We start from the raw sequence: 57,671 nt of genomic DNA on the forward strand, positions 1-57,671 counted from the left end.
AATCAAATGGATTTGTTTGGTGATTTTGCAGCCGAAGAAGTAAATGAAGTTTCCGATGCAGATGACTTGTATCCGCAGGTCGATGATTGGAGTGAAATTGAAAATTTAAAGTTCGAAAAACAAACACTTGGATTTTACTTTTCAGGCCACCCTCTACAACAATGGTCCGATTATATTGCAATGATGTGCGGAAGAACTATCGATTCCTTGTACCAAGAGAATAGTGCTGGAGCCTCAATGCTTGGTGGTATGATATCAGGAAAAAGAGAAATCACTATCAAAAGTGGTCGTAACCAAGGACGCAAGATGGCCCAAGTATACTTAGAGGATCTCACTGCCAGTTGTAGCATGATTTGTTTTCCTGATACATATCACAAATATTCGGAGTATTTACAAGAAGACCAAGCTGTTTTTGTTCGTGGAAAAATGAATGAACAAAAAGACGAACCCGAAATCATAATTGACCAAGTAATACCAATGGAGCAAGGTTTAGAAAACTTAATTACGCGTATCACTTTAAAAATCAAAAACAAAACGGAAGATGAAGTCAGAAAATTATTTGACGTTTGTTCTAAGTACCGCGGCGATTGTAAAACATTTTTACACATTGAAGGTAAGGATATAGTCACAGACCTAGAAGTTGCTGAAAAGTATTTTTTGCGCCCTGGTGTCGAATTATTTGAAGAAATAGAAAAAATAATAGGCAAAGGTGCAATAATGGTAATGTAAGTTCGCGAAGGTAAAATTCATCGAATTATCAAAAATCTTCATTGATAAAACAAATATTAAAATTCAATTTACCACTAAATACAAAGCTATTATCAATTAAGACATTATGCTGAAAAATTCGTAACTGCGACTACGACCTAGTCGTAATCTAAGCTCGTAGCCGTAATCATAACTGAGCAACTACAGCTTCTTTTTTAAGAAATGCTTAGAATACTCAGTCACAGTCACGGTGAAGTTCACGACAACGGCTACGAGCTTAGATAATTATTAACATCTAATTGATAACACACTCCAAATAGTGAAAATTAATTTAGAGTGAGATTTATCAAAACATCGAAAATTCTCAATTTATATTTGAAATGCAATAATATATTCATCTGATTTTACCTAATAATGTTACAACTCTTTAGAGATACTTTTGATTTGTCTCTTAGGTTTTACTTGAATTTGATATATTTGTAGCCTATAATTTTTATAGAGCCACTATTTTTGACAGCTCACTTATTAAAGACAAGAAACACGTTATTTGCGACCTACTCTTGTGACAGGGCAAAACAATGGATATACCATCTCGAATAGGCAAGTATAAAGTACTAAAGCATCTTGGCCAGGGAGCTAGCGGTTGCGTACTTAAAGTACAACAAGATGTTATTGGCCGTAACATAGCACTAAAGATTTTATTTACAAATCTTATGCAAGCGCGGCCAAATACAATAAAAAGATTTAAACGTGAAGCGCGGCTTGCATCTTCTCTTATACATCCAAATATAGTACTTATATTTGATATTGGAGAAGAAAATGGTATGCACTACTATACTATGCAATACGTAGAAGGATTATCAATGGTCGAACAGATCAAAAAAAACAACTTATCTTTCTCTCAACGTTTAGACATGATGCTACAGTTTTGCGACGCCTTAGCTCTTGCACATTCAAAAGGAATTATTCATCGCGATTTAAAACCCCATAACGTCGTCATTACAAAAGATTTGGCACCTATGATTTTAGACTTCGGTATTGCTAAATCACTTGTTGATGATGAAAATATGACTCAAGTCGGACACATTTTAGGAAGCGCTCACTACATGGCACCAGAGCAGGCGCGTTCCACTGCAGTAGGAACATACACTGACGTTTTTGGTATTGGTGTTATGATGTACGAAATGTTTACCGGAGCACGCCCATTTCAAGGAAATGATGTAAGAAATTTAATTATCGAACGTATTAAATACGGCGAAGATTCAACAAAAAACTGCCCTATTCCAATGTACGAAATAAATAATCGCATTCCTATAATGCTTAACGATATTGTATTTCGTTGTATGGCAGGAAAACCCAAAGATCGTTATCAAACGGCAAACGAAGTTCTTGAAGAGCTAAAAAACTTTAAGAATCAACTAGATTTACACAATGCGATTGATCGCGTCTTAGACAACAAAGAGAAAGACAAAATTCTCGTCAATCACAAAGCTTCTTATGTACAACCAATACTGTTTAGTTTGTTTATCTTTGTTTGTGGAATATTGTTTGTGTCCTTAATATTTTGGGGAGAAAAATACATTCCCAATTTACATGAACATCTTCCCTTCCTAAAAACATTGCAAAATTACTAGAGGCACAAAAATGGCAAAATTAACTGTTATTGTTGGTGAGAATGTTGGCACGGTTTATAAACTAGGCAAGAAAGAAAATGTCGTTGGGCGTGCCTCTGATGTAAGTTGTGTATTACGAGACTTGCGCGCATCACGTAAGCACTCCTGTGTCGCTTTTGACAAAGGAGAATACTACCTCTTTGATATGGGTAGTCATAATGGAACATACCTAAACGGACATAAGATTCCTGGAAAATCAAAACTAAAAAGTAATGATAAGATAGGTATTGGCGCTACTGTTCTTACCTTCACAGGAGAAAGTATAGGTCAAAAACAAGACACACTCTCGTCTTATACAATTATCAATGAAGTTAAAAAAAATGACACAGGTGATTTTTCAATTGCACGGCAAAAGATCGTAGAACGGGATGTACTACTATGGAGAATTTCACGCGAAATCCTAAACGAAGATCCACAACAAAGTAATAGTATTCAACGAGATTTTTTACAGCAAATTCAAACCGTTGCCTCTATTCTGCATCGCAATCTCTTAATACTTCTTGATTTTGGAGTCAGTACACGTTATCTATACTGCGCTTTTGAATCTGTAAATCTCAAATATAATTTACGCAAATACATAGAAGAAAATACTCCATCTGTTCCAGAAATAATCGATATTAGTATGCAAATGGCCACTGGTTTAGAACATGCACACAAACAAAACGTTCCTCACCTACATTTAACAGATAAAAATATACTAATTGAGCCGCAAAATAAAAGAGTAACAGTAACTGAACTAGGAATTTCGCAATTTTTATCTTCCGCAACTTTAACCAACAGTCACGGATCAACAACAACAGGTATTCTTGGTGTCTCAGCATACATTTCACCAGAACAAGCTTCTGGGAGCAAGGCAACGGATAAAGCCGATATTTATGCATTAGGATGTGCAATGTACCATTTGTTAGCAGGCTCTCCACCTTTCGAAACAAAAAACATGTATGAATTATGCAACAAACACTGCAACGAAGAACCATCACCGATTGAAAATCATCGTAGTGAAGTTCCAAAAGCATTTGCAGCAGTAATAAAAAGATGTATGGCAAAAACTCCTCAACAAAGACCAACGGCAGAACAACTCATTACGGAGTTATCTTTAATTAAACAACAAGTTGTCTACGAAGAGTCTGCCTACAGTGAAGAAGGCAAAGAGTATTTACGCGAGAAGTTTGGAGAAATAAAGTTACTGCGTTGGTGGTTTATTGGGCCAACGGTTTCGATTGCGTTAACAGGTATATTCTTTTTTATTGTACGCAGTTTACAATAAAACAAAACACTAAAAATTAAGGTTTCTCAATGGCAAAGCAAAGCACCCAAGATTATCTAGCAAAAGTTACGCGCTTAATTCCAGCGCAAATAATTGGAGCATATATCCTAATCGCTGGACTTATTCCAACTAACGCCCAAAATCAAAAATGGATTTACACATTTATCTTTGTGTTTTTATTGGTGCTAGCTCCAATTATTGGCAATAAAAATCGTACACAAAGAAAACAAAAGAAACTCACTTGGAAACAAATAGTAATTGTTGGTATATCATTTAGTTTATGGGTGTACTGTTTAGGTGGTCCTTTTCGTTTATGGTTTCCTGGATACTATCAACCATGGATAGGTTCTGTAGCGGTTGTAATGTGGTCAATGCTAACTTCGTTTATCGACAAAGAAACAGAAAATCCTGGACCATTTGTATGGATTCCCAAAAAAGATGGAGAGCATGTTTAGTTTACTTAGATTTTTACCACGGTAGCAAGTTAGAAAACTACAAAATTTAGAAAGAACAAAATGGCTCTTCATAGTTATGTGCTAGATGAAAAATTGGTCAGCTTACCGCATCATCTCCATCTCTTAAGTTCGGGATCGTGTTTTATTTCAACTCGCACAAGGCGTAAAGTATTGGTTTCTTTCATTAACATAATATGAATGGAGAATTAACCGGTGTAGAGTGTGGCTCTTGTGGTGACTCGCATCCCCAAATGATAACATATACTATATTAAACTTTATAGTTGCAGATTATTTCGGTGAGAAAGTTACTTTTTCCACAAGGACGTCCATTACACAAGACAATGTACTACAAGTATTTACGAGCAAAGCCACGCTTTAATTCAAAAAAAAGTTATTTTTTTTGAAAAAAACTATTGACGATCAACAAACCTTGTGATAATATCTGTTCATCAATCGGCCCTGTCGTCTAGCCAGGCCTAGGACACAAGGTTTTCAACCTTGCAACACGAGTTCAAATCTCGTCAGGGTCATTGTGTTTTTCCCTCCAAAACTCATCAAAAAATAACACCTTACTTTACTTAAAACATTACTAATATTTTTTTTATTTAACAATAAAATATATATATGAACTGAGAGGATTTTTTTAGTGTCTAAAGAAGAAGCAATTTTAATGGAAGGTCAAGTCTTAGACGCATTACCTAATACTAAATTCCGTGTAAAACTAAGCAATGGACATGTTGTACTCGCACACATTTCAGGAAAAATGAGACAAAGATATATTCGAATTGTACCTGGAGACACTGTACAAGTAGAACTTTCTCCTTACGATTTAGAAAAAGGTCGTATTACCTATAGACTTCCATCAAAGTAAAACTACTTGTAATTTATGTCAGCACCTAAATAAGATAGTTTTACTTGCAAATTTTCATAGCCTCTCTGAATGTGGTGAATTTGTTTGATTTGAGTTTCGCCTACAGCAACTAAGCCCGCTAAAACAAGTGCGGCACTCGCACGGAGATCAGACGCAAAAACCGTCGTGCCTTTTAGCGTTTTTATTCCTTCAATATAAACACTTGCTTTTTTCTGTTCAATACACGCTCCCATCTTTAAAAGCTCTTTTACATAAGCAAAACGATGAGGGTAAATTTTTTCTGTTACACAACTCACACCAGGAATAATAGTAAGCATAGAAGTTAGTTGTGCTTGTAAATCAGTAGGAAATCCAGGATATGGTGTTGTTTCTATACTCACTGGTAAATAATTATCTTTCCCTTCTACGACTATTCGATTAGACTCCTCTACAATAACCGTACCCATTTTTTTTAGTGTAGTAATAATACTTTGTAAATACAAAGGGTTGGCATTCAGCAACTCAACACTACCGCGCGTCATTGCTGCTGCAATCATAAAAGTTCCTGCTTCGATGCGGTCTGAAATAATACGATGCTCCGTTCCTCTTAATTCATCAACACCTTCAATAATAAGTGTTCTCGAACCAATACCACTTATTTGTGCACCCATTTTATTTAAAAACTTAGCTAATTCTTCTACTTCAGGTTCACATGCAGCATTTTTAATTGTTGTCTTTCCACGCGCAAGAACAGCCGCCATCATTACATTTGCTGTTCCAAGAACGGTCGAACCAAAAGAGCTACCGAGATATATGCTGTTTCCATTAAGTTTTTGCGCTGTTAGCTCAATGTGATTATTTTCTACTTGTACATGTGCACCAAGAGCTTCCATTCCTTTTAAATGCAAATCAATAGGACGATCACCAATTACACAACCTCCAGGAAATGCAATCCTCGCTTTTTTGCGTTTTGCTAGAAGAGGTCCTAAGACACATATCGAAGCGCGCATTTTTTTTACAAGCTCGCTAGGAGCTGCATATGAAGTTTCTTCATTTACACAGCAAACAAGCGCCTGATCTGAGCGGCGATGAACTGCAACCCCAAGAGAACTTAAAATTTGCACAATAACATCTACATCACTTAGCTGCGGAACATTATGAATAATACTTGTTCCACGACTAAGTATAGTAGATGCGAGTATTGGCAAAGCTGCGTTTTTAGCTCCGCTAATTTTAACTGTCCCGCGAAGTGATTTTCCGCCTTTTATTAATAAAGTGTCCATTTTTTTTCGTAGCGTGCTACTTAAGCTTTTCCACAGCATTTTTTGTGTTTTTTACCACTACCACATGGACACGGATCATTGCGTCCAACTTTAGGAGCACTACGCTTAATTGTTTTAACTTCGGTAGCGCTTGCTGCAACTTGAGCTTGCTCATATGCTTCACGATCTACACCACCACCTCCAAAATCAACGCCAAGATCATTGTGGTTAAACTGAGAAGGATTCCAAATGTCACCCAAATCTTCCATATCAGGCTCTTCAATTTCCAATTTAAATATAAAATCACTGACATCTTCTTGAACAGCAATAATCATTTTATCAAAATATTCATAACCTTTTTTCTTGTAAGCCACTTTTGGATCTATTTGTGCATATGCTTCGTAATTAATACTAGAGCGAAGTACATCCATTGCATACAGGTGATCTTTCCACCTTGAATCAATGGTATCAAGAAGTATATACTTCTCTAAGTTGCTCATCATTTCTCTACCAAGTTGTTTTTCGCGACTATCATAATTCTTATTTAAAGTATCAAGAATTTTTTCAATCACAGCATCTATTTTTTTAGAATCAATATCTGCAACACTTACTTGCATATTGAATTTTCGTTTTATCCAGTCACGTATTTCGGTAAATTCATCTACATTGCCAGTCAACCTCTCTGGTAGCATCGAATAAGCTGCATCTTCAACGCGCTCTTCGATCATTGTCCATACCATTTCGCGAAGGTCCTCTCCTTTGAGTACCTTACTACGTTTTTCATATACAATTTTGCGTTGCTCATCCATTACTTTATCATAATCAAGAAGAGATTTACGCATTTCAAAGTGAAATCCTTCTACTTTTTTCTGAGCTTTTTCAATCCCACGATTGATCATACCATGTTGAATATCCTGCCCATCTTGCATACCAAGTTTTTGCATCATTTTTATCATTGTAGGAGGAGCAAACTTGCGCATTAAGTCATCTTCAAATGATAGAAAAAATCGCGAACTACCAGGATCTCCTTGACGTCCAGAACGCCCACGAAGCTGGTTATCAATGCGCCGTGAATCATGACGCTCAGTTCCAATAATATGCAAACCATCTAATTCTGATATCTTAGTGCACAGTCTCAAATAAGGTAGGCTAAGTTCATCCCAAACTTCTTGCAATCGTTTTTGAATTTCATCAAGAGGAGCATCGACATTTTCTTTTAGATACACTTTTGCCCAATGGCGCGTTATTTTTTCTTCAAAATTATTATCACCCACAGAAAGACGTTTCGGAGCTAGTCCTGTTTTTTTCCAGTGCTCCAATAATTCTTCATGAGTAAAAGTACCAAGAACGATATCCGTTCCACGTCCAGCCATGTTTGTCGCAATTGTTACACTACCAAGATGCCCTGCGTTTGTAATAATTTGTGCTTCTTGCTCGTGATGTTTAGCGTTCAAAACTTTGTGTACTATATTACGCGCTTGTAATACAGATGAGAGTTCTTCTGATTTCTCAATAGAAATTGTACCAATAAGCATCGGACGACCAACACTGTGATTCTTCATCACTTCTTTTATAATCGCATTAAATTTTTCGCGTTCAGTTCCATAAATAACATCATCGTGAGAAATACGTGCTAGCGGCCTGTTTGTCGGAATAGCAAAAACTTCTAAGCTATAAATTTTATGAAATTCCATTGCTTCTGTTAGCGCTGTACCAGTCATACCAGAAAGTTTATTAAATAAACGAAAATAGTTTTGTAATGTTACTGTCGCAAGTGTTTGGTTTTCTTCGCGTAACTTCAACCCTTCTTTAGCCTCAATTGCTTGGTGTAAACCATCACTCCAACGTCGTCCTGGTTGCGGACGCCCTGTATTTTCATCGATAATAACAATTTCGCCTTTTAACTTAATATATTCAACATCGTGCTTAAAAAAGTGTTTCGCTCTTAGGGCTTGAGTAATATGGTGCGGCCAATCCATATTTTTTCCCTTGTAAAACGAGTCAACGCCTACTAGTTTTTCAGCTTTTTCTACACCTTCATCTGTTAAAAGTGCTAATTGTTCTTTTTCTTTTAATTCAAAGTCTTCATCTTTTTTTAACTGTTTAACAACCTTTGCTGCCTTGTAATACTTCTCACTAGATGCTTCCGCAGGTCCAGAAATAATAAGAGGTGTACGTGCATCATCAATTAATACCGAGTCAACTTCGTCAATAATGGCAAAATTTAGAACGCCTTGGGCTTGATCCTCTACTGACATTTTCATATTGTCACGTAGATAATCAAAACCAAATTCATTGTTCGTACCATAAGTAATATCGCACCCGTATTCATGTTGACGCTGTTTCGGCCCCATATAAGATTGTATACAGCCAACTTTAAGACCTAAAAACTCGTAGACAGTGCTCATCCAATCTCGGTCACGCTGTGCCAAGTAATCGTTTACAGTAACAACGAAAACCCCTTTACCTTCAAGAGCATTTAAATACGCAGGAGATGTTGCAACAAGTGTCTTTCCCTCTCCTGTTACCATTTCTGCTATTTTTCCGCGGTGGAGAATTATTCCCCCAACGAGTTGCACATCATAATGGCGCATGTTTAATACGCGGCGAGCTGCTTCTCTTACTGTAGCAAAAGCTTCAGGAAGGATTTGATCCAAAGTCTGGCCTTCTGCCAAACGCTTCTTAAATTGAGTTGTTTTTTCTTTTAAATCGTGGTCACTTAAAGCCACCCACTCAGATTCTAGAGCATTGACTTTATTTACTAAAGGAATAACTTCTTTTACAATATAACGATCGTTGTAAGATCCAAAAACTCCTTGTATTCCTTTTCCTAATTTTTCGACAAAAGACATAGCTTCTTCCTTATTCTATTGCTGCTAAAGAAATCATTTTAATATATCCTAACACGTCAAATACAGATTATGATAGAATTGCAATTTAGGGACGTGGTTAAAAATATATTAAATTTCTACCACAACCTTGTTGCCAAATTGAACAACCTTCGCTAGGATTTTTTATTGTATGAAAATCTACTGCATACTTCAACTACTAGGTTTTAGCATAATGTATAAGTACATTTTTTTTCTATGCTGTATTTGTAATATTTATACTCAAATTCAAATAGACCCTCTGTATTCAAATAACTATCGGCCAGGAACTTGGTGGCCTGTACGTTTTACCGCACAAGAAAGTACTAATCTAAAAGTATCTATTGATAACTTTAATATTGATTTTACAGTTCCAAACACACAACATGTTGGCTACAGCATCTTATCTAAACAACTTGTTCACATTCAAATTGTCGCTCAAAAAAAACAAGCTCAACATTTCTCACTCAATACTTTAAAACAAACAGATCAACTCATTGGTATCTATGGGAATTCTCATACTTCTATACCTGTGTCCCACCGAGATATTTATTACACTCATATCAAGTGGCTACCCGATCACTGGGAAGGATTAGCTCCACTAAATTGCCTATTTATAAATCGCGAGTTAAATTCGCGCGAAAAAAACATAGTCAAAACTTGGGTTGCTGCTGGAGGGAATGCATTTTTAAAAGCAAATTTTATGCCTGAAATAAATCATAATTCTAAAAAAACAATCTTATATGGGCGTGGAAAGATATTTTTTATTAATATATTTTCTTCATCTGCTATTGACGAAATGGTGATTAATCATAAAAATCCTTACGCTAAAATTCAAGCAATATATGACATTCCTCCTGTAAAACCTCGGTTCTGGTCTACAAATATTTACATTTGTATTAGCCTGTTTTGCTTACTACATTTATGTATTATTTTTTTTATCAATTTTAGTAAAAAAAATATTAATCATCGTGCAGTAATTATGTTCATTTTGACAATTGTAAATACATCATTGCTAGCTTTTTGGCTAAGTCAATATCAGCTAGTTCATTACACCTCTATTGATTTATGCCCACAAAACAATGAAACGACTCTCGTTACCACGATCCATGATTTCACCACAAAAAACCTCAAGCAATTCAAACATTCTTTCACACAACTCCCAATGCCTATTCTCCAACGAGAACAACAACCATTTTCACTAACGCGTACTGAAAAGAGCTGGCTAGTAAGCACTACAAGTAATCGCTATATTTGCCAGACCTTTACAATAAAAGAATACATTGGAACTATGCAATTCGAAAAACAGAATTCAAAATTAATTAACGATAGCGAAGTAGACTGGGAAAATACCTATTTTAGCAACAATAAAAAAGGCTTTTTTGTTGGAAACTGCTTAAGTGGAGAATCATTGGTACTGCCTAAGAAAGAACAAAAGAAACTTCAAGAATTTCCGCAAAGTTGGTTACAAGAATTATTTCCTCAAAAAGTTGTTTTTAGCATAAAAAAACATGAGCAAGGAAGTAAACCTCCTTTTGCATTTTTGGAGAAATACCAAATTCATTTCATCGACACCAAATGATTATTGACCAACAAATCCTATTTTATCTATTACTTGTTCATAAAAATCGTCATATGCATCTTTTGCAGAAATAAGTTCTTCTCTTGTTAGTTCTGGAAGCTCCATTTGCATTTTTTCCCACATATCGACAAAATCACTAAAAAATGCATTTTTATAATAATCATGTACTTCTTCAGAAAATGGTATTTTATAAAAAAGAGAACTATCGATATTTACAATAAGTCCTTCATCCTCTCCCAAATTCTGTTCCTTTTTCCAAACATTATGTAATAGAAGCATTTTCTTGAGTAGTATGTATTCTGACGCTAATTTTAGTAGTACAGATTTATCGAGTCGCTTAACACCTTCAGATTCTTCTTCACTAGAGTCAATTAAATCTTCCTCTTCGTACACCAACTGATCTCCCTGTTCATCTTCATATGCTGAATCGATTTTTCTATTCGTAATATAAAGTCCGAAACGTCCATCTTGTTCTACCGCTGGTTCACGATTAGGAATGGCAAAAAGATACACAAATTGATGTGCTGTAATACCCGCTAGTGGGATAAGAGTACCACCAATTACTGACTTTCCTGCTGCAAGAGCTATAGGACTCATTACAATGCCTACAGGAAAAATAACCGCTCCAGCTGCGCCACCAACAATACCTATAGGGGCTGTTGCTAAACGAAAAGTAGGTTTTATTAAATATCCCCAAAAAGCATTTACAACAATGCGCGGTATCCATCCAAAAGGGGCTTCACTAACATTGGCACTAATATTACTACTTGCATCTGAAAAATCGTCCGTTATGCCTCCTACTAAATATTCGCTAAAGGATTCTCCAGAAAACTGCAAAGACTCACTACTCCAATCAGCGCAATTTTTCCAGAGGTCTTTTTTTCCATATTCAGATAAATCTCTACCTGCATCAACCCAGCTGTCTTTAGAAAATTCTAATACAGGACACATACCTGGAACAATCCAAATATCCCAACGATTGCCATTTTGATCTGTTAATTCACCTTGCATATACAAATCTGCCATTTGCGTTGCATTTGTAAATACAAATGGACGCTTACTACCACAACAACATAAAAATGTTAATAATATGGATAAAAAAACAGTGCGACATAGCATAACTTCCCTTTCTTGCTATAATTATTTTTTTTGTCTATTACTAGTATAACCAAAATAAGAGCAGATTGGGAAAAAAATGAAAGCTTATGCAATTAAAAAGTATGGTAAGATTCCTTTGGAATTAATGACATTCCCCGTTCCTGAAGTCGGAGAATCAGATATTCTTGCTGAGATTCACGCTGCTAGCGTAAATCCTGTAGACTTTAAAATGCGTAATGGCAAAGTAAAAATACTACTTAAGTATAAAATGCCACTCATCTTAGGTAATGACTTTGCTGGAGTTGTTACAAAAATAGGGAAAAAAGTAACAAAATTTAAAGTAGGTGATGAAATCTATGCTAGAGTTCCAAAAAACAGAATAGGGACCTTTGCCGAATATATAGCAGTCCATGAAAAAGCTGTAGCAATAAAACCTAAAAATCTGTCTTTTGAAGAAGCGGCCTCAATTCCTTTGGTTGGGCTCACATCATACCAAGCACTCTGCGACATAATGCACCTAGAAAAAGACCAAAAAATATTAATTCAGGCTGGCGCAGGTGGAGTAGGAACATTTGCCATACAACTTGCAAAAATTATAGGTGCACACGTTACAACAACCGTCAGTGATGCAGGAATGGAACTTGTAAAGTCTTTAGGTGCCGACAGTGTTATTAACTATAGACAACAAAACTTCGAAGATGTTCTAACTAATTGTGATGCTGTTTACGATACTTTAGGTGGAGAGTATCTAGAAAAAGCTTTTTCTATAGTAAAACCAAACGGTAATATCGTCTCTATATCAGGTTTACCTAATGCAAAATTTGGCAAACAATACAAAGTTGGCACTTTAAAAACACTTTTATTTTCACTTGTCACTCGCAAAATAACAAAACTTGAAAAACGATCTGGTGTAAAGTACACTTTTCTATTCATGTCTGATAGCGGAGAACAATTAGATATCATAAGAAATTTTATTGAAGACGGAAAAATTCGCCCTATTGTAGACCGCATATTTCCATTTAGCGAAACGCAAAAAGCTTTAGACTATGTTGAATCTGGCAGGGCTAAAGGTAAAGTTATCGTCAAAATAAAATAGACTACTTTTTACACTGCTGGAAATGTTTCTCAAAAGAAAGGGCTATTTTTTTACTATGAATCACTGCTCCTACCTGATGTGTAAAAGAGTTTTTTTTCGACCAGTTATTCGATCCTATAATAGTCTTATATCCATCGACAATAAGTATTTTACTATGTGTGACTTTCGATGTAGAGTCAAACGAAACTTTGTAAATGCCATATTTCTTTAGAATTTTTGCCACTCTTGCGTTATACATATATATATGTGAGTTAAAAGCTTTTCTTGTCGTTTTTTCGAGTAATATTTTTATTTTAACACCGCGCTTTTTTGCTTTTGCAAGTAATTCAAGTAAAAATAAATTCTTATCATACACGTAGTACATTATAACAGTGATTTCTGATTCGGCATTTTTTAAAGCATCTTCTACCACAGAATAATATTTATCGCCATAAAAATAACAACTATCATTGATAGTTATTGTTGAGGAGCATTTATTGTTGGGATTTTTCCATAACGATGCATAATATTCAACATAAAACTTTGCAATACTTTCACTATTAATAAGAATATTGCTTTCGTTATTGAAAATAAGAGATTGAAATGTCAGATTACTCGAACCAAAGAGAATATACTTATTATCAAAAATTGCCAGTTTTGCGTGAATCAAGTATCTAGAAGTATTAACTTTCGCTTGTGCACCTATTTTAAGTAATTTTTGTACTGTATTGTAGTTATGTGATTTTACAAAACTATTTCCTTCTAATAATACACGCACTTTTACACCGCGCTGTTTAGCGTGCCGTAATAAAGAGACAATTTTTTTATTCACATTTGTATTTGTTTTCATTGAAAAACCAAGAATATCAATACTTTTTTGCGCATTGTTAATCTGATTTTTTAACGTTTTAAAATATTTGCGATTGCAAATAGCTTGGTGCTCTTGGCAAAAAAGAAATGTTGAAAGCAAGATCAGCAACATTAGTCTCATTTTTAGCCTTTCTTTTTAAGTTAAATTATTAGCCTAGGATATATCGCTAATTAAATTTTTCAGTCTGAAAGCATGTGAATTTGACCGATCTTTTTGACCCAGCCATTCTCAGTTATTCCCTTTATATTTATTGATATACAGAAAACCTTTAGCGATTTTATTCAAATCGATTAGTCATGGCCACCAACCGCGATGATGGCTACGATAGTTACCAATAGCTCATTGATAACGCGTCCTAGTTAAGATATTATAATACTTAGTACGGCAAAATAGAATAACAACAAAAAATACAAAATTATGAGATTGCCTCTTCATTCGGCAGTCAAACATCACACAAAACAAAATTACTTAACCAAATATCTAGTTCAGTTTATAAATGAAGAGAGACAAAAATGATAAAAAAAACCTGTTTATTGCTTACTGCGATTGTTTTATTAACGAGTTGTATTGAAATTGAGCAAGAGATTTGGATTCACGGTGATGGTTCTGGACACGTCAGAATTGCCTTTGGTGTATCAAAATCGATGTACAAAATGATGAACTTAAAAAGCGAAGAAGATCGATTAAAAGAACGAAAAGAAAACCAAGCTTTGCTAGAAAAAAACCCAAATGTCGGAAAAGCAGAGGTAAAAGAGTACGAAAAAAACGACTTGATATTCTTCAGTGTATACGTCTCGATAAAAGACCTAAGAAACACTTCGCAATTGCAAAAAGATTTACAACAAATTTTTAGTACCAAAGGTAAAAAGCCTGGACGTAGAACTGATATATCTGTCAAAAAACTCGATAATGGTAATTATTTATTCTTGTATTCTTTTGAAGAAAAAAAAGAAGAAAATACACAATTTGCAAAAGGTGTGAATCGTTTTTTTGAAGGAAAAAATTTCTTATTTCGCTTACATGCTCCCCACATTGTTGCAACAAATGGTCGCCGCAACAAAGATCAAAACATGGCTGAGTGGAAGTTTGATATGGTAGACATTATTGAACAAAAAGGTGAATTTTTACCCGAACTGCGTGCCGAAATCGCCGGGCCGAAAATTTGGCTATGGATTACAGTTATCGCTGTATTCATATGTGCATGTGCTGGAATATATTTCTACAAATTTAAATAGAGAATCCCCATGAAAAAAATACTAATTCGCGCATCAATTGTGATTTACTTATTATTCACACTAATGGCAGTGTGCGCAGCAGGTTATTTTGCTCTTAAATCTACGGTTTGGTTTAGATCTGGTTATTCAAGACAAGACTCTTGTTTCAAAACGTTGAGGTATTTAAATAGTATAATTGCCGTGTACCAAGCAGATTTTCACATACCTCCTACGAGTTTTAATTCGTTACTTGCGATCGGTCTATTAGGAAACACCGATGGAGAAATTTATCACTGTCTATCGTGTTCTGTTGTGAAGGGTTCGCAATATGGCCAATCCAATATATTTGGTGAAAAACTTCCTGGTCATAGCTTCGACAGACCACCGCAAATAGATTACTGTTACTTATATCATAAGTCTTTACCTATAACAAATTCAACTATTTTAGCTTATTGTCCAAATCAACATAACAATAAAATTCCCACCATATTCGGCGATGGTAACGTTGATTATGTTCCTATTAACGATTTTCAAAAGCAGTTCAATTTGCAAGCTAAACTTTTAGAAAAAGCGCAAGTTAAGTTTTCTTTCAAGAGAGGTATTATTTTCCCCAAAAAATAATGGAGAAGTTTCTTATTCCATCTTTTTCTCTATATTGGGTAAAAGGACTAGTCAGGTTAGTTTTATTAGAATTGTTGTTCAAATATATTTAAATAAAGGTATGCTATGAAGAAAGTTTTGATACGTACAATCATGGTCATTTTCACGTTAGTATCTATATGCGCTGTGGGATTTTTTGGACTAAAATACTTTCCATGGAGCGCTGCTAGTTATCGTAAGCAACATTGTTTGAAATCATTGGAACGATTGAACTATGACCTTACAATCTACTCTGTAAGCAATTCTACAGGTAATTCTATAAGTGCTAAAGACTTCGGAAAATCTCTTTTTTTTCATAACCTACAAGAAAAAATATCTAATCATACATATCCCGCTAACTTTAATTCGTTATTCGCCACCAATATACTCAAAAATGACGATTGTACTATTCATAATTGCTTTTCATGTCCTTCAACAAACGGTTTATTATTTCAAAAATACAACATATTCGGCGAAAAAATTGGAAATCCTTACCTTAACATACAACCCAAGATAGATTATTGTTATTTATATCATAAATCTTTGCCTGCGAAAAAATCAACTATTTTAGTTTATTGTCCCAACCAACATGGGAATAGCATCGCTACTATATTCTATGGTGGTAATGTTGATTATGTTTCTGTCAATGATTTTCGCAGGCAATTCAACTTACAAACTAAGCTTTTAACAAAAGCACAAGTTAAATTTTCTTTCAATAAAGGTATTATTTCAGGCAACGAAGCTCGAGAGCAGTAAATTCAAAAAACAATTGAGGTTATGAACTCTCCATTAGCCTCCTTGATCACATAAATAGCAAAATAGATATCTCGACCGCCTTATCCACGACAAATATGCTAAAGATACACGCGAAATAAATAGGAGCATTCGATGAAAAATTTTATAATCTATCTGATTTTAATACTAACAGTGTTATGCACTGTAGGATTTTTTTGCCTTACAAATATGGTCTGGCGCAAAACAGAATTTCCAAGGCAAGATAATTGTTTTAAGACACTACGCTCTTTAAGTACAATAATTGACAGTCATTTATATTCTAACAGTTCCCCTCCTTTTTATCCTACTGACTTTGATTCCTTGTTTGCTCCAGATGGTGGGTTGACGCAAAGTAATATTTATAGCTATTTATCATGTTCTTGGAAAAAAGGTAATATATACAAACTTTCTAACATATTTGGTGATGAACTTAGAAGGGGACACAAGCCATCAAATATCGACTTTTGTTATTTGTATCATAAATCTTTACCGATAGAAAGCTCGACAATTATAGCCTATTGCCCAAATCCACATCCTTACTACGATAATCCTAGTCTATACATTGTTGCCATATTTTGCGGTAGCAAAGTTGTTCGAGTTCCTCTTAATGATTTTCGCAGGCAATTCAACTTACAAACTAAGCTTTTAACAAAAGCACAAGTTAAGTTTTCTTTCAATAAAGGTATTATTTCGAACAATGAGGCAGGAGAGAGCAATGAATTCAAAAAAAACAATTGAGGTTCTAGACAATAACGAAGGCTACATTAGTCTCCTAGACCACATGGGCAGCGAAATAGATATTGTTAATGCTGCTCGCGTTAGTTATGACAAATATGTTGAGAATATGCACGAAAAAGATTATAAATTACTACGCTATTTAATTCGAAATCAACATACCTCTCCCCTGGAGATGATTATATTTAAATTCGAAGTTTACTGTCCGCTATTTGTTACGCGTCAATGGTTTCGCCATCGTACTTGGAGCTATAACGAAGTAAGTCGACGTTATACTAGCGAAAATATTGCATTTTATGTACCACAAAATTTTCGCAAGCAAGACAAGAAAAACAAACAAGTTGGAAGCGGTGAACTTGAGGGTGAAACCCAAAAACACGTTCACGATGAATTACAAAAATTTACAAATGAAGCTGTGGAGTTCTATTATCAACTTTTAGATCGTGGTGTATGTAGGGAACAAGCGCGTATGGTTCTACCGCAAAATTTGATGACAAAATTTATTGGGCGCACCGATCTTAGTAACCTAATTAAATTTTTAAAATTGCGCGACGATGAACATTCGCAATGGGAAATACGCGTGTATGCTCAAGCGATTAAACAGCTTATATCTGATATTGTTCCTACAGTAATGAAGGAGTGTTTTGGTGAATAAGGTTCAGTTATTTGTAGAGCGTATAGATGATTCATTGCCGCTCCCACAGTATCAAACAGTAGGCGCTGCCGGAATTGATTTATACATAAGAGATAGTCTTGTTTTGCAACCTAAACAGCGCGGTTTTTTTCCATCAAATATCAAAATGGCTATTCCAGACGGTTACTACGTAACCATTATGCCTCGTTCTTCTTCATTTAAACTAGGAATCAATATTTTCAAAGGCACAATCGATAGTGATTTTCGCAAAGAAGTACATATTGGCATTGAAAATGCTACAGAGTTAGAAATTATCTTAGAAAAGGGACAACGCATTGCTCAGGCAATTATACACAAAGTAGAACAGGTAAAACTCACAGAAGCAAAAGTAGAAGACAATGATCGTGGTGGTTTCGGCAGTACAGGAAAATAAAATTTTAATCACTTATCTTTAAATAAGGTTTTAAATTTGCACAACATATTTCAAAAATTTTAATTTATCTGAAAATTTTATTTGCATTTTACTTTTTTTTTCGCTATATAAACACCTCCAAGAAATTGGGTATTTATGACTAAATCTATACAGGAGATATATTAATGGCGTCTAAAAAAGTGAAAACTATGCCTGTTATTGAAAATGTACGTGAGTTTATAGAAAACTGTATGGCTACAGAAAAAGTAATGAAGGGGCACAATTTTTCTGATGCAATTTTAAATAAAATCAAATTCAAAAATAGCAAAATTAGTAATGTCAAAATGAAAAGTTCACAAATATGCGATGCTAATTTCGAAAATTCTAAAATTGAAAATGTTGATTTTTCAAATGCCAATCTAAAAGGCGTAAATTTCGAAAGTGCACATCTAAAAAATGTGAACTTTCAAGGAGCAAAATGCTTAGAGGCTTCTTTTAAAAATGCTCACATTGTAAAATGCAATTTTAAAGAAGCTATATTAGAGGAAGCTTTACTTGAGGGAGTTGAAGTAATAGATACTAACTTTGAAAAAGCAAATCTACAAAATGTCGATTTAGGAAATGCTTCTCTAGACAGAGTAAACTTAAAATATTCTAACATGAGAAATGCTTATCTTGAAGGAGTTTATCTTATAGATTCTGATCTTCGAAAATCAGATATGCGTAATACCAACATTGAGGGCGCTGATCTTAAAAATTCAAATTTTGAGAAAGCAAATTTGCAAGGTTGTCAATTAGAAGGGGCAAACCTAGAGAATGTAAATTTTAAAGGCGTAAATCTTGAAGGAGCGAACATCGAAGATACGATCCTTGAAGAAGAAGGATTAGAATTATAACTAACAAAGAGAGTGAATGGGGGTTATAGTCAAAATAAATAGCAAAGTAATCATAACAAAACTAACTATTCTATATTTTGATAACGAAGTTTAAACCGAGACTCCATAATCCGTTCTCCGTTTTTTATCGTGCTTATACATTCTCCAAACCCAAAATAATCATTCATATCCCAATGAGTGATTTCGTTCTTCACTACAGAAATATCGTTGAGTTTGGTTCCATTTGTACTACCTTTTTTGAAGGTACCAATGTCATGATAACACACTTTTCTGCGCTTATTCAGAAATATTAATCCATGCTCCCTAGAAACAAATGGGTCCATATCAACGGCATTTTCATCTAAAAATGTTCGAAAATGATTATGAGCATAGCGTCCAATAGCCAAGCACATTGCTCTTCCTAGATCTTCTAAGTCAAATAGTTCTTTTTCCGTAACAATAACTTCTTCATATTGTGGTGATTTTAACAATGGAGTAAGTTTTTTGGCATCACTATAAAAAATATGTTTAGGTTCTAAACGAGTCAAGAATACTTTCACAATAGGGGCGGAATTTGCTATTTTTTCTTGGACTTCTTTTTCGTCAAAACGCAGTAAGTCTAAATAGGTTTCTCGTGGTTCTTTTAGTTTTGCTATATCTTTCAATGTGATAGATGTTAAATGGTCACCCATAGTTTTACCTTACATATTTAAACTAAACATTACTTTGATTCAGACATTATCTGTTAAGCGTATTTTTAACGAACAAAGAAAAATTGGGCCCTTAGGGCGTATCGATATAAAATAATCAAATTATAAAGAAGATTAATACGGATACGTCTTAATATGATATAATATAGAGTGTATCATAATTAGGTGTGTCGGTATCAACACACCCTATATTATATTGTTTTTGGTAAAATATTCAAGTAACAAACCTTGTGGAATCGAATTATGTTAGAATACATAAATGGAAAAGTAATTAGTTGTTACGATGGAGATCTCATTTTAGATATTGGTAGTATGGCTTTTTCTATCAAAGTTTCAACTCATGCTGAAATGCAGTTTCAAACAGGGCAAAATGTAAAGGTATTTACAGCCTTGTCTATTCGCGACGATGCAATGAAATTGTTTGGTTTTGCTAATAGCGAAGAAAGAATCTATTTTCATAAGTTACAAACAATAAGTGGCGTAGGTCCAGCAATGGCGCTTAACATTCTTTCTGGCGGAGCTCCTGAAGATTTGTGTAAAGCAATTCTTACCGAAAATTTGACATACTTTAAGAAGATTAAAGGTGTTGGTCCGAAAACCGCTAAACGAATTATTCTAGAACTTAAAGGAACAATAAGTAGTATTCCTATACCTTCGGGACAAATACAGGTCACCTCAACGCGCACAGATGGTATAAATGCTCTTGTTAGCCTAGGATACAATCAGATGACAGCAGCCACAATTATTGATCAGATTCTAAGTAAAGAACCAGAGATTCTTTTAGATGAATTAATTAAACTAGCATTACAAGAGATGTAACATTGCTTTATTTAACGTTTTATCAGTAACTCTAACACTGTTAGCTATACATACTCCAACCAACCAAACTACTCTGTTATTATCATCAACTACAATAGGAATGTGATGACGAAAAGGTTCATGAAGTTTAATATCCTTTAAGATCTTTTGAATTTTTTTCTTACCTGGAGCACCCAAAGGCTTCATTAAGTCTGATGAATTCCATGTTCGTATTTGTAGTGGTAAACAGAGCTTGTCCATATCTATAATTTGCGTAAAAACATCGCGATTATAGTTATCATCGTAGTATTTCCTAAACTCAAAAGTGGTATTGTTTACGCAAAGTTTATTGGTAAATTGATCGCTTGTGTATTCTATATTTTTTCGTTGGTATATATATATTTTTTGAGACTTCTTGCAAATAATAACTTGTTTAGATAAATAAACTTCACCACTAAGTTGGCCTTTTAGCTTCTCAATCATCGCATAATGATGCTCATACACAGAAACGTCTACTTGCATCAGCATTAGAACTTTTTTTAAGAAAAAAGGTATTATCTCTGGAGGAATATTTGAAAATGCTTCACTATCAAACACCTCAAACAACAAAGTTTTTTTTATAAACTCATCAAGATGTGTTTTTGAACAAAGTGAAGTTTTCGTTTTTTCATAGCAATCATCGGCTTGACAGTGCATGAAATTTACAATTCCTTGGCAACGCACCGTTATTTTGTTTAGAGATTGTAAAATATTAGATGAAAAATTTTTTTGCAAAAATGGCACTAGCTTAATGCGAATTTTGTTCCGCGTAAAGGAAGTATCTTTATTTGATTCATCTTCTATCCATTTTTTATCAGATAAATAATCAATCAATTCTTGTTTAGGTAGTGAAAGTAAAGGTCGTATAATCTGAATAGACGAAGAAAGAGAAACAGAGCGTTTATAAAGTATTCCGGCAAGACCAGTAATACCACTTCCGCGAATCATATTAAATAGCAATGTCTCGGCTTGGTCATTCGCATGATGTGCTACAGCAATGCTATTCGCTTTAAATTTTATAGCACACTTGTTTAGAAAAGTGTATCGAGCATTTCGCGCACGTTCTTCTATTCCTTTATCACCAGAAATAAGCAAATTTTCGCAACGTGTATAAAAAGGAAGTTTTAAAGATTTTGCAAGTAAAGCAACACTATGAGCTTCATCAAATGATGAATTCCGTAAACCGTGATCTAAGTGAGCAATAGATAGATGTAGCGTATACTGCGAACGAAGTTCGAGAAGAATATATAACAAAGCAATCGAATCCGCACCACCAGAAACAGCAATAACAATGCGATCATCTTTTTTTATTAAACTATGACTTTCGATATTTCCTATTACTTGTTTAATAAGCATGTGAAATTGTGGCCTTTGGATTAATAAATATTCAGATCTTTATCCAAACGATAAACGCAGCGAAACCCAATAAAATTATAGCGTACAGTATTCATCCAGCAGCCTCGCATTGTATTGCGAATACTAGTGATCGCGTCATTCCAAGATCCTCCGCGAACTACACGCGAAAGCTTATCAGAGTCATTTACTGGATTTGTGACATTACCAGAACTATAAAAGTTAGGATCATAAGTATCATAGCACCACTCAGAAACATTACCAACCATATCTAAGCAACCATATGGAGAGCTGGCTTCAGGATATGAACCAACAGGAGTTGTTTTACCTAAATTCCCTCCAAAATTTGCCATAGATGATGTGGGCAAATCTTTTCCCCACGGGTACATTCTCTCATCGTTACCTCTTGAAGCTTTCTCCCATTCAGCCTCCGTAGGTAAACTTTTACCTGCCCACTTAGCATATGCCCAAGCATCCCACCAATCTACAAAAACAACAGGACTGTTAGGAAGATCACTATAAAGTGAATACTCTGGAGTTCTCCAACTTTTAGGTTTGAAATTGTTTACTTTGGTTTGTTTAGGGTGAGCTATTTGCGCAATATCCATTTTCGATGTTTCTTGTAGAAAGCGCATGTATTGTTTATTGGTAACAGGATACAAATCAATTAAGTAAGTACTCAAATGAACCTCGTGAACGGGAGACTCACTATTTCTTTCAGTTGATCCCATTGTAAAAGGGCCTTCTGAAATCAAAACCATGGCACTACCATCTTTACTGTTGTAAATTTTATCTCCCTTTATTGTCATATTTTTAGGGAGCAAAATCTTGTTTCCATTTGGATCTATAATATGATTTTGATTTTCGACTGTTTTTGGTTTTGCTGGTACTGATTTTGCACTTTCAGGATTTGCTAAAGCCTCAACCAAATTTTTGAATATTTCTTCAGCATTAGAATATCTTTCTTCCAAACCATATCGAACACTTTTTGCAATAATATTCCTAATATAACGAGGAACATCATCACTAAAAACATCATTAATGCTACCACTTAGAAGATAACTTAGTATTTTTCCTAAAGAATAAACGTCACTACTAAGTTCTAAGGCTTCACCTTTAACAACTTCTGGTGCGTAAAATGTCGTATCTTCCATATTATAACCATCAATAGGCTCTCCCCACATTTCTCCAACACAAAAACCAAAATTGCATATTTTGATATTTTCTCCATCAAAAAGAATATTGTGCAAAGAAAGATAGCCGTGAGCAATTTGAAAATCATGAGCGTGAGCAACTGCTCCAAGAATTTGCATCGCAACCTCTTGCCATTTATCTATATCCAAAGAGCCATTGCTTTCAACATACTGTTTTAAAGAGATACCATCAAAATAGTCAGCGATAACAATTTTATCCTTAGATGTTTCTTTAACATCTAGTATCTCTAATATTTTAGAGTGCTTTAATTTGTGGCTTTCTTTTATATTTTCAAGAGCTTGAGCAGGTGGATTTCGAAGAACTTTAATAAGTATTTTTTTCTCAGCATAAAGATCATTTCCCTGATATACTTCTTCGAAAAGATTTACAGACAAAACCTGTTCTATCGTATAGCGATCTGTAGGGAGCATAGCAAAAGAAGGACTAGAGTCAACGGCAGCGTTATATGCTTCAATCGCAGCAGAGTATTCGTTACACTTAATAGCCGCTTTGAAATAAAGCATATAGATAAGAGGATTTGTAACTCCCGTCTCCATAACTTCCATAATAAGATTTGATACATCCACATAGTATTTCTTTGTATAGTAGTAATAACCTAAACATAAAAGAAGCTCTTCTCGTTCCCCAAAAGGAATATTTTCCCAGCCAAGCCCTTGAACATATTGCATTAAATGCCCAATATACTCTTCTTCTTTTGCTGAAACAAACGTTCCTATATCATGTGGAATAACTCGAAGTATGTTTGCATCGCGCGCTGCTAATATTTGAATAGTTTCATAGAGAAATGAATTAAAATAACAAGTAGATGAAATTTGCCTATCGTGAGAACAATTACAAATAATATTTGCTATTTGACAACGAATAGAACTCATATTATAAGCAAATCGACTATCTTCTAGTTCGTGGTTATAGATTTCATTGCATAAATCCTCTATAGCTTCTTCACGAAGATATTCGAAGAGAATTTCGGCCTTTTGAGAAAGAATAATTTGTAAGATACCGACATCAGTAACATCATTCCAGCTTAGATTTTCTGGTAAAGGCAATTGTATACTTATCTGCGTTTCTAGCATCAATTCTAGTATTTGAATTGCTTTCGTAATTTGAGAATGATTCCATACTTTTATTTGTTTATCCAACGTTTTATCCCTTATATACTCTGCAATCCACATAAACTACAAACACTTTGCCCACTTACCATTTTAGCTCCACAATGTTGACATCTCATACCTTTTTCAAAAATAACAGACTCTCTTTGTTCCGGTGGTGGATCCTCAGGAAAAAGCAAATCTAAGATGTCTTGCTTGTTTGAATTTTGATTTTCATTAACAGGGTTGGGTACTGTCAGTTCCACGTGGCATCTCACGCAATCAAATTTATAACCTACCAGAGAATTCGCCGATGTGAAATATTGACCGCACTGGCATTTGAATATAATAGGCATTGATCAGAAACCTAACTAATAGTTGATAGGAACAAGGTTATTCTCGAAATACATGCCAATGATTTCGCCGTAAATATTAAATATAGGAGCTCCGTAAGAATTGCAAGAAATAGTTAATCTTGTATTTTTCACAAAACCTTCAGTAACCACTTTGTTCAAAGTTCCATTATCCCTTATACCATCTTTAGGACTAGTATAAATAGAAAACACTTTCATTTGTTCTTCGGTGAGTTTTGAATTTAGAATGATTTTTTGTTGAGGCAATGCAAAAGGAATTACTCCATCAATGGTGATCTTACATAGTTTTTCATTCTGCATCTTTATATTACCTATTTTTTTTCCGCCTATACGAGCATAATCATTATTGTAGCTATGGGTAAAATCCAAAGTATTATACCCTAAACTTTTATCAAATATTGGCATACGACTTGGCCAAACAGCTACAACATGAACTAATTTCTCCACTGGATTTTCAGATTGATTTTCCCATGGATAAAGACTAGCTCGTAATGCGATTATTTTTGTTTTCCCATCACTATGATATAAAACTCCAGTGCTATAAGTCTGCCCACGTATTATCTTGCCATTAATCTTCACAAGATAACGACTATACACAGGAACAACCACTTCACTATAATTTGTGTATATACCTTTTTCATCATAAGTTTTTTGGGAAAACGCGCCAAAAAAAATAATGACCAATATAAACACAACTACAGCAATTACAATACTCTCTTTTTTGCGATCATTGGTATAATTTTTCACTTTTTTGTATATATCAAAATCTTGGATATTATTCGTATATCTTTGCGACTTTTCTTTTATTTTAGCGAGTACTTGGTTGCGCTTTTTAACGCGTTTGATTTTCTTTTTTGGAGACTTTATGGTAGGCGTTTTGTCCTGCGCAACAATAAGCTCTTTTGTTTCTGTGGCATCTATTTGTTGCTTAGAAACAACATTTTCTTTTGTGTCGGGAGCTAAAGTTTCTTCTTCTGCAATAATTATCTTTTCTGGCAAAGAATCATCCGGGACAACCACAGATTGATCATTCCCGTGATATAGGAATTGAAATTTGGGCCCTTCTTTGCCTAGTTGTACAATATCAAGGTTTTGTAATTTGCTATTTTTACAAACAACCCCATTGAGAAAGGTTCCATTTGCAGACTGTAAATCTTCAAGATAGTATCCATCATCTCCGCAGCAAATTAAAGCATGATAACCCGAAACTTCTCTATTTTTTAGCGGATCGAGAGCTAATTCACAATCTGGTTGTCTTCCTAATCGCACAGATTTTTTGTCGAAATTAAAAACAGTATCAGTATCAAGGCGTTTTAAAAAGAAAGTATTTTCTATTTTAGAAGAAGATTTTTCTTGGTCATCAACTTTACAATCATAAACTTCAACTTCGGGTCCATCAACACCTAAACGAAACACAAGTCCTTGTTTTAGTTGAATAGGGGTTTTGACAGGCTGATCGTTGACAAAAGTACCATTTTTGCTGTTGAGATCCTCTAAGTAATAATATCCACTGGATTTATAAATTTTAGCGTGCTGTCCGTGAACAGAAAGATCTTGATAGGGGTCTAATTGTAAAATACACTCAGGTTTGCGCCCAGCATATATCACATCTAGATCACTTTTGACGATCTTTCCTTCTTTCCCACCAGATAATATTCTAAATACGATCATGTGTATGTACCTTAGCTTCCGAATATAGAAACACTTTGGAAAATTGCCTATTTAGGTGACCGGAAAATCAAGACAAAAAATATGTTCTCCTACGCGAAACATATCATTATTTTTAAGTATACTTGGCCGAGTTATTCTTATCCATGTTCCCATTTCACTATCTAAATCTTGTAATATATATCCGCTTTTGTGTTCAAAAACAGAAGCATGTTGAGGTGAAAGTGTCTTATCATTACTAAATACAATACTTCCTGATTCGCGCCCGAAAGTTATTTTACTTTGTATAATAGTTATGTCATACCCACCTTGCTCAATAAAGTATACTAGTTTAGCTTTAGGAATTGTTGCCGATGGCAAAAAAGCTCCTGTTATTCTTTTAGGAACAATTGATTTGTCTGCTTTTTTTATTAGTCTAAATTGAAAAATTTGCTTACCAATACTAAATATATCACCATCTTTTAAAAGATATGGTTTACGAAGTTTCAAATAAGTTCCGTTCATACTTCCTAAATCGTCAACTACGACTTTTTGCTGATGATAGTATACCTTACAGTGGCGCTTTGAAATTTTCTGACTTTTAGGAAAGATAATATCTCCCTCATCGCGACCGATAATATTATCTTTAACTGTTAGTTCGTAGCTCTTTTCCTCATCACCATGGTGAACTATTTTTGCTAATAGTTCTGTTTTTTTTGCATTTAATTTATTGCCACATACCTGACACTGTTCATAAAAAGATACGTTTTCAGCACGACAATAGGTACAGATGATAATGTCTTGCGACTCTTGATTGCTATTTTTATTTTCTTGAAAAATAGGGCTTACCATATCGTTATATTTAACAAATATATCATCTTTATTGTCGGGTAAAGGATATTCTTTCATTAGTTCAGTATTTTCATCACTGTTTTCTTTTTTAAAAAACGACAAGGTTGGTGGCACCTCTTTTGAGTTTTTATTTGTAATAACAGTATTTGGAATAACCTTTTTATCTAAACGCAAAAGCTCCTCATTGCCTACTTGCGTGCCAACAACTGTATCAGGAATTGGTCTTCTTTCGCTTTTAGTTATTAACGTTGAGGGAATTTTTCTCTTAGCTACTAAGGGAGCATTGCAATTTTTACAAAGGCGAGCTTTTTGTAAATTTCTTGTTCCGCAATTTTTGCATATGATCATGAATGAATCCAGCTACTTAAAATGAGTCTATGAGTCTTCACTACTATCATTTTCAGCGTACTTTTTAAAAATAAAAACAACAGAATCACTGATAATTAGTTTATCTCCAACATTTAGTTGCTTCTTCTCTTTACCGCTCTCACTCTTCAATAAACGATGATCATCGTCTTTTATATTAATCCATGTAGAACCTTTACCTGAAACATCTTGAAAAGAAAAATTACCATCCTCAAATGTTATGCAAGCATGTTTTCTTGCAATATACTCATCTTTTTCGTTAAAGTAAAATTTCCAAAGGTCAATGTCAGGATAAATCCCCTCTTCAGTACTTCTTCGTCCAACGCTTAAGGCAGGAGTATCTTCCGTTTTACTCCACTCTTGGGGATTTAAGTCTAAAATATGAGTAAAAGCATTGCGTTGTTTGAAATATAGAGGAGTTTGAGACTCTACTTCCAAATAGTATTCAGCGCTTTGTTTTTCATCTTCGCTTTCAGGCGTGTCTGGTTCTTCAGTAATATTATCAGGAACAAGTTCAAAACGAAAAACCAAAGATTCACTTAAGAAAATTCGATCTCCATGATGCAGTTCTATCGTTTCATTATTGATGACTTTTACTTTTTCTTGTATAGAGGTGGAATTATTGTTGCAAATATCTTCAACAAAATATTTACCCTCTTCATGAATAAATCTTGCATGTTGCCTTGATATGTAAGGGTCTCCTCCATCCAAACGATACTGTCTAAGATTTATGTCAGGATAAATATCATGTTCAGGGTCCATTACACCAAGGCTTATTTCATCCTGTTCAAAACGAATTTCTGATACCCATACGCCTTTATACAATACTTTAATACCACCTTCTACGGTAATTCTGGCGTTATAATTTACATTCTCATCTGTAGTCATCTCTACTTTTCCTTATGATTTCTACACCAAGCTAAAAAAAGAGCTCTTAGTTCTTTAAAATATTGGACAATATAACATAAAGAAAATTCTTTTTCCACTTTTTTTACAAAGGCAAAAATTTTCTCCATAACTACGTAATGATATGATAAAATAAATTAATCAACCAACCGAAAGTATTTAGGACATGCCTCCGTTTAGGTTTCTACAAAACTCTAGTTATTTTAGCGAATAGCGAGTTACCTTTAGAAGTACATGATTCCTAAAAACACCTAATGACGAAAATACAAAAAGGGACAAATCTTACTTTAAAAATTTAAATCTATAGAAAAACAGTAAGCGTCTTTTCGTTCCTTGATATGCAAGAGATACTAGAAAGAAAGCTTTGTTTTTTTAGGAATGCGCAATGAACACAAAAGACCTTGCTCATAAAATACAAGTTCTATCTCAAAAATATAACCAAATAGTGCGCGAACAAAAGTGGTCTACCGCTCTAGAAATATCTCAGCAAATGATCGAAATCAATCCTAAAAGTGCTATATGTTATAATTATCGAGGATTTGCGTACTTTAAACTTTTACAATTCGATCGAGCGCGCCTTGATTTCGAACATGTTTTAATTCTCGATGCCAACAACAAAAACGCGAAGATTATGTTGAGTAAAACTAACACACACCTTCATTCATTACACGATGAAAATGAAACAATTCCTCTAAACAAAATAGTCAAACCTACAGGAAATGAAAATACAGAAACACAACCCTTAGAGCATCTAAGATCAGAGCCAAAACCCGTAGTAACCACAGACGGTTTTATCGAGGAAAAAACGACACAAGTTATTCCACAAACAAAAACAACTGAATTACTTTCATCTGTTAGTACAATGTTAGAAGACAACCAAAAACCAGCATCGAAAATTTCGAAACAAACAATTATAGTCGCTAGTTCGATGTTGATTATAGGAATTATTTGCGGGTTACTTCTTTTACCTAAAAAAAACGTTGTTCACATAGAAAATACAGAAAACAACAACACTGTTTTTGATTCATCACCAAGTGATAAAACTTTCGAAAAAATTGCAAACTTAGAAGTTCCGTTACAAGAAAATCCAGGTAAAGAACCAAAATCAATAGAAATGCCTACTCAATCTAGAGCAAAGGAAAAGACTAACAACAAAAATAAGAATATAGAAAAAAAACAGGCTCCATTAATAGAAATTACAAACCCTGAAATAAATAATCCAAGCAATCCAGAAAACAAAAATAGTCAAGAAGATATTGTTGACAAAGTCGATAAAAAAAATACTCTCAACGAAGATAACAATAAAGAAATTAACGAAGATATTGATGAAAAAATACCCGGTGAAAATATTGCCAAAGCGACTGAAAAAGATAATGAAGATATAAAGAGTTTGGAAAAACCCAAAGACGTTAATCCACCAATTTTGATTGATATTATGGGAATAGAAATCGACTTGCGCAAATCAAAAAACATTGTTTTTGTTGTCGACAATTCTTCAAGTATGAAAAAACAAGTTGCGGAGTACAAAAAAAGCAAACACAATTTAATTATGAAAGCCTTAGGAACACTAATACCAAAATTTAGTGAACATAATGTTAACATAAATTGTATATTGTTTAACAAAAAAGTAACTCTTTGGAATTCTAAACTAAAAATAGCAAATGATACCAGCTTTCAAAAATTCTTTACCAAAAACAAACCACAGCCAGGCACCAATACATACGACGCTTTACACAAAGCACTCAAGATGAAAAGTGTTGACACAATATTCCTTATAGCCGATGGTTCGCCAGGAACAGGAACATATGTAACACACCGCGATATTTTACAAAATATCCAAAGTGTAAATAGTGGTAAAGTTCAAATACACACAATTGCAATGTATGTATTTGGTTCTACGAAAAAGTTTTTGCAAAAACTAGCACAAGAAAATGCTGGAAAATTCTACTTACACAAGTAGAACATAAGGGCGTGTCATCAATTTAGATATTAATAACCATCATAACCATAGTTGTAGTCGTGATCCTAGGAGGCAAAATTGACTACCTTTGAAAATAACAATAGAACTTGATCTTCTGACGCATTTTTTTGGGAAATTCTAAACAGTTGTAAAGGATTCATGTATGAGAGTGCTAATATTTATATTGTGTGTACCTTTTATATTTTCATCTCCTAAGGAAAATATTACTGTTCGAGGTGTAAAAAATTTCTACTCCATCTGCCAAGGAATCGCAGCTAAAATAAAAAGAGACGCAAACGAAAAAGATTTAGTCATTTGGTTGGTTGATACCACCCCAGGCTTAGAAAGCGAAATAGAACAGTTAAAAAGTGAAATCAATCTTTTCTACGAATGTGGAATTAAAGATCTATCCATGGCAGTTGCTACTATTCAAAATAACATTCAATTTTCATTAGATTCAACAAACAACCCCGACAAAATAATTCGATATTTAGATACGTTACAATATAAAAAAGGTGTTAATGCTTACAAAAATCGATTACTACCTCTTCGAGAAGTAGCAAAGAAATACGCGTCTTTTTCGGGAAAAAAGTCAATAGTATACATTACATTGTCTCCGTGGGAAAATGAAGACAGTCTAGAAAAAACGGTTGCAATATTAAAACAACGTAAATATAGCTTATATGTTGTTTCCCAAGAGGCTGTATTTACAGACTCTTACTCTATCACAAAGAATCTTCGTCATTCTAAATTTCGATTTAGAGGACCTGAGTCAGCAGCAGACGAAAGTATGTGGAGCTGGATTACCGTTCCTTCAGGTTTCTATGTCAATGGGCATTCTAAAAATACATTTTTTCCTTCGGGATTTGGCTTCTATGGTCTTTCGCGACTAGTCTACGAATTAGATGGTTGGTACTATATATATAGCCCAAACCGCAACAACAACTCATCTGAAAAATCTACTGGTTATAGCTATTACGGGTTACAAAATTATCGACCTTTATGGAAAGCTCGCTCAGACTATCAGCGACAACTTCGTAAAAGTAAATACAAATTGATCTACAAATATTGGAATGACCTAGCAAGTAGCAAAGGAATCTCAAGGTATTTCTCTCCATATAAAATCTCAATACAAATCAGCGAGCGTCAGAAGCGAGTTAGTAAAGCCAGTAACCTTGCCAATTCATTTAAGTCGTTTTCGGAAATAAAAATTGCAGTCAAAGCAGCAAGTACAAAAATCAATTTGATACGTTCTATCAAACGCAAAATAGAGTCACAAACAAAAAAGAACGTCAACCAAAAAAATCGCGAATATGCAAATCTAAATCTTTTATATTGCGATTTGTTAAAATCAGAATTTCATTTGCAACAATACTTAAAGCTGATGGTGGAACTACACAGCCTAAAGAAAAAGCTACGCAAACAATTTCGAAAACGAGAAAGTATAAGTATTAGCGCAGATATAATAGGAACATTTAAAACTGGGCTCTCCAGCAAAGCAAAACTAAGTCGATCCGAAAAAAAAATAACAAATAAAATGTTCGAAAAGCTTAAAAGCTATCAACATTTATACAAAGGTACTCCTTGGGGATACAGTATAGAGACAGGATCTCTACTCACTTTTAAATATAAAACCATCGCAGCAAAACCAAAATCAAAACCGAAAAAAACAAAGAAAAAGCCTAAAAATAACAAAACTCCAAAACCAAAAAAACCAGTAGAGCCGACTCCACCAACAAGAATATTAATCAATTCAGGAGAAGGCAACTCTCAAACATCTGGAAACTGATATAACAGAACACTTAGAAATAGAAAGATTTTGTAATGGCTCAAAACATAGTTTACCATCCAGGATACAATGTATCTTTTTTTGGATTAGAAAAACTACACAAATTTCCTGTAGATAAATTTTCACGCATTTGCAAAACAATTTTAAAAAATGGGTTCGGTAAAACAAGATTTCTTTCACCGATATTTGAAGAACAACTTATTTTTAAACATTTAACAGACGCATACAAACAAAAATGCTCAAGCACAAAATGGTTATCCACATGCATTGATTTAGATTTTGTAAAATTCTTTCCATATCGTTTAGTAAAAAAATATTTATGCAACCCTTTGTTGTTCGCTTCTTGCGGTACTGTCGCCGCCGCTTTTTCTGCTTTTGAAAACAAAAAAAGCGTCAACGTTGGTGGAGGATATCATCACGCTTGGTTTGATGGAGGAGAAGGTTCTTGTGTTTATCCTGATATTCCAATTGCTATGCAAGAATTACGCGAAAAGAAAAACATTAAACGAATAGCTAGTATCGATTTAGACGCGCACCAAGGAAACGGAACAGCTCGCGCTTTTCCTAACCATGAAGACACTTTTCTTGTCGACATATACAATGACATTCCATTTCCCAGCGACTTAGATGCCAAGAAATACACATCTGTTGATATTCCAATCAAAGGTAAATCAAGTGACGAAGAATATCTCGGACTTATTGCAGACAAAGCATTCCCAGCAATTGAAGAATTTGCACCTGAATTTCTCTTTTTCAACGCAGGAACTGATATTTACAAAAAAGATCCGTTAACCCAAATAGAAATTTCAGCAGAAGGTATACTCAAAAGAGACAAAATGGTTTTTGAATTTGCGGAAAAAATAAATGTACCAATTATTATGACCTTATCAGGTGGCTACCACAAAGATTCAGCCACTATTGTCGCAGAATCCATAATCGAAAATTTTAAATGATTGCGACATATCGATATTTAAAGTTTGTTTAGAATGTAAGTCATTGTAAAATATAGTGATCAATAATTTAGAACAAATATCTATTGAAAGGATTGTTTTGTGTATAAGTATATTTTAGTATTTATATTGTTACTACCATTATCCATTGCTGATAAACAAATAGCACAGTTTAGTGTTGAAGAATCTTCAGCGAAGATGGAGCATTTAGATAAAAACCTACAAGACTACATAAACGGTAAAGATTACCCGCAAGCAGCTTCTTATGTCGATTTACCATTTGAATCAGCTACTATTCGCGGAGAAAAGAAATTAGATACTTATCTAAACATTTATTTTGCAGATAGCGATATAAATGATTACTTCTATTCTTTGTCTAAAGAAAAAGTTCAGAACATTCGTTATTTAGAGTCTTTACTTATCAGTAACAAAAAGATTCTTGTTTTCATGAATATTTCTGAGCAGTGGAAAGAAAACACCGGTAATATCCTTAACAAAAGCGCTGAAGACAAAAGTATTGATTTCAGAGGCGTGGTAGTTACAGGTTTTGATCATCATGCTCGTTATTTTATCATTAAAGATGAAGCAAAAACTATTTGGGCGAGTTACGATTATGTAGCGCAAAATATTGAAAGTGGATTTTACTCGCATAAAAATAGCTCCGTCGACCAAATGCGCAATGTAAATTTTGAAATTACGCGTTGGGCTTTTGGCAAAGGAAATATTTTCAAACCCAAAGCAAGAGTGTTCGGAACTGTAACAGGTCACCCTGCATTTATTAAATGGTTGCGTATTGTTGTCGAATTTTCAGGAAAAAAGCGCCTAGTTTTAAAACAAATCGCGGCAAAACCAAACGATAAATTTACTCTTCGTAGTAAATATAATCGTTTTGGATCGCGATACGGTATTTTAGAGTGCCTGAATAGTGATTTTGAAGTTACGCGTTTTATAAAAAGAAAAGTAGACAAATAATAACCAATTATACACTCTATTTTTAAAAATATTTACTGCTACGACAAGAATTTTTCATTAAAAATTTATTGTCGTAGCATCACAAAAAAACTTAAAATTTCTTTAAATATTTACCAAATTCCCTAAACACAACCATGTGAATTTAAAGCAAATATTACTTATATCGTTACACAAAGAACCTTAAAAGTAATACTTTGTCAAATATAGCGACTAACAAAATTTTAAGAATTCCGTTAATTCGAATTTACTAAATTCATAGTTAAAAATAGAGAGGAATGCTATTGACCGTAAAGAAAAAAGAGATGGGTTTAGTATTGGGAATAACTTTAATACTAATTTATATAGTGCTTATGGGAATTCTTCTAAGTAATATCTTGGAAAAAAGAAATTCTTTTATTCTTATGGGAATCATCTTTAAATACATTGCTTTTGTTTTTGCTCTAGTTTATTTTTACGAAAGCAAAAGCTTTCTGTTTCGCTTAATTATTTTTGTATTACCAAAGTGGTTTCCCCGTATTGGTCATATTAGTGTTTTTATAAGTTTTATGGCTTTTGGATTTTATTTTATGCTAGTAGGTTTAAATTTGCTACCTATTCCTTCGTAAATAACTCTAATATACCTTTAGCGAAAATGTCTTTCTATTTAGATTTTTACCAAATTCGAATTATTTTAAGCAGTAGAACATCATAATTTCAAATAAAAAAATTTCCGTCTTTATTAGGGCGAAAATACACTGCAAGTAACTCGTGTATAGTTTTATTTTAAGGAAAATCATATGCATATTCGATTAATGTGTCTAATTATTTTTTGTATATTATTTTTAGGATGTGATGAAACAAAGAATACCGCAACTGACTACAGTAAAACTATGATAAAAACCCTAGATGCAGCGCAAAAAATCAAATACACAACAAGCATACAACAACTCATTCGTATGTACAAAATCGAAAACAGTAAGTGGCCAAGCAAATTAGATGATCTCAAAGAGATACCTGAATTACCAGAAGGTTGGGTTTGGGTTTACGATAACAAAGCAGGCAAGGTTGATATCGCTAAAAAATAAGAACACCTAATCAAATAACCTCTGTTAAATTTTCTAGCATAACCAACATTTAATTTGTAAAATAAAATAATGAAAGAAAATATACTAAATTTAGCAGAAAAATTGTTGCTCTTAAGAGGTTACAATGCTTTTAGTTACAAGCACATATCTTCAGAACTAAACATAAAAAATGCCGCTGTACATTATCATTATCCTAAAAAAAGCGATTTAGGTATTGCTATTATCCAGAGAGTCGTTGATCGATTTGATTCATGGATTTATTGCCCTCAAATCCTTGAAATGTCCCCTAAACAAAAAATTCAAGCGTTTTTTGATGGCTATTGGAATATATGTTCAAAAGAAGGGCAAGAATATATTTGTATAGTGGGATCTCTACTCGCGGATTATCACACTTTGCCACCAGAAATGACGAAAATGGCTTGTGATCATACAGAGAAGGTAATATCGTGGTTGGAAAGTGTTCTAACAGAAGGACAACAGCAACAGGTTTTTCTTTTTGATGAACTCGCGAGAGATAAAGCTGTAGTACTCATTTCTACAGTACAAGGGCTCTTAAAATTGATTCGAATTTATGGTGATGATTTATATAAAAAAGCATGCAATGACTTACTTAAAAACCTACTATGTTCAAAATAACAAAAACCACAATAAATAAATTCCATCGTCATTTTTTTATTAGGACGTGCCAACATTTTAAATTTATGGAAAGAACAAAGCCATTTCCTACTCTATCCTAATTTCGTCCTTGAAAATAAAGTATTTAATCAAAGTCATCTCTATAATTATTCTTATTCATTTTAAGAAAATAGTACAACTGACTTTGATTATACAAACTTATGTCTACCAAAATAATTTAAAATCTTTAGATTGGAGCACGACAAAATCGTCTATATCATTTAATTATTTTCTTAAATTCCGACGCTTTAATAATAACTTTATATTTTATAATAATCCAAGTTATGAGGAGCATAAATGCCAGCGCCACGTGTAAAAAATATTCATTCATACAATTATATACGGTATCAAGTAGTAAAATTCAATTTTAGTACTTGACATTTTTTTCAAAAAAAGTATCCTAGTTACTTACTTACTAGTAAGTAACTTACTTCCTAATAAGTAAGTTAAATTATCGTCCATTATTCAGTGAGAATTTGCAATGGTAAAAACGTGTTTAATTAATATTCTTGTTGTATGTGCTTTGAGCTTCAGCTCCTGCGAGCGCAAAGAAAAAAAAATACCTACTCCTAAAATACGTACTGTAGAGTGTCTTTCTATCGTGTCTCATAGAACTGAAGAAATCATTACCGCACAAGGTATCATTCATCCTTATCAACAAGCAGATTTAGCTTTTCGCTTATCAAGTACAGTCGTCGATACATCTAGTTATCTCGGCGAAAAAGTAGAAAAAGATAAGATACTAGCAATACTCGAAAAAAACGACTTTAAACTACAACTACTCAGAGCAGTAGAAAACAAAAAACTTGCTCAAGCAAATCTTGCTCGAATAAAAGCTAAAGCGCGACCAGAAAAAATAAACGCAGCAAAGGCAAAACTAGATGCTGCTCATAGAGCGCACGACTTTGCACAAAAATTCTACAAAAGCCAAATAAGACTAAAAAATTCTCAAATTCTTTCGCCACTTGAACTCGATCGATTAAAAACAGATTCTCTTGTGAAAGAGAAAAATGTTCAAGTAGCAGAACAAGAATTAATTTTTTTAGAAAATGGATCGCGGGTAGAAGACATTGAATTTGCACATCGTCAAGTAGCCGTTTCCGACGCCGAAGTAAAAATCGCTCAACAAAATATAGAATATATGTCTATGAAATCACCATTTGCAGGTATTGTTAGTTCTTATAACTTAGATAAAGGTGAATTTGTCATTCCTGGCAAAGTAGTGGTAAGTGTTCATGATCTTTATAAAGTCAAACTTAAAATTTCTGTATCAGAAAAACAAATCTCGCACATAACAACTGGACAAAAAGTACAAGTGCATCTTGATGCATTGCAGCAAAAAACATTTACAGGAATCGTTAGCTACGCCGCGTATAGTGCAGACTCTGTATCTCGCACATTTTCTGTAGAGATCATTATTGACAATCCAGACCTAAAAATTCGTAGCGGAATGTTTGCTACAGCAAATATCTTTATTAAAAATGTCCGCGAAATCATTTTAATTCCTCCGAAAAGCATACTAAAAGATTTTGATGGGGATTATGTTTATGTTTTATCTGATGATCCGAACAAAACCAAAAATATTAAAGTAGTTCACCGTCGCATTCTTGTCGACAAACTAAAAGGACAATCTGCTATCGTGCAAAGTGGCTTAAAACAAGATGAATGGTTGGTAATTTCGGGGCATCATTACATTAGTGATAATGAAGTCGTAAACTGCCATATAGCTACTGAAGAACAGCGAAAGGAGACAGAATGAAACTGTTTTTGAATATACTTACTTTTCGCAAAATATACATGCTAGTCTACTTAAGTATTATTATGTTAGGTCTAGTCTCCTTTACAAAAATGCCGCGTCAAGAAGATCCAACATTAAAGATGAGTTTAATGCGCGTCGTAATTCCTTTTCCTGGGGCAAACCCAAAAAAAGTCGAAAAACTGGTTACAAAGATTGCCGAAGAAGAAATAAGTGAAATCTCTTCCATAGAGGAAATGTCTTGCAGCTCGCAAAACGATTTTGCAATGATTGATATCCAGCTTGATTACGACACTGATATATATGCTGAAATAGAAAAAATTAAAAACAAAATAGAGGATGCTAGAAATCGTTTTCCCGCTGAAGTGGGCAAGCCAATCATATTCGATGATATGGCAAAAAACTACCCAATTGTAGTTATTTTAACTAGCGATAAGTACGAACCTTACCGCCTTAAAAAATTGATGGAAAATTTTAAAAGCCGTTGTTCTGGTTTACCAGGGGTAGCAAATGCTGAATTGCGCGGAGAGTTTGAAAACGTCATTTACATTTCTTTGGATTTAGAAAAAATATCAAAATATCAAATTCCAATACGCAAGGTACTTGCCTCTCTCTCTTCTCATAACGATTTAGGTCCTGGAGGTTCGATCAAAGCGGCAAATCATCGCTATCTAATTCAAACCCAAGGAGAATTTCAACATTTGCATGAAATAGAAAATGTTGTTGTTGAAATATCCCCTGGAGGAAACCCTGTTTATGTAAAAGACCTTGCGACTTTAGTTAGAGACAACAAGGATCCTGAGTATAAAATTCGCTATAATGGGAAGCACGGAGTTGGTCTCGCGATCAATATAAAAAACAAATACAATGTTTTAAAACTACAAAAGAGTGTGCGAAAAGCAATGGAAGAATTTGCACAAGATTTACCGCAAGGAATTAGCATTGATTTTTGTATTGATCAAGCACAACATGTTGGTGAAAAACTGGATGATTTATACTTCAACTTTTTTTCTGGTATAGTATATGTTATTATCGTACTTTTCATTTTTTTAGGTTTTCGCGAATCTTTAATTGTATCAATATCAATCCCTATTACCATAGTTGTCGCTTTGTTATTTTTAGATTTACTTGGAATTGAACTACAACAAATTTCTATCGCATCCTTTGTTATTGCACTTGGTCTTTTGGTCGATAATTCAATTGTTATTATTGAAAACATTTATCATCATTTACAAATTTCCAAACAAGGTCTTCTCGAAACATTTGCTGTTGCTGTTCACGAAGTTGCCCCTTCAATTACCTCCGGAACTCTCACCACCATTGCCGCTTTCATCCCTCTAGCCGCAATGCCTGGAGATACAGGTGCATACATCCGTTCAATTCCCATAGTTGTTGTTACCACTTTGCTATCTTCCTTATTTGTTGCCCTATCATTTACTCCAATATTGTACTTATGGCTATGTCAAAAATCTGGAATTGAATCTGGAAATCCTCACAAAAAAGATTCAGAATTCTTACGATTGAAATATAGAGTATTTATTCGTTTTGTTTTACAGAAGAGGTATCTTTTTGCATTCTTGGGTGTATTATTTCTAAGTTTTGGTGGATGGCAACTTTTGACAATGGCAAAAGAACTATTTCCGACTTCAGATCGTTCTCAGTTTATCATCAACTCTTATTTACCAGAAGGATCTACGCTGAAACGCTGCGAACAAGTCTCACGCAAAATAGAAAAGAAACTACAAGACAAAGTAAAATTTCCAGAGATAGAAAAATTTGTGTGCTTTTTAGGTAATGGTGCTCCCAAATTTTATGTCAATGAATTCGGAGATAAAAAACCTAATAACCCTGGCTTTATTGAAGCTATTGTAAATTTACATAAAGAAATCGACGGCAAAAAAGCACGATCAGTGAAAGAAATGATTAGAGCTGTTCAACAAGAGCTTGATGCTGTTATATTTGAAGCAGAAATTCGCGTCCGTCCTTTTCGTTACGGTAAACCATTTCCAGCGCCTATCATCTTAAGAATCATTGGCGACAATCAAAACGTCATAAAAAAAACTGCACAAGAACTAAAAGAGATACTAAAGAACATCCCGGGAACGCTAAATGTACGCGATAACTTAGGCGAAAATGGCTACAAAATAGGAATATTCACGGACACTTACCGCCTAAACAAACTAGGTCTAACTCATACGAATATCTCATCTGATGTGCGCATTGCATTTAGTGGTCAGAAAGCAACGAGCTTTCGTGCTGGAGATGAAGAAATCGATGTTGTTGTTAGACTTAGTGAAAAAAATCGCCAAAATTTTGAGAATATTGAACAGCTATATTTTAGTTCTAATTTTTCTAAAGAAAAAATACCTTTTCACCAAATAGGCAATTTGCAACTGATTTCAGAACAAGGAAAAATAAATAGGTGGAATGAAAGATGGGCTGCAACCATTCTTAGTGATGTTTCTGGAAAACTGCCTGATGAAATACTACAACAGTTTTACAAAAAAATCGAAAACTATCCTTTACCTTCTAATATTAAAATTTCCTTAGAAGGTGAAGTAAAAGAAATAAACAAAACTTTTAAATCGCTAGAAAAAGCGGGTCTATTTGCGTTCATGTTAATATTTTTGCTTCTAGCACTCGAATTTAATAGTGTTTTCCAGCCAATTATTATTTTACTTATGCTACCACTCGCAATTTCGGGAGCACTATTAGGATTAAATATAACTAACAACCCTCTTGCTTTCATGTCTATTTTAGGCTTTGTAAGTCTAATGGGTATTGTTGTTAATGATGCAATCATTCTCATTGACTTTTCTAACGCACAAATCCGTCAAGGCAAGCAAAACGTGGTAGCTAGTTGGGAGAGCTACACCACTGTCCTTCTTGATGCTGCAGAACAGCGTTTAAAACCAATATTTACTACTTCAACAACGACAATATTTAGTTTACTGCCTTTGGCTTTCTCAGGAAGTGTGTTTTGGGAATCTTTTGCTTGGACCATCATTTTCGGTTTGGGAATCGCAACATTCTTAACTCTCGTTTATGTCCCTGTATTTTTTCGTATCGTAGAAGATATTAAAGTTTACTTCCGCATCACACCATCGCTACAAATAAATGTCTATACAAAAAACGAAAAACTACAACGTGAACTCTATCACCTACTCAGCGTACAAAATCAATTGTTATTTCCTGAAATCGACGATGTTCAAACTCTTGAGGAAAAAAGAGCGGATATCGTTATCATTGATGAAGGACAACGCACAGCTTCAGAGCTTATTCAACTAATCGAAAAAACGCGTCATGCACCACATATTGCTTCCATTATAATAGCTGAACAGTACAATCAACCAGCGATTTTACTTGAAGATATCGCACGTGAAAACATAGTAACCACGACATCCTATACTAAATATTTAACAGAATCATCTATTTATATTTCTCCACCAGAATTAGTAGATTTGCCTAAAAAAATCAAAGGAGTACAAGAAAAAATAAGTAGTGTAATGATTAATATTTGGGGGCTGTCCCGCGGTAAATAAATTTTTTTTTAATAGGGCGTATGGCATTTTGAGTTTATTCATTACATAGCCCTTGTAAATCCTAGCGTCGTTGTATCAAACTTACAGAACTTGGCGTAGCCACACTTGATACGCCAGTTACGTCCTACAATAACTTACGAACTAAACAAATTTTAAATACCCGCGTGCCCTAGGAACTTAATTACAAATTTATAAAAGTTAGTAAAAAAATATCTTATTTCAAGGATAAAACAACATAAAAGAGAGCAACAAATGGAAACAAATAACATTACTAAAAGCGTGCAAAACACCTTTGCTAATATCACTCGCTATCCGCAAGAAATATTGACTCTTTCTGCTGATTTAGAAGAAGACCTTGGTATCGATTCTGTAAAATTAAGCGAAATTATTGCTGTTCTAGCTGAAGATTATAACTTTCCAACTAGCTTAGATTTGTCCAGCATAAAAGCTAGAAATATCCAAGATGTAGTGCATATTATCGAGCAACAAGTTGCCGAACAAAATGAAGAGTCTGTAGCCACAGATATATCGACATCGCAACCAGCTATACCACAGCCAGATATTAAAAAGTCTTATGAACATTTTATAGGAAAAGTGGTGTTTATTAGCGAGACAAACTCTGCTCTTGGAAAAGAACTTATTCAATTTTTCACAAAAAACGGAGCACATGTAACAAGTGATATTAACTCGTCTATTGATTTTTATATAGAAAATACACTGCAAACGTTTTCTGGTTCATTGAAAGCAATTTCTTCTGAACAGTGGGAATCGGGATTTGATACAAATGTTGTAGGATTTCACAGTAACGCACTACAAATTTCAAAAGGTATGCGCAAAAAAGGTGGAGGAAAAATTATATCCTTATCTTCTACTTCAACGCAACAATATACGCCAGGTCACAGTTTCATTGCTGCTATACATTCTGCTACTGCATCTTTAACAAGATATCTTTGTGTTGAATTAGCAAATTTCAACATTCAAGTTAACTGTGTATCAGTAGGCAATGTACCTGCCACTGAAATAGCACATGTCGTTGGACAACTTTTACAACAACAATCAAAATTTATTAACGGCACAACAATTGTTGTAGACCGTGGCCAAAACTGGACAACAAGATAGGACATATGATGCAACATATTGTTAATAAAGATTTAGCCAAACAAGTGCGAGAAATTTTTGCTGAGGTTACACGTTATCCCATAGATATACTTGAAGATAATGCACATTTTGAAGAAGATTTAGGTATCGATTCTGTAAAACTAGCAGAGGTATTTGCTGTTATCCAAGAAAAATTAAATCTCCCTGAGAAAAACTCTCTTTATGAAGAGCAGTTTTCAGACATTCAGCAAGTTGTAATAGCTATATCGAAATATTACTCTCCTACTAAAAAGGCAAGTCAAGTTGCGACCCCCAAAGAAGCTGAACAAGTAAAACCACAACCACAAATAAATGCCAACAAGATATTACAGGGAAAAATAGTATTAGTAACGGGATCAGGTAGAGGGATTGGTAAAGTAATTGCCAAGCACCTTGCTAACCTAGGCGCTTTCACTATTGTAAATACTTTTCATTCTCGCAACCTAGGAGAAGAGCTTGTTGATGAAATCAATAATGAAGGAGGACAAGCTTATCATTTATGGGGTTCAATGGCTAACTGTAATCAAATAAAAAAAATGTTTGAAGAGATAGAAACAAACATAGGAGGTTTAGACTTTCTTGTAAGTAATGCCTCAAACGGTACTTTGGGAACTGTAGAGAGTATTCAAGAAAAGCATTGGCAAAAAGCTTATCGCACTAATGTAATTGGTTTTCATCAAGCAGCAATAGAAGCCTCGCGACTTATGAAGAAACGCGGTGGGGGACGCATCGTTGCTCTTTCATCGCCAGGAGCACGAGGATACATAGAGCATTTAGCATGTATTGGAACAGTAAAAGCCGCTGTAGAATCGTTGGTACAGTATATGGCAAGTGAATTTGCACAAGACAACATTGCAGTGAATTGCGTCTCCCCAGGAGCTGTTGAGGGAAATTTAATACACAAATTTCCAAACAGCGAGCAACTTGTTCCACATTGGAAGTCTCTTACTCCTGGTTATGAACTATGCTCTCCACAACATATAGCCGAATTTATCGGATTTCTACTTGGACCAAACTCCACAGGAATGAATGGAAGTATCGTTGACATGGATGGCGGCAGTTCTGTTTACTCATACACATTGAAGGAGAGATTTCAATGAGAAAAATCTTAACAACCAAATATTTTCGCGTAACGATGGCCTTGTTTTTAATTCTTGGAATCTTCCACTTTAGTTTTCTATGGTATGTGAATCACTTGATTTATGATCAAACAGTTTCCTTTGCTGATGTAAATCCTTCTGATACAAAAAAATTCCTCCAAGAAAATACAAAAAAGGTAAACGAAATTATACAAAACCATCCACAAATCAAGCCATTTATTGAAATTGATGCATTCGATGATGATGCAAAATCTTGGAGCAATATTTTTAGTCAGTACTCAACAGGTGCTTTAGTTTTTGATGCGAACAATGATGGCAAACTTGATGTTTATTTTTGCCAAGATGGACAAAATTGGACGCGACCAACAGATGACAATGGTGTTCTTGGCGAAGAACCAAGATACCAAAGCAATGTGTTATATATAAATCAAGGAAACGATCAAAACGGATTACCACAGTTCGCGCAACTAAAACATTTAGCAAAAACAAATAACTCCTATGTTAAAGAAGAGCTCATAGTTGAGAATTACTTATTTCCACGACAAACTACTTCTGACTCAGAAAAAAGAGAAGCGAGAAAGTCAGCTGTTGCAATTGCTGTAGATATAAACAGTGATGGCCGTTTAGATTTACTAGTAGGCAACATACATGAATCTATGCTTTGGAGTCACGAAAAAACTCAAAGAGTCCTTACACAAATAGTAAGACCCATTGGTCGCCAAGCAAAAGCATCTAAACTACCATTATCAGCACAAGGAAGTTATTTTATCAATTATACTCCTCGCCATAATATAGATGATACGTGTTCAAGCGGTCGCGGTGAAGAACATCACGGAGCAAATAGCTTGTTTCTTAATATGGGAGACAAAGACAATGATGGTCTCCCAGAGTGGAAAGATATAAGTCGCGAAGCTGGCATTGAAGGACAAAGAAGCACTTTATCTTTTAGCGTAGCTGACATTGATTTAGATGGAGATCTAGATATTTTTGAAGCCAATATCATGGACCCTGATTACTGGCCAGGAGGCTCGCAGCATTGGGCTGGATCTGCAAATCAGATTTACATCAATCAGCTAGCACAAACTGGAAAATGTGTTTTTGTTGAGAAATCACAATCAATGAATGTTGATGGGCTTTATGACAGTGATAACCCAATGCCATCGTATTACAAACTTTACCGTATTCCATTTTTACCAATAGAATATTCAATTGCTCTAGGAAAATCAGTTCCTTACAAAATGCAATATTTGAATATTAACGGCAAAGAAGCAGAACACGGACAAATTTCTTGGGCAAGTGTTTTTCAAGACGTAAACAGCGATGGTTATCCTGATATTTGGGTAGCAAATGATTTGGGGTTTTTGCGTCTTTATATGAACAAAGAAGGAAAAAGTTTTGAAGAAACCAAACACCTACGTTCTAAACAAACAGGAATGTGGATGACCTTTTCTCCTGGAGATTTCAACAACGATTTAAAAGAAGATCTATTCGCAGGAAATATGGGAAGTGGTGTCTTAAATCTTTCTATTGCAATACCAGATCCAAGAGAAATGTTTGAGCCTATTATTTCAACCAATCTTATTTATCAACAAATATTTTATGGACACCATGATACAACACATGCTCTTATTGACGGAAGTAATTATCACCTTTCTCTGAACAATGAAGTCACTCACTCAAAAATACTTCCTCCTGACACATCTCATTTGAACAATGTTCGTGCTCTTAATTGGGGAAGTAAAAACAATCCACCCTTTATCCGAGATAGCTTAGACGCTTATGAATTTGCTTGGGGATCAACAAGCTTTGATCTTCAAAATGATGGAAAGCTAGATTTATATTATGTTGGTTGCTTGTATGGTCGAGGCGGCGGAATTTTTTCTGTCACAGGTTCTGGGCCAGGAAGATTATTAGTCAATTTACCTAGTGACAAAAAAGGTCTTCACTTTGTTGATCTAACAGCAGAACATCATGCATTTAACATTAGCGAATTACAATACGACAAACTCAATTCACATGGTTATATCTATCGAAAATCTCCACTACAAAATTGGCCCAAACGCGATATGGTTTATAGTTATGACCGTAGTTCATGGTCCGTACAGGGGCCAGAAATACAACAAAAAGTAGCAAATTACGACATGATACAACTTTCAGAAAACGGACGTGTTGCTATTTCTTCAGATTTAAATGGAGATGGCTTTTTAGATTTATTAATACGTAATATTGGTGGATATGATAGTCGTAGTTCGCAATCAGTCAATCTTAAGTTCAAAGTTGGCAATAAGGAAAAAGTGCTCCCAGCACACGATTACAATTATCCAACATGTACAAATTTCGAACCGGGAACATCTAGAGTGTTCATCAATAAATACAGCGACAATTATTGGATTAAAATAGCTCTTACTGACTCAAGCAAGACATTCAATCGCCATGGTATAGGAGCAAAAGTAATTATCAATAACAAACACTTAAGGGTAAAAAGAGCTGGACAAGGGAATTTTGCTTCAAATCGTTTTGAAGATCTACATTTTGGTCTAGGAAAAATGCCCGCAACTAAAATCAAAATCATTTGGCCAGATAAAAAACAAACCACACAAACACTATCTCTTTCATCTTTAAAGAACGGAACATTAACAATTTCCAAAACTAAGGGTATTATTGATTGGAGAAAAAAATAATGAAAAGAAACATTATAATATTACTTTGTTCTATCTTTGTATTATACGCTGCCAATGTTTTCTTTTCTCCTAGCTGGACGATTGACATATCTCCGAACCTAGAAGATATAACAGATACGGGAGAAAGATACAATCCTTCCACTCAATCTTTTTTACGGGGGCACCACTGGTTAGAAAGTATAAAAAAATTTGATCTTTCTATCAATAGTGGACATTCTGGTTCTCTCCATCTAAAAAGTAATAGCGAAAAAAAGCTTTCTTTGCACAACATTCGTTTTGATTTACTAGTTCCAAGACTACATTACTCCACGCAGAATCCAGATGAATTTGATGCGTTTAACATCATGATGGCAGAATACTCGCGTAACGGGCTTAATATTCCGACAGGAAAAAGCGGTGACCAGATAGCTCACTTTCAAAGTAATCTTCAAGACTCTGTACCTTGGAAATTAAAAAAAGACTACCAATTTGAGCCAAATCCACATTTCCGCCCTTTACGTATTGGTGTAACCAACAATTGCCTAAATCCAGGATTGTGGGAACTCAATGCGACCGATCGCGCCGGAGAGATTTATCATAGTTGGTTTTCCATGCCAAGAGAACTTTACATTGACATTGTTGCCGAAACCAATTCCTTGCCTCAAGATTTCGTTCGAAACTCTTTAGAGTGGTCAGAAAAAGAAGTACAACTAAAGTTAGATCGTTTGCGCCAAATAAAAACAAAATTAGCAAAAACAGATATCAAAGTTATTGATGGTCCAATTGGTTTTTCTACCCAAGATTCACGCCGTAAACTACATGGGAAATATGTACAAATAATGTCAAAAGATGGTCTGAAGCCACCGAAAACAAGGAGAGAGCTGCTAAAAAATCCAGTATTAATGTCTGATTTTGTTGCGCCGGGAAAATATTCACTACAAAAACAAAAGAAATTTTCTCTTGGTTATTTAGATGATCCTAGATATGTAGAAATTTTCTCTACTCGTCCAAAGACATACTACAACATGAAGAACAAAACACCTATTGCGCACAACGATGCCATTCATTTAGAGTTCAATATACATCTACACGGCAAACGCCTTATTATCGGAAACTTACCTCTTCCGCTCATTGTACAGCAAGAAGACTTTGTAATACATGGTTTTGGGGTGGGAGTATTAAGTGCTTCAGGTCTTCCTGAGAGACGCGCTCTACTCATTGAAAAAGGACCACACCCAAGCTATGCATATTTAACAAATGATAAAAAAGGAAAACTTTACGCTGTGAACTCTCACCTCTCTGGCGTAGAACAAGTATTTATTCGTTGTTATCCTCATGCAGTAAAGCCATATTGGGAAATAACCATTTCATCTTTTGAACGAATTGTTGATATTGTTAAGTATCGCATTGAAATCCCTTCACAATTGCAGAAAATCTGCCAAAAGCACACTCAGAACTACATTACGCCTATCTATTTTAGCTACCGCGACGACAATTTGAGGTAATGATATGTTACGTTTTATAATAAACTCCGTTGTGCAAAAAGTAGTAGACTCTATCGAATTCCGCAATGGCAAGAAAGGTTCAATCACCAATGTACTATTGTATTTTAAAAAGGGTATTAAAGATGGGATTTATTGTTTAGATTCTACTTCTATAAAAAAAAACCAACAAAACGTACCGTGGAACTGGCAAATATTTTATAGAGAAGGGTATGCTTTTGGATTAGCTTCAGTCCACGCTTTGTTTTTTTCACGCAAAAATCCAGATATTCGCAATAACTGTAATGGTTTTCGCATCATGCATTATACAGGTTATGGATTTTACAAAGGTATTGCTGACTTATTTCATATAAAAAGAGTGTCTTTTGCCAAAAAAGATTGGCTTAATACTGAAGATTACGATTGCTTTTATCCATTTCTCATAGGTGGAGAGTCATTCGCAAAAACAATATATTGCAAAAACTGGGATAAAAATTTTATAACGTATTGGAAAAAAGACCACCCCTACTCTTTTTACGCGGAAACGGCATGGCACGGTTGTGGGCGCTGCTTATGGTTCAATTTCTACCAAGACTATAATGAACTAACTAAAGCTTTAGAAATATACAAAGAAGCTACTCCTCATTTAGCCCTTGGTTTGGGCGCAGCAATTACTTTTACACAGATAACTAATCCCCAAAAAATTGTTGCTGACATAAAACGATTTCCTTTACGCTTGCAAAAAGATTTAATGAAAGGAGCTGGGATAGCATTAGCATTCGCGATTGAAGAAGATTCAGCATTTTCATCGGAAATTACACCATTATATGACGGTGAGCTAAAACTTTACTGGCAAATAAGTACACAGGCAAAGAACAGTATCAAACGCGATGAAAATTGGTATGAAAATACGATGTGTTATATTTTACAAAACGATAATCTATAATGAGGATTAACAATGTCTTACTATGCCGTTCCTTACTTAGTCCTATTTGATGACACAATGGCTTATGGATCTCATCATTATCTAACAAATTTTAAATTCCAATGTTTTGCCAGAGAAGCGCTACTATTCTCAAAGGAAAGTGGTGTAAACTGCGGAGAAGAATTCAAAAACGATTTCGACAACGTTTTATTACTAACTCAAGAAGGTTACAGTCGTAACTTAGCTCCCGTAAAAATGGGGGAAACAGTTACTATTTTTATGAGTTATGAAGATATGAACAGGTCCTCTGTTCGCTTATGTTTTCGGGTCGTACGCAATGATGGCAAACCAGTGTCTTGTAGTTACCAAACAATTGTTTGTACCTCACTATCAGGGGAATTAATTCCTTTTCCGCAATCTTTTCGAAAACAATTCTTGAGAAACGATCTACTCGATACGCTAGCTCATTCTTTCGCGGAATATGCTCATAAAGGTGCAATAAAGAAAATTTTCGATCAACGGATTTGTGATTTAGGTAAATCTATCGCGAACTTAGGCAATCGTTTTTTTCACCCACGTTTTGTAAATATAAATACTCTGCCTCATTTTGCTCCATTACCAATAAGCACCAACAAAACAGTATTTACTTTTCCTGGAAAAGATTCCTACAGCCCGAAACTATTAAATAATCTGATTTCAGAAAATCCTAAATTCCAAAAATATTTAGAATGGGCCGACACATATACCCAGAAATATTTTCGTTTTTCTTTTTCACAGCTACTTAAAGTATCGCTAGAAGAACATCAAGAATTACTGAGTCTACATCCAGATTTGCACCACATAGGAATCTATTTACTAGGAGTCATTAGCGCACAATATTTGCAACAAAAATCAGTAAAGCCAGGTTTGGTGGTTGGTCATAGTTTTGGCGAACTTGCTGCTTTAACCATAGCAGAAGTAATAGACATCAAAACAGGTCTTGAAATTATATGCTTGCGTTTTAAAACCTTACAGTCCTTGATAAAAAGTGAAAAACAAATGGTAGCAATTTCGTGCGAAGCTAACGAATTGCAAGAACATTGGTTTTCCTTTACAGACAATTCCCTTGTGATATCAGGAATCAATCATTCTAAGCAAACTATTATTGTATTACAAAAAAGTGAAATAAAGGATATCAGTCACAAGTTAGCAGGCTTAGGAATCAGCGCGACACCTATCAATACGACATATCCATTTCACTGCTCTGATTTACAGCCTGCAGTGCAACCATTTACAAAAGCACTCGAAGCATTTTCTTTTTCTACGCCTAAAACGCCTATTCTTTCACCTATTACAGGAGAACTTTATCATAAAGATAGTAACTATCCACATATTTTGGCGCAGCATTTAGTACTACCTTTTGATTTCGCAGCAGCACTAAACTCTTTACAACAAGCAAAATATACAAACTTTATAGAATGTGGTGTTGGCAATACCCTTTCAAAAATAACCAAGAAAAACTGTAAGGACAAAGAACTATACATAAAAAATGCATGGGAAAAAAACAACACACATGATAATATTGATGAGATTGTCCAAAATTTGGCACAACAAAACACACAAATTTCTCTAAACAAACCAGATAAAAGCCTTCCAATTGCGATTATAGCTATGGGATGCGTTGTTCCCGGAGCACACAACGTCCAAAGTTTTTGGCAAAACTTACAAAATGGAGTCAGTGGTATTATTGATCTTCGTTTTGGCGACCCGTTTGCGGCAAACGATTTCTTAATAACAAATCAAGTACAATCAGACAAAACTTATAGTTTGCTAACTGGAGTAGTGCCAAATCTAAGCAAAGTTGAAATTCCTAATTGCTATACACCTCCACAATTCGAAAAATTATCACAAGCAGAAAAATTTTTAGCGCATGCCTTGAGCGAGTGTAAAGCGCAACTAAAATCTCTCCCAGATAAAAAACAAAAGCTAGACTGTTTCTTAGGAGCAACAGCTGACGGGCTAAAGGAATACGACGAGTCTTTACTCTTTGAGAGTCTACGCCAATATGACAGTGATAATGAAGAATGGAATAAAATACTCGAAAATATTTTCCATTGTAAACAAGGCGATTACGAACGATTTTCTTCTGCACAATGTTATCTCGAAGTAGTAAAAAAAATATTTGGTAATGACGTTCCAACATATTTAATTGATGCTGCTTGCGCTTCTTCTTTATATACAATTGATCTAGGGGTAAAAAATTTACAAAGTTTCCAATCAGATCTCACCATTGCTGGTGGAGTTTTTGCCCCGGGCCCTGCCAATAGCTGTTTGTTTTCCCAATTCAAAGGTTTATCGGCGCAAGGAAGTTATCCTTTTGATGTAAAAGCTGATGGAGTTATTTTCGGAGAAGGTGCGGCGGTTTTAGCATTAAAAAGACTTCCCGATGCAATTCGTGACAAGGATAACATCTTTGCTGTTATTCGCGGTGCTGGATTATCAAGCGATGGAAAAAGCCCTTCTGTTAATGTTCCGCGTTCTTCAGGACAAAGAATTGCTCTGGAAAATGCTTACAAAAAAACGGAAATAGATCCAAACACCATCCAATATATTGAAGCGCATGCTACATCGACAAAGGTAGGAGATGCTACGGAGTTTCGCGCCTTGAGCCAATTTTTTTCCAAAACAAATAAGAAAATCTCCTTAGCCAGCGTAAAATCTCTTATTGGTCATACTGGATGGCTAGCAGGCGCTGCTTCTGCTATAAAAATTTGTAAATCACTACAAGAAAAAACCATACTACCGCAATATAATTACTCTGCGCCGTTGACAGAGAATCCGCATATCAATGTCGAAAATACTCCTTTTATTATTGCAAATGAGCAAGAACACTGGCCGCAGAACACCAATGATAAACCACGCCGCGCTGGAATAAGTGGTTTTGGTTTTGGAGGGACCAATGCTCATCTCATCCTCGAAGAATACAACAAAGACTATCACAGTAAATACGCAAATAAACAACAAAATCGTTGCGAAACTATTAATCAATTAGCTATCGTTGCGGTCCAAGGAATTTTTCCTGGTAGTGAAGGTCAACCAAGTTTTTCATTTGCAGAAAACCATCCGCATATTTTTGATAACCTAAAAATGAAACTACCAACAGGAAAACTTATTTTACCAGATGTAGCAGATCATATGGATGGCAGCCAAATACTATCGTTAATTCTTGCGGAAGAGACTCTAAAACAACTAGAAAAAAATGATTTGTCGATAGGAGTCGTTTTAGGAATGGAAGGTAAAGCTGAACGTAGTATTCCCGTTTTACAACGACTGTATGCTGATCGAATAAATCGTCATTTACAAGCTAAAAAAATTGATAGTAACTTCCAATTACAAATAAACACTTACATTGAAAAAAACCACATGCCCACAGGGCCATATACTCTTCCAGGACTAATGCCAAATGTTACAGCCGGACGAATCGCGCAAATGAACGACCTGCAAGGAGCGAATATGGTCATCAATGCCGGTGATCAATCTCTATGGGAATCATTAAAAATAGCAGCTAAATTACTGTATTTTGATGATTGTGATATTGTTTTGGCAGGTGGAATTAATTATATTGATCAACATTCATCAAAGATTACAACTAAAGGAGAGTCAAGTGCTGGAGGTGTTATGATCGCATTAATGCATCCGCAAAAAGCTCAAAAGATGAATATTGTCGGTTATTTGGATATAACAACACGCGATAACAATGATTCTTTAGAAATAAAATCTCGTCAGGCTAATCGATGTTTTCGCGGCGCTGAAGGTGGACTCGAAGTAATGAAAGCTTTACAAAATTTACAACAACATCCAACCGAAGAATACCAATGCCAGAGCAATAACAACGTTTTTACATTTTACAAACATACAACTGCGCCCAAAAAAACAAAAACTATATTGACAAATGTTACACCAGAAAAAATAGAAAAATTAGTAAAAACAACAGAGCAGAACGATTCTCCAGTTCAAGCTCCTATCCGTTTTTATACGCCGCAGCTTTTCTCCACGCCACAAGTTACATCTCGTATTGATCTCAATAACAAAAAAATATTGTTTGTTACCGACCAACCGCAGTGGTTTCGAAAACAAGAAAATTTAGGGCACTTCGACAACTTTAAATATGATGTTGTTTGTCAAGAGATCTATGGTTACAACTCATATTACAAAGTGCAACAAGAAAACAATCGATTAGATAAAGCTCTAAGTGAAGGAGATTATGATGTTATTATTGCAATTAAAAATACTACCGCAGAATCTTTTCGCAAAATGAACTTACATTCTCAAATAATAGATCTTTTATTCTATTGTACAAAAAACGCTTATGCTCAGATAAAAGCCAATAAAACTTTTGTAGCAAGTATAAATTTAAACTCTTGGAAAAAGGACAAGATTCATCCTTCTACAGGTTTATTTGGTGGATTCATAAAATCAATTGCTCGCGAAATACCTAAAGCAAAGTGCAAAGCGATTCATTGTGATACAGCATCTATAAGCTTAGCGATAGAATACTTAGAAAAAGAGCTTAGTTTGCAAAATATCTCCAGCGAAGTAGAAATATTTTACCGCGATAAACAACGTTATACATCTAAATTAGTGCGCAATACGCAAATCACCCGCAATCGTAAACCTTTGCTTAATAAAAATTCAGTTGTAGTTGCAACTGGAGGAGGACGTGGTGTAACGGCCGTATTAATGGAGGAATTGTTATGTGAATCGCAGTGCCATGTTATTGCAGTAGGAAGAACAAATCTCGACGATATTCCTTCGCATTATTTTAAAATGAGTCGCGATGAATTTATCAATTGGGAACCTAAATTTTACAAGCAACAGTTAAAAGAAAATCCCAAAGCAAAAATCAAAGAACTTAAACAAAAATATAATTCCTACCAAGGTGCAAATGAATTATATCACAATCTTGAAAAATTAAAACGTCTCCCAGGAAGCATAACCTACTATCACTGTGATATTACAGACTCTACTCAAGTAGAAAAAATGATCGCTCATGTTGCTAAAAAACACAAGCGCTTAGACCTTGTTGTGCATGGCGCTGGTGTTCAAACCTCTCAGCAACTCACTAGAAAAAAAATAACCGATTTTCAACGCATTATTGCGACTAAACTTCGTGGTATAGAAAATATTTACAGCAGTTGCAATACTCATATCACAAATGAAGTTCACTTTCACTTACTCACTTCTACTTTTAGCTATATGGGGAATGACGGTCAACCAGACTATGGTGCAGCTAACGAAACCCTCAATAGACTTGCCGATTACATGAACACAAATAATAATTGGTCAAGTTTAGCGTGGTTAGGATGGGCAAGTGTTGGCATGACGCAAAGTTCAGAATATGAAATGGTCGCACGTCAGCGTAAACTTCGTCCTGTAACAAGAGAAGAAGGTAAAATACTTTTTGGTAGTTTATTACAAGGGGAAATGACCTCCGCAATCAATGTTCTACTCACGAAGCGAGAACAAGCTTACTATAAAGTAGAAACTGTAGAAGAACAAGAGAAATACCAAGAACAAGAGAAATACCAAGAAAAACATACCAAACAGTGGAATTTAAGCACAAATAGTGCACCTTATTTACTAGATCATTTAGTAAGAAATGATCCTACTGTTCCAGGAGCTTTTTCTTTGGAAATAACGGCAAGAACTGCAAAAGAGCTCTATCCTAATTACGAAATTGTTCAATTTGAAAACATTTATTTTAAGAAGTTTATTAAGGTATTCTCTGGCAAATCAAAGAATCTACAATGTGTTGTTGAAACTATTGCTAGTAACAAAAAAAACGTCACTGTTTCAGCTAAAATAATCACTGATTTTATACATGAAACGGGCGCCGTTTTACAAAAAAATATTACTATGTTCGAAGCAACTATTGTAATGTATAAAAAGCCGCACATACAGACCAAAAGTATCCAAGATTTCTCAATAAAAAATGCAACAAAAATTTATGATCCTTATGTGCAAGATAATACAAACGTAAAACTACAAGGAATACTCAACTGCCTACACGATTTGCAAATAGGTAGTAACTATCGCCAAGGTATTTTCCAAATAAACACGGATTTACTGACAAAAGAACTAGATATTTTTTGTATTCCAGCTATTTTGCTCGATGCATTGTGGCGTTTTGGAATTATTCATAGAGATGGTATGCCGGTGTATGTTCCAGAAATGGCAGGGAATGTGTTTGTCACTTCTATTGCTGATCGAAAACTGCCAAAACTACAACTGCAAGGAAGTAATCCAGTTGTAAGAAATCAAAATATCTACAATGACTGGGTCCAAGCAGTTACACCAGATGGTAAAGTAGTCGCAAGAGCAGAAAAACTTGTTGCTCATCGTTTACGTTAAGATACCAAGAGAATATTAAGAAGTGTTAGCTAATTGCAATTGTTTAATAGACAATTGCATTAGCAATTATTATTGATAATTGATCTAAAAGATAAAAATAGGAGATTTTGTTGCCACAGATCTTTTGACTAGCATATTTAGAACTAGATAGTTAAAACATGGCCAAAATGTATCAACTCCTTCATGTTGAAACTCATAATCCTCTACATCTTCTTCCCCTGCCTCTAAATACGGTGTTATGTCATCTTCGAGAGCAGTGTTTTCTTTTGCTTTTAATTTCTTATTTAGTCTTACTAGTTCACTATGCAACTTGATAGAGCTACCTATAAAAATTGGTAAAGCGTGATTTTTTGTTGAAATATGAAGTGGAAAAAAGAAAAAAACAGGTAAGTAAATTCCTATGCTGTTTTGAATTTCAAGAAGATGAGAATAGCAAGACTGTTGTTTTCCCATATAAACAGCTTCCAAATTTCTATTTTCTTGAGATGTTGCGTATTCTTGGATATCTGATAAAAAATTATTGCGCTCGATATTTAAAAAAGCGGCGCATTTTTTATTATCTTCATCACAAATATATTCTTTACCAGTTTCCCATTTTACTGCTTTTTTTATTTCGGTCACTAATTCTTTTCTATTTTCTTTCGATGCAAAATAGTGACTCGGATCCATTTTTTTGTGCAGAACTTTAAACGAGTGTATCGCAGCGTTAAAAGACAAATCTATTCCCTTTCTACGTATCGGCTTCTAGTCCATTTTCAATTGTCTTACTACTTATGTAACAAATAAGTGGAGACAAATCAATTTTATCTCTAAAGGCTCTTTTATCATCGTCTGTTAGCTTTATCATTTCGCAATGGTGAGTGATAATTCCATAATGTTCTTGTTGTTCTGTATCAAGCACTCGTAACTGCGCCTTCATTGTTTTTAACTGTGGATGTTCCACAGAAAGAATAAGTTGATCTTTTACTTTATATGGGCATATCGAATGAAAACTAATTTTAGTCTTGCGAAAACTAACTTGAGAAATTGCTACTCGTCGAGGGGGTTCTGATTTTATGACCGAAACAATATCTTTTTTCGATATATAAAATAAACAATCTTTTAACAAAACATTTCCCGATGTACTTTCGTCTTCAGCGAAAATTTGAACATCTTGAAATAACATATCTCTGTCTTTTTTTAAGTTTTCTTGCTCAGCTAAATTATGCTTAAATTCAAACTCTTTCGCACCATTTTTATATTGTTTGGTAACACTTATTTTTATACGATCCCCTGGTTTTAACGGAACAGGGTCTAATACGCGTTTACCATTTACATAAGTGCCATTGATACTTCCTAAGTCTTGAATATAAAAAACCCCATCTTTTTCAAAAACTTTAGCATGTTTTCTTGAGACAGCAGAAACAGGAACACAAACATACGCTTGCCTATCTCGGCCTATAAACATAGGATATTTAGGTATTACATGTTTACGTAGAGACCTTACTTCTTCCAGTATTGGACGGGGAATATTGTTTTCATTAGCTTGATCATCTGGAAGTTCAGGTAAATCTTCAAATGTTTTAAATTCCATAATTAACACACTCAGAATTGTTCAAAATTTTGTCTGTAAATTTGCACGAAGGATAGAGATCTAAATGATATTATCTACATATTTTAGCATAAATTTGCGAAATTATCAAGGATCAAGATAAGCTCTCAAAACAGACCGCTAAAGCAAATTATTATGGAGGAACAGTATCGACATTTAGGTTTAAATATAGCCTGGCGCACGAGACACTTTTAAAGCGTAAAATTGTGCTCTATAAAGAAAAGTGATAAAACTAATCTAAAGAACCAAGTTATAAGGAAAATAAATGTCGACATGTTCTAAGGAAGGGAAGATATATTGATAGAGAGGTTTGTTTCGCGGACTAAAGGACTTTTTTGCTTTTCTTTATTATAAAGTTTCGAAAATATACTTGCAAAAAGTACTACCTCATGCTGGCTTGCTGTATTCTTTTTTACTTTCAAAGCAAGTTCGGCTAACTGCTTGTAACTGCCAGGTTTTTGATAAAGGGTAGTGAGCTGCACTTGTATCTTTTTCTTTTTAATATCAAAAATAATGGGATTCTTAACAAATAGTTGGCTTGATTGCCAAGAATTATTTTCAATTTCCAACTCCACTTCGTGTTGTGAGTTTTCTGGAATAAAAAACGGTAACGTCTGATTAACATTGTTTTTTAAAACATAAACAACTTGTTTACCTCTCCATTTCACCTTAATAGTAAAGACATTTTTATCAAACCTCTGATAAAAAACTCCACCTATTATCAAAACAATGAAAAGACTCACTGCTATATAAATCCAATTTCCCGTGCGCTTTTTTTGCAAAGCTTTTTCTTTTATTGTAATAATAGGATCTTGAGTTGTCATTTAACCATCACTTTTACTTATATAGTTATCCAATATCACCCGTTCACTTGCTAATACTTCTATCTTAGCCTTTAATTTCTTGATTCGCTCTTTTACATGGTATTTTGTTGTCTCGAGGAGTTTTGCAGTTGAGGTAAGATTACCATCGTGAAGTAAGAATGAATATAATAAAGACACTTCGTCATCTGTCAATTGTCCAAGTGGTGAAGGCAAAGCATTTACCTTTTTAGGGGTTTCATAATGAGGACAATTAGGATTAGTACAACGTTTTTCTGTATAAACAACCCATGATTTGCATAATCCACATTCATGTTTTTTTTCATTCACTTGCATGTTGTTGCGCTCCGTTGTGTTTTGTTTTGACTTTTAATATGCCAAATGCTTATTTAGACTTTGTTTGGATACGAAATTTATTGTACATCATTTTATTGTATTTTCAAAAAGAAAACTCAAAATCAAAATCAAAATCGCAAAAACATTTCATTTTTATTTGCATTTTGTTTTCATTATGGATA

Annotated in this window: 45 protein-coding genes and 1 tRNA gene (1 of these 46 running past the window's edge); 31 read left to right on the forward strand and 15 right to left on the reverse strand. The window is 34.5% G+C overall.

The annotated features are described in order from the left end of the window. From dnaE to infA, 6 genes are all read left to right on the forward strand, one after another. A protein-coding gene (dnaE, locus tag UABHE_RS30205; protein WP_372367115.1) for a DNA polymerase III subunit alpha crosses the window boundary here: on the forward strand, positions 1–729 show its 3' portion. 2,709 nt of this gene lie to the left of the window's left edge; only the last 729 of its 3,438 coding nucleotides appear in the window; the start codon falls outside the window, past its left edge; it ends in the stop codon at positions 727–729. Positions 730–1,286: 557 nt separating this feature from the next. Beyond that, positions 1,287–2,342 (forward strand): serine/threonine protein kinase, encoded by a 1,056-nt coding sequence (locus tag UABHE_RS30210; protein ID WP_372367117.1) that lies wholly within the window; start codon positions 1,287–1,289, stop codon positions 2,340–2,342. Positions 2,343–2,352: 10 nt separating this feature from the next. Continuing rightward, positions 2,353–3,648 (forward strand): protein kinase, encoded by a 1,296-nt coding sequence (locus UABHE_RS30215; RefSeq protein ID WP_372367118.1) that lies wholly within the window; start codon positions 2,353–2,355, stop codon positions 3,646–3,648. 29 nt (positions 3,649–3,677) lie between these two features. Next, entirely contained in the window at positions 3,678–4,103 is a 426-nt protein-coding gene (locus UABHE_RS30220; protein WP_372367119.1) for a hypothetical protein, read from the forward strand. 456 nt (positions 4,104–4,559) lie between these two features. Beyond that, a tRNA-Glu gene (locus UABHE_RS30225) sits at positions 4,560–4,634 on the forward strand. Between the two features lie 116 nt (positions 4,635–4,750). After that, positions 4,751–4,975, forward strand: a complete 225-nt coding sequence (gene infA / locus UABHE_RS30230; protein WP_151969382.1) for a translation initiation factor IF-1 — start codon at positions 4,751–4,753, stop codon at positions 4,973–4,975. 2 nt (positions 4,976–4,977) lie between these two features. On the opposite strand, the gene murA is transcribed toward infA, so the two are convergent. Further along, on the reverse strand, positions 4,978–6,237 hold the full coding sequence (gene murA / locus UABHE_RS30235) for a UDP-N-acetylglucosamine 1-carboxyvinyltransferase (protein WP_372367120.1): 1,260 nt from the start codon (positions 6,235–6,237) through the stop codon (positions 4,978–4,980). Positions 6,238–6,257: 20 nt separating this feature from the next. Then, complete coding sequence (gene secA / locus UABHE_RS30240; protein WP_372367122.1) at positions 6,258–9,068, reverse strand: preprotein translocase subunit SecA; 2,811 nt, start codon at positions 9,066–9,068, stop codon at positions 6,258–6,260. A 211-nt stretch (positions 9,069–9,279) separates the two neighbouring features. Here secA and UABHE_RS30245 point away from each other — a divergent pair, with 211 nt between their 5' ends. Next, positions 9,280–10,665 (forward strand): hypothetical protein, encoded by a 1,386-nt coding sequence (locus UABHE_RS30245; protein WP_372367123.1) that lies wholly within the window; start codon positions 9,280–9,282, stop codon positions 10,663–10,665. On the opposite strand, the gene UABHE_RS30250 is transcribed toward UABHE_RS30245, so the two are convergent. Further along, on the reverse strand, positions 10,666–11,784 hold the full coding sequence (locus UABHE_RS30250; RefSeq protein ID WP_372367124.1) for a hypothetical protein: 1,119 nt from the start codon (positions 11,782–11,784) through the stop codon (positions 10,666–10,668). A 76-nt stretch (positions 11,785–11,860) separates the two neighbouring features. Between UABHE_RS30250 and UABHE_RS30255 the strand changes: the two genes are divergently transcribed. Further along, a complete protein-coding gene (locus tag UABHE_RS30255; RefSeq protein ID WP_372367125.1) occupies positions 11,861–12,859 on the forward strand; it encodes an NADP-dependent oxidoreductase in 999 nt (332 codons plus the stop codon). 1 nt (position 12,860) lies between these two features. Here UABHE_RS30255 and UABHE_RS30260 read toward each other — a convergent pair whose 3' ends face one another. Beyond that, complete coding sequence (locus UABHE_RS30260; protein WP_372367126.1) at positions 12,861–13,820, reverse strand: phosphatidylserine/phosphatidylglycerophosphate/cardiolipin synthase family protein; 960 nt, start codon at positions 13,818–13,820, stop codon at positions 12,861–12,863. Between the two features lie 401 nt (positions 13,821–14,221). On the opposite strand from UABHE_RS30260, the gene UABHE_RS30265 reads away from it, so the two are divergent. From UABHE_RS30265 to UABHE_RS30295, 7 genes are all read left to right on the forward strand, one after another. Next, a complete protein-coding gene (locus tag UABHE_RS30265) occupies positions 14,222–14,944 on the forward strand; it encodes a hypothetical protein (protein WP_372367127.1) in 723 nt (240 codons plus the stop codon). 9 nt (positions 14,945–14,953) lie between these two features. Beyond that, positions 14,954–15,544, forward strand: a complete 591-nt coding sequence (locus tag UABHE_RS30270) for a hypothetical protein (protein ID WP_372367128.1) — start codon at positions 14,954–14,956, stop codon at positions 15,542–15,544. 105 nt (positions 15,545–15,649) lie between these two features. After that, positions 15,650–16,318, forward strand: coding sequence for a hypothetical protein (locus UABHE_RS30275; protein ID WP_372367129.1), 669 nt, complete (start codon positions 15,650–15,652; stop codon positions 16,316–16,318). 132 nt (positions 16,319–16,450) lie between these two features. Next, positions 16,451–17,074 carry a hypothetical protein gene (locus UABHE_RS30280; protein ID WP_372367130.1) on the forward strand — a complete coding sequence of 208 codons (624 nt, stop codon included), beginning with the start codon at positions 16,451–16,453 and terminating at the stop codon, positions 17,072–17,074. Further along, positions 17,052–17,726: an FAD-dependent thymidylate synthase gene (thyX, locus tag UABHE_RS30285; RefSeq protein WP_372367131.1), complete on the forward strand. Its 675-nt coding sequence runs from the start codon at positions 17,052–17,054 to the stop codon at positions 17,724–17,726. Before UABHE_RS30280 ends, thyX begins: the two co-directional genes overlap by 23 nt. Beyond that, complete coding sequence (gene dut, locus UABHE_RS30290) at positions 17,719–18,138, forward strand: dUTP diphosphatase (protein WP_372367132.1); 420 nt, start codon at positions 17,719–17,721, stop codon at positions 18,136–18,138. Before thyX ends, dut begins: the two co-directional genes overlap by 8 nt. Positions 18,139–18,302: 164 nt before the next feature. After that, positions 18,303–19,013 (forward strand): pentapeptide repeat-containing protein, encoded by a 711-nt coding sequence (locus tag UABHE_RS30295; RefSeq protein ID WP_372367134.1) that lies wholly within the window; start codon positions 18,303–18,305, stop codon positions 19,011–19,013. A gap of 65 nt (positions 19,014–19,078) precedes the next feature. Here the strand turns inward: UABHE_RS30295 and UABHE_RS30300 are convergent, their stop codons facing one another. Then, complete coding sequence (locus tag UABHE_RS30300; RefSeq protein ID WP_372367136.1) at positions 19,079–19,684, reverse strand: FHA domain-containing protein; 606 nt, start codon at positions 19,682–19,684, stop codon at positions 19,079–19,081. 261 nt (positions 19,685–19,945) lie between these two features. Here UABHE_RS30300 and ruvA point away from each other — a divergent pair, with 261 nt between their 5' ends. Continuing rightward, positions 19,946–20,521: a Holliday junction branch migration protein RuvA gene (gene ruvA, locus UABHE_RS30305; RefSeq protein ID WP_372367137.1), complete on the forward strand. Its 576-nt coding sequence runs from the start codon at positions 19,946–19,948 to the stop codon at positions 20,519–20,521. Here the strand turns inward: ruvA and tilS are convergent. The 6 genes from tilS to UABHE_RS30335 form a co-directional block, all read right to left on the reverse strand. Then, entirely contained in the window at positions 20,507–21,895 is a 1,389-nt protein-coding gene (tilS, locus tag UABHE_RS30310; RefSeq protein ID WP_372367138.1) for a tRNA lysidine(34) synthetase TilS, read from the reverse strand. The two genes, ruvA and tilS, sit on opposite strands and share 15 nt — an antisense overlap. A gap of 20 nt (positions 21,896–21,915) precedes the next feature. Continuing rightward, positions 21,916–24,246 carry an SUMF1/EgtB/PvdO family nonheme iron enzyme gene (locus UABHE_RS30315; RefSeq protein WP_372367140.1) on the reverse strand — a complete coding sequence of 777 codons (2,331 nt, stop codon included), beginning with the start codon at positions 24,244–24,246 and terminating at the stop codon, positions 21,916–21,918. A gap of 11 nt (positions 24,247–24,257) precedes the next feature. Next, the gene (locus tag UABHE_RS30320) at positions 24,258–24,461 is read right to left on the reverse strand and encodes a hypothetical protein (protein ID WP_372367141.1); all 204 of its coding nucleotides are present in this window, start codon (positions 24,459–24,461) and stop codon (positions 24,258–24,260) included. A gap of 105 nt (positions 24,462–24,566) precedes the next feature. Next, on the reverse strand, positions 24,567–26,240 hold the full coding sequence (locus UABHE_RS30325; RefSeq protein WP_372367142.1) for an FHA domain-containing protein: 1,674 nt from the start codon (positions 26,238–26,240) through the stop codon (positions 24,567–24,569). Between the two features lie 51 nt (positions 26,241–26,291). Further along, the gene (locus UABHE_RS30330; RefSeq protein ID WP_372367144.1) at positions 26,292–27,416 is read right to left on the reverse strand and encodes an FHA domain-containing protein; all 1,125 of its coding nucleotides are present in this window, start codon (positions 27,414–27,416) and stop codon (positions 26,292–26,294) included. A 27-nt stretch (positions 27,417–27,443) separates the two neighbouring features. Continuing rightward, positions 27,444–28,322, reverse strand: coding sequence for an FHA domain-containing protein (locus UABHE_RS30335; protein WP_372367146.1), 879 nt, complete (start codon positions 28,320–28,322; stop codon positions 27,444–27,446). A gap of 403 nt (positions 28,323–28,725) precedes the next feature. On the opposite strand from UABHE_RS30335, the gene UABHE_RS30340 reads away from it, so the two are divergent. The 15 genes from UABHE_RS30340 (at position 28,726) to UABHE_RS30410 (ending at position 54,741) form a co-directional block, all read left to right on the forward strand. Beyond that, entirely contained in the window at positions 28,726–30,300 is a 1,575-nt protein-coding gene (locus UABHE_RS30340; protein WP_372367147.1) for a VWA domain-containing protein, read from the forward strand. Between the two features lie 163 nt (positions 30,301–30,463). Beyond that, on the forward strand, positions 30,464–32,089 hold the full coding sequence (locus tag UABHE_RS30345; RefSeq protein WP_372367148.1) for a hypothetical protein: 1,626 nt from the start codon (positions 30,464–30,466) through the stop codon (positions 32,087–32,089). 35 nt (positions 32,090–32,124) lie between these two features. Next, complete coding sequence (locus UABHE_RS30350) at positions 32,125–33,042, forward strand: histone deacetylase (RefSeq protein WP_372367149.1); 918 nt, start codon at positions 32,125–32,127, stop codon at positions 33,040–33,042. Between the two features lie 99 nt (positions 33,043–33,141). Next, the gene (locus UABHE_RS30355; protein WP_372367150.1) at positions 33,142–34,011 is read left to right on the forward strand and encodes a hypothetical protein; all 870 of its coding nucleotides are present in this window, start codon (positions 33,142–33,144) and stop codon (positions 34,009–34,011) included. A gap of 281 nt (positions 34,012–34,292) precedes the next feature. After that, positions 34,293–34,616, forward strand: a complete 324-nt coding sequence (locus tag UABHE_RS30360; protein WP_372367151.1) for a hypothetical protein — start codon at positions 34,293–34,295, stop codon at positions 34,614–34,616. Between the two features lie 171 nt (positions 34,617–34,787). Beyond that, positions 34,788–35,075, forward strand: coding sequence for a hypothetical protein (locus UABHE_RS30365; RefSeq protein ID WP_372367152.1), 288 nt, complete (start codon positions 34,788–34,790; stop codon positions 35,073–35,075). A gap of 69 nt (positions 35,076–35,144) precedes the next feature. Beyond that, positions 35,145–35,711, forward strand: a complete 567-nt coding sequence (locus UABHE_RS30370) for a TetR/AcrR family transcriptional regulator (protein WP_372367153.1) — start codon at positions 35,145–35,147, stop codon at positions 35,709–35,711. A gap of 520 nt (positions 35,712–36,231) precedes the next feature. Further along, the gene (locus tag UABHE_RS30375; RefSeq protein WP_372367154.1) at positions 36,232–37,509 is read left to right on the forward strand and encodes an efflux RND transporter periplasmic adaptor subunit; all 1,278 of its coding nucleotides are present in this window, start codon (positions 36,232–36,234) and stop codon (positions 37,507–37,509) included. Next, a complete protein-coding gene (locus UABHE_RS30380; RefSeq protein WP_372367155.1) occupies positions 37,506–41,048 on the forward strand; it encodes an efflux RND transporter permease subunit in 3,543 nt (1,180 codons plus the stop codon). Before UABHE_RS30375 ends, UABHE_RS30380 begins: the two co-directional genes overlap by 4 nt. A 252-nt stretch (positions 41,049–41,300) precedes the next feature. Continuing rightward, positions 41,301–42,167: an SDR family oxidoreductase gene (locus UABHE_RS30385; RefSeq protein ID WP_372367156.1), complete on the forward strand. Its 867-nt coding sequence runs from the start codon at positions 41,301–41,303 to the stop codon at positions 42,165–42,167. A 5-nt stretch (positions 42,168–42,172) separates the two neighbouring features. Continuing rightward, on the forward strand, positions 42,173–43,285 hold the full coding sequence (locus UABHE_RS30390; protein ID WP_372367157.1) for an SDR family oxidoreductase: 1,113 nt from the start codon (positions 42,173–42,175) through the stop codon (positions 43,283–43,285). Then, entirely contained in the window at positions 43,282–45,966 is a 2,685-nt protein-coding gene (locus UABHE_RS30395; RefSeq protein WP_372367158.1) for a CRTAC1 family protein, read from the forward strand. The genes UABHE_RS30390 and UABHE_RS30395 overlap by 4 nt, the downstream gene beginning before the upstream one ends. Continuing rightward, positions 45,966–47,450, forward strand: coding sequence for a hypothetical protein (locus UABHE_RS30400; protein ID WP_372367159.1), 1,485 nt, complete (start codon positions 45,966–45,968; stop codon positions 47,448–47,450). Before UABHE_RS30395 ends, UABHE_RS30400 begins: the two co-directional genes overlap by 1 nt. Positions 47,451–47,454: 4 nt before the next feature. Further along, positions 47,455–48,372, forward strand: a complete 918-nt coding sequence (locus UABHE_RS30405) for a hypothetical protein (RefSeq protein WP_372367160.1) — start codon at positions 47,455–47,457, stop codon at positions 48,370–48,372. Between the two features lie 12 nt (positions 48,373–48,384). Further along, positions 48,385–54,741: an SDR family NAD(P)-dependent oxidoreductase gene (locus UABHE_RS30410; RefSeq protein WP_372367161.1), complete on the forward strand. Its 6,357-nt coding sequence runs from the start codon at positions 48,385–48,387 to the stop codon at positions 54,739–54,741. An 84-nt stretch (positions 54,742–54,825) separates the two neighbouring features. Here UABHE_RS30410 and UABHE_RS30415 read toward each other — a convergent pair whose 3' ends face one another. The 4 genes from UABHE_RS30415 to UABHE_RS30430 form a co-directional block, all read right to left on the reverse strand. Then, a complete protein-coding gene (locus UABHE_RS30415; protein WP_372367162.1) occupies positions 54,826–55,458 on the reverse strand; it encodes a hypothetical protein in 633 nt (210 codons plus the stop codon). A gap of 13 nt (positions 55,459–55,471) precedes the next feature. Beyond that, complete coding sequence (locus UABHE_RS30420) at positions 55,472–56,314, reverse strand: FHA domain-containing protein (protein ID WP_372367163.1); 843 nt, start codon at positions 56,312–56,314, stop codon at positions 55,472–55,474. Positions 56,315–56,610: 296 nt separating this feature from the next. Further along, on the reverse strand, positions 56,611–57,156 hold the full coding sequence (locus UABHE_RS30425) for a hypothetical protein (RefSeq protein ID WP_372367164.1): 546 nt from the start codon (positions 57,154–57,156) through the stop codon (positions 56,611–56,613). Further along, entirely contained in the window at positions 57,157–57,489 is a 333-nt protein-coding gene (locus tag UABHE_RS30430) for a hypothetical protein (RefSeq protein ID WP_372367165.1), read from the reverse strand. It lies immediately after the preceding gene. Positions 57,490–57,671 lie beyond the last annotated feature (182 nt).

This window comes from Candidatus Uabimicrobium helgolandensis (assembly GCF_041508025.1).
GTDB lineage: Bacteria > Planctomycetota > Uabimicrobiia > Uabimicrobiales > Uabimicrobiaceae > Uabimicrobium > Uabimicrobium helgolandensis.

Bases quoted from the DNA above. Each gene is read 5' to 3' on its own strand.
- UABHE_RS30210 (WP_372367117.1), top strand. From the start codon at position 1,287: ATGGATATACCATCTCGAATAGGCAAGTATAAAGTACTAAAGCATCTT.
- UABHE_RS30215 (WP_372367118.1), top strand. From the start codon at position 2,353: ATGGCAAAATTAACTGTTATTGTTGGTGAGAATGTTGGCACGGTTTAT.
- UABHE_RS30220 (WP_372367119.1), top strand. From the start codon at position 3,678: ATGGCAAAGCAAAGCACCCAAGATTATCTAGCAAAAGTTACGCGCTTA.
- murA (WP_372367120.1), bottom strand. From the start codon at position 6,237: ATGGACACTTTATTAATAAAAGGCGGAAAATCACTTCGCGGGACAGTT.
- secA (WP_372367122.1), bottom strand. From the start codon at position 9,068: ATGTCTTTTGTCGAAAAATTAGGAAAAGGAATACAAGGAGTTTTTGGA.
- UABHE_RS30245 (WP_372367123.1), top strand. From the start codon at position 9,280: ATGTATAAGTACATTTTTTTTCTATGCTGTATTTGTAATATTTATACT.
- UABHE_RS30250 (WP_372367124.1), bottom strand. From the start codon at position 11,784: ATGCTATGTCGCACTGTTTTTTTATCCATATTATTAACATTTTTATGT.
- UABHE_RS30255 (WP_372367125.1), top strand. From the start codon at position 11,861: ATGAAAGCTTATGCAATTAAAAAGTATGGTAAGATTCCTTTGGAATTA.
- UABHE_RS30260 (WP_372367126.1), bottom strand. From the start codon at position 13,820: ATGTTGCTGATCTTGCTTTCAACATTTCTTTTTTGCCAAGAGCACCAA.
- UABHE_RS30265 (WP_372367127.1), top strand. From the start codon at position 14,222: ATGATAAAAAAAACCTGTTTATTGCTTACTGCGATTGTTTTATTAACG.
- UABHE_RS30270 (WP_372367128.1), top strand. From the start codon at position 14,954: ATGAAAAAAATACTAATTCGCGCATCAATTGTGATTTACTTATTATTC.
- UABHE_RS30275 (WP_372367129.1), top strand. From the start codon at position 15,650: ATGAAGAAAGTTTTGATACGTACAATCATGGTCATTTTCACGTTAGTA.
- UABHE_RS30280 (WP_372367130.1), top strand. From the start codon at position 16,451: ATGAAAAATTTTATAATCTATCTGATTTTAATACTAACAGTGTTATGC.
- thyX (WP_372367131.1), top strand. From the start codon at position 17,052: ATGAATTCAAAAAAAACAATTGAGGTTCTAGACAATAACGAAGGCTAC.
- UABHE_RS30295 (WP_372367134.1), top strand. From the start codon at position 18,303: ATGGCGTCTAAAAAAGTGAAAACTATGCCTGTTATTGAAAATGTACGT.
- UABHE_RS30300 (WP_372367136.1), bottom strand. From the start codon at position 19,684: ATGGGTGACCATTTAACATCTATCACATTGAAAGATATAGCAAAACTA.
- ruvA (WP_372367137.1), top strand. From the start codon at position 19,946: ATGTTAGAATACATAAATGGAAAAGTAATTAGTTGTTACGATGGAGAT.
- tilS (WP_372367138.1), bottom strand. From the start codon at position 21,895: ATGCTTATTAAACAAGTAATAGGAAATATCGAAAGTCATAGTTTAATA.
- UABHE_RS30325 (WP_372367142.1), bottom strand. From the start codon at position 26,240: ATGATCGTATTTAGAATATTATCTGGTGGGAAAGAAGGAAAGATCGTC.
- UABHE_RS30330 (WP_372367144.1), bottom strand. From the start codon at position 27,416: ATGATCATATGCAAAAATTGCGGAACAAGAAATTTACAAAAAGCTCGC.
- UABHE_RS30335 (WP_372367146.1), bottom strand. From the start codon at position 28,322: ATGACTACAGATGAGAATGTAAATTATAACGCCAGAATTACCGTAGAA.
- UABHE_RS30340 (WP_372367147.1), top strand. From the start codon at position 28,726: ATGAACACAAAAGACCTTGCTCATAAAATACAAGTTCTATCTCAAAAA.
- UABHE_RS30345 (WP_372367148.1), top strand. From the start codon at position 30,464: ATGAGAGTGCTAATATTTATATTGTGTGTACCTTTTATATTTTCATCT.
- UABHE_RS30350 (WP_372367149.1), top strand. From the start codon at position 32,125: ATGGCTCAAAACATAGTTTACCATCCAGGATACAATGTATCTTTTTTT.
- UABHE_RS30365 (WP_372367152.1), top strand. From the start codon at position 34,788: ATGCATATTCGATTAATGTGTCTAATTATTTTTTGTATATTATTTTTA.
- UABHE_RS30370 (WP_372367153.1), top strand. From the start codon at position 35,145: ATGAAAGAAAATATACTAAATTTAGCAGAAAAATTGTTGCTCTTAAGA.
- UABHE_RS30375 (WP_372367154.1), top strand. From the start codon at position 36,232: ATGGTAAAAACGTGTTTAATTAATATTCTTGTTGTATGTGCTTTGAGC.
- UABHE_RS30380 (WP_372367155.1), top strand. From the start codon at position 37,506: ATGAAACTGTTTTTGAATATACTTACTTTTCGCAAAATATACATGCTA.
- UABHE_RS30385 (WP_372367156.1), top strand. From the start codon at position 41,301: ATGGAAACAAATAACATTACTAAAAGCGTGCAAAACACCTTTGCTAAT.
- UABHE_RS30390 (WP_372367157.1), top strand. From the start codon at position 42,173: ATGATGCAACATATTGTTAATAAAGATTTAGCCAAACAAGTGCGAGAA.
- UABHE_RS30395 (WP_372367158.1), top strand. From the start codon at position 43,282: ATGAGAAAAATCTTAACAACCAAATATTTTCGCGTAACGATGGCCTTG.
- UABHE_RS30400 (WP_372367159.1), top strand. From the start codon at position 45,966: ATGAAAAGAAACATTATAATATTACTTTGTTCTATCTTTGTATTATAC.
- UABHE_RS30405 (WP_372367160.1), top strand. From the start codon at position 47,455: ATGTTACGTTTTATAATAAACTCCGTTGTGCAAAAAGTAGTAGACTCT.
- UABHE_RS30410 (WP_372367161.1), top strand. From the start codon at position 48,385: ATGTCTTACTATGCCGTTCCTTACTTAGTCCTATTTGATGACACAATG.
- UABHE_RS30420 (WP_372367163.1), bottom strand. From the start codon at position 56,314: ATGGAATTTAAAACATTTGAAGATTTACCTGAACTTCCAGATGATCAA.
- UABHE_RS30425 (WP_372367164.1), bottom strand. From the start codon at position 57,156: ATGACAACTCAAGATCCTATTATTACAATAAAAGAAAAAGCTTTGCAA.
- UABHE_RS30430 (WP_372367165.1), bottom strand. From the start codon at position 57,489: ATGCAAGTGAATGAAAAAAAACATGAATGTGGATTATGCAAATCATGG.